45 protein-coding genes and 1 pseudogene (1 of these 46 running past the window's edge) are annotated in these 57,671 nt (G+C 71.8%); 24 read left to right on the top strand and 22 right to left on the bottom strand.

Annotated features, from left to right (window positions below):
- The first annotated feature begins 265 nt into the window (after positions 1 to 265).
- The 6 genes from rok7B7 (at position 266) to GTY56_RS27650 (ending at position 8,743) form a co-directional block, all read left to right on the top strand.
- Positions 266 to 1,477, top strand: coding sequence for an ROK family transcriptional regulator (gene rok7B7 / locus GTY56_RS27625; RefSeq protein WP_161368024.1), 1,212 nt, complete (start codon positions 266 to 268; stop codon positions 1,475 to 1,477).
- A gap of 133 nt (positions 1,478 to 1,610) precedes the next feature.
- A complete protein-coding gene (locus tag GTY56_RS27630) occupies positions 1,611 to 2,711 on the top strand; it encodes an ABC transporter substrate-binding protein (protein ID WP_161368067.1) in 1,101 nt (366 codons plus the stop codon).
- A gap of 189 nt (positions 2,712 to 2,900) precedes the next feature.
- Complete coding sequence (locus GTY56_RS27635) at positions 2,901 to 3,692, top strand: ATP-binding cassette domain-containing protein (protein WP_010033972.1); 792 nt, start codon at positions 2,901 to 2,903, stop codon at positions 3,690 to 3,692.
- Positions 3,689 to 4,981, top strand: coding sequence for a sugar ABC transporter permease (locus GTY56_RS27640; RefSeq protein ID WP_107453449.1), 1,293 nt, complete (start codon positions 3,689 to 3,691; stop codon positions 4,979 to 4,981). Before GTY56_RS27635 ends, GTY56_RS27640 begins: the two co-directional genes overlap by 4 nt.
- A gap of 182 nt (positions 4,982 to 5,163) precedes the next feature.
- Complete coding sequence (gene dxs / locus GTY56_RS27645) at positions 5,164 to 7,086, top strand: 1-deoxy-D-xylulose-5-phosphate synthase (RefSeq protein ID WP_161368025.1); 1,923 nt, start codon at positions 5,164 to 5,166, stop codon at positions 7,084 to 7,086.
- A 136-nt stretch (positions 7,087 to 7,222) separates the two neighbouring features.
- Positions 7,223 to 8,743 (top strand): amino acid permease, encoded by a 1,521-nt coding sequence (locus GTY56_RS27650; RefSeq protein ID WP_161368026.1) that lies wholly within the window; start codon positions 7,223 to 7,225, stop codon positions 8,741 to 8,743.
- Positions 8,744 to 8,957: 214 nt separating this feature from the next.
- Here GTY56_RS27650 and GTY56_RS27655 read toward each other — a convergent pair whose 3' ends face one another.
- Positions 8,958 to 9,329 carry a PIN domain-containing protein gene (locus tag GTY56_RS27655; RefSeq protein WP_161368027.1) on the bottom strand — a complete coding sequence of 124 codons (372 nt, stop codon included), beginning with the start codon at positions 9,327 to 9,329 and terminating at the stop codon, positions 8,958 to 8,960.
- Between the two features lie 81 nt (positions 9,330 to 9,410).
- Here GTY56_RS27655 and GTY56_RS27660 point away from each other — a divergent pair, with 81 nt between their 5' ends.
- The gene (locus GTY56_RS27660) at positions 9,411 to 10,430 is read left to right on the top strand and encodes a PLL family lectin (protein WP_161368028.1); all 1,020 of its coding nucleotides are present in this window, start codon (positions 9,411 to 9,413) and stop codon (positions 10,428 to 10,430) included.
- Between the two features lie 305 nt (positions 10,431 to 10,735).
- On the opposite strand, the gene GTY56_RS27665 is transcribed toward GTY56_RS27660, so the two are convergent.
- The gene (locus GTY56_RS27665) at positions 10,736 to 12,865 is read right to left on the bottom strand and encodes a 3-hydroxyacyl-CoA dehydrogenase NAD-binding domain-containing protein (RefSeq protein ID WP_161368029.1); all 2,130 of its coding nucleotides are present in this window, start codon (positions 12,863 to 12,865) and stop codon (positions 10,736 to 10,738) included.
- Positions 12,862 to 14,079 (bottom strand): acetyl-CoA C-acyltransferase, encoded by a 1,218-nt coding sequence (locus tag GTY56_RS27670; RefSeq protein ID WP_161368030.1) that lies wholly within the window; start codon positions 14,077 to 14,079, stop codon positions 12,862 to 12,864. Before GTY56_RS27670 ends, GTY56_RS27665 begins: the two co-directional genes overlap by 4 nt.
- A 303-nt stretch (positions 14,080 to 14,382) precedes the next feature.
- On the opposite strand from GTY56_RS27670, the gene GTY56_RS27675 reads away from it, so the two are divergent.
- The 5 genes from GTY56_RS27675 to GTY56_RS27695 all read left to right on the top strand — a co-directional run bounded on the left by GTY56_RS27675 (position 14,383) and on the right by GTY56_RS27695 (position 22,565).
- The gene (locus tag GTY56_RS27675; RefSeq protein ID WP_161368031.1) at positions 14,383 to 17,796 is read left to right on the top strand and encodes a WD40 repeat domain-containing protein; all 3,414 of its coding nucleotides are present in this window, start codon (positions 14,383 to 14,385) and stop codon (positions 17,794 to 17,796) included.
- Between the two features lie 8 nt (positions 17,797 to 17,804).
- The gene (locus tag GTY56_RS27680) at positions 17,805 to 19,481 is read left to right on the top strand and encodes a hypothetical protein (RefSeq protein ID WP_161368032.1); all 1,677 of its coding nucleotides are present in this window, start codon (positions 17,805 to 17,807) and stop codon (positions 19,479 to 19,481) included.
- Positions 19,457 to 20,599, top strand: a complete 1,143-nt coding sequence (locus GTY56_RS27685) for a nucleotidyltransferase family protein (protein WP_161368033.1) — start codon at positions 19,457 to 19,459, stop codon at positions 20,597 to 20,599. Before GTY56_RS27680 ends, GTY56_RS27685 begins: the two co-directional genes overlap by 25 nt.
- Positions 20,596 to 21,960: a hypothetical protein gene (locus tag GTY56_RS27690; RefSeq protein ID WP_161368034.1), complete on the top strand. Its 1,365-nt coding sequence runs from the start codon at positions 20,596 to 20,598 to the stop codon at positions 21,958 to 21,960. Before GTY56_RS27685 ends, GTY56_RS27690 begins: the two co-directional genes overlap by 4 nt.
- A gap of 68 nt (positions 21,961 to 22,028) precedes the next feature.
- On the top strand, positions 22,029 to 22,565 hold the full coding sequence (locus GTY56_RS27695; protein ID WP_346345602.1) for an SLATT domain-containing protein: 537 nt from the start codon (positions 22,029 to 22,031) through the stop codon (positions 22,563 to 22,565).
- A gap of 30 nt (positions 22,566 to 22,595) precedes the next feature.
- Here GTY56_RS27695 and GTY56_RS27700 read toward each other — a convergent pair whose 3' ends face one another.
- Both GTY56_RS27700 and GTY56_RS27705 read right to left on the bottom strand, forming a co-directional pair.
- Entirely contained in the window at positions 22,596 to 23,636 is a 1,041-nt protein-coding gene (locus GTY56_RS27700) for a LacI family DNA-binding transcriptional regulator (protein ID WP_161368035.1), read from the bottom strand.
- Positions 23,633 to 26,038, bottom strand: coding sequence for a glycoside hydrolase family 2 protein (locus tag GTY56_RS27705; protein ID WP_161368036.1), 2,406 nt, complete (start codon positions 26,036 to 26,038; stop codon positions 23,633 to 23,635). The genes GTY56_RS27700 and GTY56_RS27705 overlap by 4 nt, the downstream gene beginning before the upstream one ends.
- A gap of 163 nt (positions 26,039 to 26,201) precedes the next feature.
- Here GTY56_RS27705 and GTY56_RS27710 point away from each other — a divergent pair, with 163 nt between their 5' ends.
- From GTY56_RS27710 to GTY56_RS27720, 3 genes are read left to right on the top strand one after another with little or no spacing between them, the layout of a single operon-like run.
- Positions 26,202 to 27,515 (top strand): ABC transporter substrate-binding protein, encoded by a 1,314-nt coding sequence (locus GTY56_RS27710; protein ID WP_161368037.1) that lies wholly within the window; start codon positions 26,202 to 26,204, stop codon positions 27,513 to 27,515.
- The gene (locus GTY56_RS27715; protein ID WP_161368038.1) at positions 27,515 to 28,468 is read left to right on the top strand and encodes a carbohydrate ABC transporter permease; all 954 of its coding nucleotides are present in this window, start codon (positions 27,515 to 27,517) and stop codon (positions 28,466 to 28,468) included. The genes GTY56_RS27710 and GTY56_RS27715 overlap by 1 nt, the downstream gene beginning before the upstream one ends.
- Positions 28,465 to 29,295: a carbohydrate ABC transporter permease gene (locus GTY56_RS27720; protein WP_161368039.1), complete on the top strand. Its 831-nt coding sequence runs from the start codon at positions 28,465 to 28,467 to the stop codon at positions 29,293 to 29,295. The genes GTY56_RS27715 and GTY56_RS27720 overlap by 4 nt, the downstream gene beginning before the upstream one ends.
- Before the next feature lie 15 nt (positions 29,296 to 29,310).
- Here the strand turns inward: GTY56_RS27720 and GTY56_RS27725 are convergent, their stop codons facing one another.
- The 3 genes from GTY56_RS27725 to GTY56_RS27735 form a co-directional block, all read right to left on the bottom strand.
- Complete coding sequence (locus GTY56_RS27725; protein ID WP_161368040.1) at positions 29,311 to 30,600, bottom strand: HRDC domain-containing protein; 1,290 nt, start codon at positions 30,598 to 30,600, stop codon at positions 29,311 to 29,313.
- 186 nt (positions 30,601 to 30,786) lie between these two features.
- Positions 30,787 to 31,449 carry a response regulator transcription factor gene (locus GTY56_RS27730; protein ID WP_003993737.1) on the bottom strand — a complete coding sequence of 221 codons (663 nt, stop codon included), beginning with the start codon at positions 31,447 to 31,449 and terminating at the stop codon, positions 30,787 to 30,789.
- Between the two features lie 357 nt (positions 31,450 to 31,806).
- On the bottom strand, positions 31,807 to 32,481 hold the full coding sequence (locus GTY56_RS27735) for a DUF3000 domain-containing protein (RefSeq protein WP_161368041.1): 675 nt from the start codon (positions 32,479 to 32,481) through the stop codon (positions 31,807 to 31,809).
- A 102-nt stretch (positions 32,482 to 32,583) separates the two neighbouring features.
- Between GTY56_RS27735 and hemE the strand changes: the two genes are divergently transcribed.
- Both hemE and GTY56_RS27745 read left to right on the top strand, forming a co-directional pair.
- Positions 32,584 to 33,651 (top strand): uroporphyrinogen decarboxylase, encoded by a 1,068-nt coding sequence (gene hemE, locus GTY56_RS27740; protein WP_161368042.1) that lies wholly within the window; start codon positions 32,584 to 32,586, stop codon positions 33,649 to 33,651.
- Between the two features lie 204 nt (positions 33,652 to 33,855).
- Positions 33,856 to 34,188: a hypothetical protein gene (locus GTY56_RS27745; RefSeq protein ID WP_161368043.1), complete on the top strand. Its 333-nt coding sequence runs from the start codon at positions 33,856 to 33,858 to the stop codon at positions 34,186 to 34,188.
- Positions 34,189 to 34,286: 98 nt separating this feature from the next.
- Here GTY56_RS27745 and GTY56_RS27750 read toward each other — a convergent pair whose 3' ends face one another.
- Positions 34,287 to 35,675 carry an FAD-dependent oxidoreductase gene (locus GTY56_RS27750; protein WP_161368044.1) on the bottom strand — a complete coding sequence of 463 codons (1,389 nt, stop codon included), beginning with the start codon at positions 35,673 to 35,675 and terminating at the stop codon, positions 34,287 to 34,289.
- 57 nt (positions 35,676 to 35,732) lie between these two features.
- The gene (locus GTY56_RS27755; RefSeq protein WP_161368045.1) at positions 35,733 to 36,725 is read right to left on the bottom strand and encodes a DUF4349 domain-containing protein; all 993 of its coding nucleotides are present in this window, start codon (positions 36,723 to 36,725) and stop codon (positions 35,733 to 35,735) included.
- A 157-nt stretch (positions 36,726 to 36,882) separates the two neighbouring features.
- Here GTY56_RS27755 and hemG point away from each other — a divergent pair, with 157 nt between their 5' ends.
- Entirely contained in the window at positions 36,883 to 38,328 is a 1,446-nt protein-coding gene (gene hemG / locus GTY56_RS27760) for a protoporphyrinogen oxidase (RefSeq protein ID WP_161368046.1), read from the top strand.
- Between the two features lie 4 nt (positions 38,329 to 38,332).
- A complete protein-coding gene (gene hemQ / locus GTY56_RS27765; protein ID WP_161368047.1) occupies positions 38,333 to 39,064 on the top strand; it encodes a hydrogen peroxide-dependent heme synthase in 732 nt (243 codons plus the stop codon).
- Positions 39,065 to 39,267: 203 nt separating this feature from the next.
- Here the strand turns inward: hemQ and GTY56_RS41655 are convergent.
- Together GTY56_RS41655 and GTY56_RS27775 are read right to left on the bottom strand one after the other, a co-directional pair.
- A pseudogene (locus GTY56_RS41655) lies at positions 39,268 to 39,510 on the bottom strand (alpha/beta hydrolase); the annotation flags it as partial.
- 336 nt (positions 39,511 to 39,846) lie between these two features.
- Positions 39,847 to 40,617 carry a TIGR04222 domain-containing membrane protein gene (locus tag GTY56_RS27775; protein WP_161368049.1) on the bottom strand — a complete coding sequence of 257 codons (771 nt, stop codon included), beginning with the start codon at positions 40,615 to 40,617 and terminating at the stop codon, positions 39,847 to 39,849.
- A gap of 279 nt (positions 40,618 to 40,896) precedes the next feature.
- On the opposite strand from GTY56_RS27775, the gene GTY56_RS27780 reads away from it, so the two are divergent.
- The 3 genes from GTY56_RS27780 to GTY56_RS27790 all read left to right on the top strand — a co-directional run bounded on the left by GTY56_RS27780 (position 40,897) and on the right by GTY56_RS27790 (position 46,331).
- Positions 40,897 to 42,363: an aldehyde dehydrogenase family protein gene (locus GTY56_RS27780; RefSeq protein WP_161368050.1), complete on the top strand. Its 1,467-nt coding sequence runs from the start codon at positions 40,897 to 40,899 to the stop codon at positions 42,361 to 42,363.
- 35 nt (positions 42,364 to 42,398) lie between these two features.
- Complete coding sequence (locus GTY56_RS27785; protein ID WP_161368051.1) at positions 42,399 to 43,970, top strand: GMC family oxidoreductase; 1,572 nt, start codon at positions 42,399 to 42,401, stop codon at positions 43,968 to 43,970.
- A gap of 240 nt (positions 43,971 to 44,210) precedes the next feature.
- Complete coding sequence (locus tag GTY56_RS27790) at positions 44,211 to 46,331, top strand: choline BCCT transporter BetT (protein WP_161368052.1); 2,121 nt, start codon at positions 44,211 to 44,213, stop codon at positions 46,329 to 46,331.
- 262 nt (positions 46,332 to 46,593) lie between these two features.
- Here GTY56_RS27790 and GTY56_RS27795 read toward each other — a convergent pair whose 3' ends face one another.
- Positions 46,594 to 48,099 (bottom strand): MbnB/TglH/ChrH family RiPP precursor modification enzyme, encoded by a 1,506-nt coding sequence (locus tag GTY56_RS27795; protein ID WP_161368069.1) that lies wholly within the window; start codon positions 48,097 to 48,099, stop codon positions 46,594 to 46,596.
- A gap of 181 nt (positions 48,100 to 48,280) precedes the next feature.
- Between GTY56_RS27795 and GTY56_RS27800 the strand changes: the two genes are divergently transcribed.
- A complete protein-coding gene (locus GTY56_RS27800) occupies positions 48,281 to 48,853 on the top strand; it encodes a potassium channel family protein (protein WP_161368053.1) in 573 nt (190 codons plus the stop codon).
- 15 nt (positions 48,854 to 48,868) lie between these two features.
- Here GTY56_RS27800 and GTY56_RS27805 read toward each other — a convergent pair whose 3' ends face one another.
- Positions 48,869 to 49,330: a DUF7144 family membrane protein gene (locus GTY56_RS27805; RefSeq protein ID WP_161368054.1), complete on the bottom strand. Its 462-nt coding sequence runs from the start codon at positions 49,328 to 49,330 to the stop codon at positions 48,869 to 48,871.
- Positions 49,331 to 49,400: 70 nt separating this feature from the next.
- The gene (locus GTY56_RS27810; protein ID WP_161368055.1) at positions 49,401 to 50,162 is read right to left on the bottom strand and encodes a peptidyl-tRNA hydrolase; all 762 of its coding nucleotides are present in this window, start codon (positions 50,160 to 50,162) and stop codon (positions 49,401 to 49,403) included.
- A gap of 114 nt (positions 50,163 to 50,276) precedes the next feature.
- Here GTY56_RS27810 and GTY56_RS27815 point away from each other — a divergent pair, with 114 nt between their 5' ends.
- A complete protein-coding gene (locus tag GTY56_RS27815; protein ID WP_346345603.1) occupies positions 50,277 to 50,474 on the top strand; it encodes a hypothetical protein in 198 nt (65 codons plus the stop codon).
- On the opposite strand, the gene GTY56_RS27820 is transcribed toward GTY56_RS27815, so the two are convergent.
- The 7 genes from GTY56_RS27820 to GTY56_RS27850 all read right to left on the bottom strand — a co-directional run.
- Complete coding sequence (locus tag GTY56_RS27820) at positions 50,466 to 50,645, bottom strand: hypothetical protein (protein ID WP_062929707.1); 180 nt, start codon at positions 50,643 to 50,645, stop codon at positions 50,466 to 50,468. The genes GTY56_RS27815 and GTY56_RS27820 overlap by 9 nt on opposite strands.
- Before the next feature lie 28 nt (positions 50,646 to 50,673).
- The gene (locus GTY56_RS27825; RefSeq protein WP_161368056.1) at positions 50,674 to 52,191 is read right to left on the bottom strand and encodes an FAD-dependent oxidoreductase; all 1,518 of its coding nucleotides are present in this window, start codon (positions 52,189 to 52,191) and stop codon (positions 50,674 to 50,676) included.
- A gap of 106 nt (positions 52,192 to 52,297) precedes the next feature.
- Positions 52,298 to 53,155: a PPK2 family polyphosphate kinase gene (locus tag GTY56_RS27830; RefSeq protein ID WP_161368057.1), complete on the bottom strand. Its 858-nt coding sequence runs from the start codon at positions 53,153 to 53,155 to the stop codon at positions 52,298 to 52,300.
- A gap of 87 nt (positions 53,156 to 53,242) precedes the next feature.
- On the bottom strand, positions 53,243 to 54,649 hold the full coding sequence (locus GTY56_RS27835; protein ID WP_161368058.1) for an alkaline phosphatase PhoX: 1,407 nt from the start codon (positions 54,647 to 54,649) through the stop codon (positions 53,243 to 53,245).
- A 90-nt stretch (positions 54,650 to 54,739) separates the two neighbouring features.
- Positions 54,740 to 55,624: a slipin family protein gene (locus GTY56_RS27840; RefSeq protein WP_161368059.1), complete on the bottom strand. Its 885-nt coding sequence runs from the start codon at positions 55,622 to 55,624 to the stop codon at positions 54,740 to 54,742.
- A 170-nt stretch (positions 55,625 to 55,794) separates the two neighbouring features.
- Positions 55,795 to 57,279: a SulP family inorganic anion transporter gene (locus GTY56_RS27845; protein WP_161368060.1), complete on the bottom strand. Its 1,485-nt coding sequence runs from the start codon at positions 57,277 to 57,279 to the stop codon at positions 55,795 to 55,797.
- Between the two features lie 8 nt (positions 57,280 to 57,287).
- A protein-coding gene (locus GTY56_RS27850; protein WP_161368061.1) for a carbonic anhydrase crosses the window boundary here: on the bottom strand, positions 57,288 to 57,671 show its 3' portion. The gene runs 198 nt beyond the window's last position; 384 of the gene's 582 nt are visible here — the last part of the coding sequence; its start codon lies off the right edge, out of view — the gene reads right to left on this strand; its stop codon occupies positions 57,288 to 57,290.

Below are 57,671 nucleotides of genomic sequence, written 5' to 3' on the forward strand. Positions count from 1 at the left end.
TCGCGCCGTTCCGAGGACGGACACCCCCCGGCGCGGCCCCGGCCCACCACCCGGCGGCAGGCGAAGACGCGTACCCCCGAACAGCCGCGCAGGCCGCCGCAGGCAGAAAGCGCGTACCCCCACATAGCGCTCCGCGACGACCCGCGCACACCCCGGAATCAGTTCAACCTCTTGACGGGAGGCAACCCGAACGGCTCAGCTTAGAGTTCACTAGTTGGACATAGACGGGGTCTCATCGAAGCGGCCCCGTGCGCAGGAGGTCGTCGTGGAGACTCCGGGGTCGCAGTCATCGCTGCACCGAGCCAACCTGGAGCGGGTCGTACGAGCCGTGCGCCTGGCGGGCTCCCTCACCCAGGCCGAGATCGCGCGGACGACAGGCCTGTCCGCGGCGACGGTCTCCAACATCGTCCGGGAGTTGAAGGACGGCGGCACCGTCGAGGTCACGCCGACCTCCGCCGGCGGCCGCAGGGCCCGCAGCGTGTCGCTGAGCGGCGACGCCGGCATCGTCATCGGCGTCGACTTCGGCCACACCCACCTCCGCGTCGCCATCGGCAACCTCGCCCACCAGGTCCTGGCCGAGGAGTCCGAGCCGCTGGACGTCGACGCCTCGTCGACCCAGGGCTTCGACCGCGCGGAACAGCTGGTCACCCGCCTGATCGAAGCCACCGGCGTGGACCGCTCCAAGATCGCCGGCGTCGGCCTCGGCGTCCCCGGCCCCATCGACGTCGAATCCGGCACCCTCGGCTCGACGGCGATCCTCCCCGGCTGGACCGGCACCAAGCCCGCCGAGGAACTCCGCGGCCGCCTCGGCGTCCCCGTGCACGTGGACAACGACGCCAACCTCGGCGCCCTGGGGGAGATGGTCTGGGGCAGCGGCCGGGGCGTCCGCGACCTGGCCTACATCAAGGTCGCCAGCGGCGTCGGCGCCGGCCTGGTGATCAGCGGCAAGATCTACCGCGGCCCCGGCGGCACCGCAGGAGAAATCGGGCATATTACACTCGATGAGTCCGGCCCCGTCTGCCGCTGTGGGAACCGCGGCTGCCTGGAGACCTTCGCGGCCGCGCGCTACGTGCTCCCGCTCCTCCAGTCCAGTCACGGCACCGATCTGACCATGGAGGGCGTCGTACGGCTGGCGCGGGACGGAGATCCGGGCTGCCGTCGGGTGATCGCCGACGTCGGCCGCCACATCGGCAGTGGAGTGGCCAATCTCTGCAACCTGCTGAACCCGAGCCGCGTGGTCCTCGGCGGTGATCTCGCCGAGGCCGGTGAGCTGGTGCTCGGGCCGATCCGGGAGTCCGTCGGCCGCTACGCCATCCCCAGCGCGGCACGCCAGTTGTCCGTTCTCCCCGGTGCTCTCGGAGGCCGTGCGGAAGTGCTCGGAGCGCTCGCCCTCGCCCTCAGCGAGATGGGTGATTCGACCCTTTTGGATGGGACGGCTCCCAGTGCGCTGAAGGCAGTCACTCCTGCCTTCACTTAGAGAACGGATGGCACCGTTGCCATCTCGTTAAGGATTTACTTCTTGACGTCGCACGTGTGGCCGAGTTGACTTCCAGCCACCTCGGCCGCAATGTCGCGGCCTCGTCAGGGAGGTTTCTGAAGTGAACACGCGTATGCGTCGCGCCGCTGTCGCTATTGCCGCCGGTGCGATGGCTGTTTCGCTTGCTGCCTGTGGCAGCGCCAAGGAGTCGGGCGACAACGCCGACTCCACCGGGTCCGCCAAGAAGGGCGACGACATCAAGGTCGGCCTGCTCCTTCCCGAGAACGCGACCGCCCGTTACGAGAAGTTCGACCGCCCCCTCATCGAGGAGAAGGTCAAGGAGCTCACCAACGGCAAGGGCGAGGTCGTCTACGCCAACGCCAAGCAGGACGCCAGCACGCAGAACCAGCAGGTCGACACGATGGTGACCAACAAGGTCGACGTGCTGATCGTGGACGCTGTCGACTCCAAGGCGATCGCCGGCTCGGTGAAGAAGGCCAAGGACGCGGGCATCCCCGTCGTCGCCTACGACCGCCTGGCCGAGGGCCCGATCGACGCCTACACCTCGTTCGACAACGAGACCGTCGGCAAGACCCAGGGCGAGGCCCTGCTGAAGGCCCTGGGTGACAAGGCCAAGGACGGCCAGATCGTCATGATGAACGGGTCCTCCACCGACCCGAACGCCGCCCAGTTCAAGAAGGGCGCGCACTCCGTGCTCGACGGCAAGGTGAAGGTCGGCCGCGAGTACGACACCAAGGAGTGGAAGCCGGAGAACGCCAACTCCAACATGGAAGGCGCCATCTCCGCCCTCGGCAAGGACAAGATCGTCGGCGTGTACTCCGCCAACGACGGCATGGCGGGCGGCATCATCACCGCCCTGAAGGCCGCCGGCATCGCCGACATCCCCGTCACCGGCCAGGACGCCGAACTCGCCGGTGTGCAGCGCATCGTCACCGGTGAGCAGTACATGAGCGTCTACAAGCCCTACCCGCAGGAGGCGGACGTCGCGGCCGAGATGGCCGTCGCCCTCGCCCAGGGCAAGTCGCTCGACTCGATCGCCAAGGACAAGGTCGACAGCCCGACCACCAAGGCCATCCCCTCCGTCCTCGTCCCGGTCGTCTCGCTGACGAAGGACAACATCAAGGACACCGTCATCAAGGACGGCATCTACACCGTGAACGAGATCTGCACGGGCAAGTACAAGGCCGCCTGCGACAAGATCGGCCTCAACTAAGAAGCCGCCACGTCCCCTGAGGGCACGGGAGTCCGGACCGGACTCCCGTGACTCCGTGCGGGGACAGGCCGCCCCCGAGTTCCTCCGGCGCCCCGCCACATCAGCCCCGCAAGCTATGCGGGGCGCCGGAGTGATCACTCCTCCCCACCCCTTCTGCACAACCTCCCGCCGGGTCAGGCGGCGAAGGAGATGGTTCACGTGTCCGCTACGCCCGTGCTGGCGTTGCGCGGGGTCTCCAAGCGGTTCGGTGCCGTTCAGGCGCTCACCGACGTAGAGCTTGAGGTCCACGCCGGTGAAGTGGTCGCCCTGGTCGGCGACAACGGAGCCGGAAAGTCCACGCTGGTCAAGACGATCGCCGGCGTGCACCCCATCGATGAGGGTGTCATCGAATGGGACGGCAGGTCCGTCCAGATCAACAAGCCGCACGACGCCCAGAACCTGGGCATCGCGACCGTCTACCAGGACCTCGCGCTGTGCGACAACATCGACGTCGTCGGCAACCTCTACCTGGGCCGGGAGATCCGCAAGCGCGGCGTCCTGGACGAGGTGGAGATGGAGCGCCGCTCCCGCGAGCTGCTCGACACGCTGTCGATCCGCATCCCCAGCGTGCGCATCCCGATCGCCTCGCTCTCCGGCGGTCAGCGCCAGACCGTGGCCATCGCCCGATCCATGCTCGGCGAGCCCAAGCTGGTCATCCTCGACGAGCCCACCGCCGCCCTCGGCGTCGAGCAGACCGCGCAGGTCCTCGACCTGGTCGAGCGGCTGCGCGAGCGCGGCCACGCCGTGATCCTCATCAGCCACAACATGGCCGACGTGAAGGCCGTCGCGGACAAGGTCGCCGTGCTGCGCCTCGGCCGCAACAACGGCGTCTTCGAGGTCAAGTCGACCTCGCAGGAAGAGATCATCTCCGCCATCACCGGCGCCACCGACAACGCCGTGACCCGCCGTGCGGCGCGCACGAACGGGGAGGTTTCCAAGTGAGCATCGACAAGACCTCCGCGGCTCCGGACGACCACGTCGTGGAGAACCCCGAGGCGGCCAAGGCCGCCGTCACGGTGGTCGACCCCCGGCTGCTGGTGCGCGAGCAGGGCCTCAAGGGCTACGTCAGCGAGTTCAAGCGGAAGATGAAGTCCGGCGACCTGGGCTCCATCCCCGTCGTCATCGGCCTCGCCATCATCTGGCTCATCTTCACGAGCCTGAACTCCAACTTCCTCACCGCGGGCAACCTGTCCGACATGTCCGTCGCCATGGTCGGCACGGGCATGATCGCCGTCGGCATCGTGTTCGTGCTGCTGCTCGGCGAGATCGACCTGTCGGTCGGCTCGGTCTCCGGTGTGGCGGGCGCGAGTTTCGCGGTGCTGAACGTCACCAACGGCATGAACGAGTGGCTCGCCTTCGTGCTGGCCATCCTCACCGGCACGGTCGCCGGCGTGCTGCACGGCTTCTTCTTCGCGAAGATCGGCGTGCCCGCCTTCGCCGTCACCCTGGCCGGTCTGCTGTTCTGGAACGGCTTCATGCTCCAGATCCTCGGCGACAACGGCACCATCAACCTCGACCCGGACGGGGTCGTCGCCCAGCTGACCAGCTACTACTTCTCCGACGTGGCCGCCGCGTACGGTCTGGCCGCGGTGGTGACCGCCGGGTTCTTCCTCAGCTCCTTCCTCGGCAACCGGCGCCGCGAGGCTGCCGGTGTGCCGTCGCGGCCGCTGAGCGAGACCATCGTGCGGACCGTGCTGCTGGCGGTGCTCGCCTTCACCGTCGCCATCGTCTTCAACCAGTACAAGGGCCTGCCGCTCGCCGTGGTGATCTTCATCGCGGTGCTGCTGGTCACGGACTTCGTGCTGCGGCGCACGGCGTACGGCCGGAAGGTGTTCGCGCTCGGCGGCAGCGTCGAGGCGTCCCGCCGGGCCGGCATCAACGTGGAGATGGTCCGGATCTCGGTGTTCGCGATCTCCGGCACCTTCGCGGCGGTGGGCGGCCTGTTCATCGCCTCGAAGATCGCCGCGGCCAACCAGGGTGCCGGCGGCGGTGACCTGCTGATGAACGCGATCGCCGCGGCGGTCATCGGCGGCACGTCGCTGTTCGGCGGCCGTGGACGGACCTGGAACGCACTGCTCGGTGTGCTCGTGATCGTGTCGATCCAGTACGGCCTCGCGCTGGAGGGCATCGCCTCCCCGGTGCAGTACATGATCACCGGTGGTGTGCTGTTGGCCACGGTCGTCATCGACGCCGTCACCCGTAAGACGCAGAAGACCGCAGGGCGCGCGTAGCTCCGGCGGACACCCGCTGTGCCCGGTACCTCTCAGGTACCGGGCACAGCTGTGTCGTAGGCGTGGCGCACCATGGGTAGAGCCGAACGCGTGACGTACGACGCACAGCCTCGGCGCCGCCCGCGAAGGCGGAACATTAGACTCGACAAGCCCGGCAACAGCTCTACTGCAAGGAGGCACGGGTGCCGCTGCTGACCCGTATCAGGGGACCGCGCGATCTGGACCGGCTCAACCTGGAGGAGCTGAACCAGCTGGCGGAGGAGATCCGCAGCTTCCTCGTCGAAGCGGTCTCCAAGACCGGCGGTCACCTCGGCCCCAACCTCGGCGTGGTGGAGCTCACCATCGCCCTGCACCGGGTCTTCGACTCGCCCAAGGACAAGGTGCTCTGGGACACCGGCCACCAGTCCTACGTCCACAAGCTGCTCACCGGCCGTCAGGACTTCTCGAAGCTGAAGATGAAGGGCGGCCTGTCCGGCTACCCCTCACAGGCCGAGTCCGAGCACGACGTCATCGAGAACTCGCACGCCTCGACCGTCCTCGGCTGGGCCGACGGCATCGCCAAGGCCAACCAGATCCTGGAGCGCGACGACCACGTCGTGGCCGTGATCGGTGACGGCGCGCTGACCGGCGGCATGGCCTGGGAGGCGCTCAACAACATCGCCGACGCCAAGGACCGTCCGCTCGTCATCGTCGTCAACGACAACGAGCGGTCCTACGCGCCGACCATCGGCGGCCTCGCCAACCACCTGGCGACGCTGCGCACCACCGACGGCTACGAGCGCTTCCTCGCCCGCACCAAGGAGGTCCTGGAGCGCACGCCCGTCGTCGGACGGCCGCTCTACGACACCCTGCACGGCGCGAAGAAGGGCCTGAAGGACTTCATCGCCCCGCAGGGCATGTTCGAGGACCTCGGCCTGAAGTACGTCGGGCCGATCGACGGACACGACCTGGAGGCCCTGGAGTCCGCGCTGGCCAAGGCCAAGCGGTTCGGCGGGCCCGTCATCGTGCACTGCCTCACCGAGAAGGGCCGCGGCTACCAGCCGGCCCTCCAGGACGAGGCGGACCGCTTCCACGCCGTCGGCAAGATCCACCCCGACACGGGCCTGCCGATCGCCAGCTCCGGCGCCGACTGGACGTCCGTCTTCGGCGAGGAGATGGTCAAGCTCGGCGAGGAGCGCGAGGACATCGTCGCCATCACGGCCGCCATGCTCCAGCCGGTCGGCCTGGACAAGTTCGCCAAACGCTTCCCCAAGCGGGTCTACGACGTCGGCATCGCCGAACAGCACGGCGCCGTCTCCGCGGCCGGCCTGGCCACCGGCGGCGTCCACCCGGTGTTCGCGGTGTACGCCACGTTCCTCAACCGCGCCTTCGACCAGGTCCTGATGGACGTGGCCCTGCACAAGTGCGGCGTCACCTTCGTCCTTGACCGGGCCGGGGTCACCGGCACCGACGGGGCTTCCCACAACGGCATGTGGGACATGTCGATCCTCCAGGTCGTGCCCGGTCTGCGGCTGGCCGCGCCGCGCGACGCCGACCAGGTGCGCGCGCAGCTGCGGGAGGCCGTCGCCGTCGATGACGCGCCGACCGTGGTCCGCTTCTCCAAGGGCGCCGTCGGCCCCGCCGTACCGGCCGTGCGCCGCGTCGGCGGCATGGACGTCCTGCGCGAGCCCGGCACCGACCGGCCGGACGTCCTGCTGGTCTCCGTCGGTGCCCTCGCGCCGATGTGCCTGGAGATCGCCGGCCTGCTCGACAAGCAGGGCATCTCCACGACGGTCGTCGACCCGCGCTGGGTCAAGCCCGTCGACGAGGCCATGGCCCCGCTCGCCGAGCAGCACCGCGTGGTCGTCACCGTCGAGGACAACAGCCGCGTGGGCGGCGTCGGCTCGGCGATCGCCCAGGCGTTGCGCGACGCGGGCGTCGACGTGCCGCTGCGCGACTTCGGTATCCCGCCGCGCTTCCTCGACCACGCCTCCCGCGCCGAGGTCCTCGCCGAGATCGGGCTCACCGCGCCGGACATCGCCCGCCAGGTGACCGGGCTGGTCGCCCGCCTCGACGGCCGCTATGACCGCTCCCCTTCGGACGCCGTGGAGTCCGCGCGCGACTGACACCGCTGAATGGGCCGGTTTCACCACCGTGAAGGGTGGTGAAACCGGCCCATTGGCGTGAATCCTCCCCTGCCAGGGCATACGGATGGTGCCCCCTCTCGATCATGTCGAGGACGACAAGCGTGGGAGGTACCCCGTGAGCAGTACCCTCTTCCGGACGAAGAAGGTCGAGCAGTCCATCCTCGACACCGAGGAGCCAGAGCACGCGCTCAAGAAGTCCTTGTCGGCGCTGGATCTGACCGTCTTCGGCGTCGGTGTGATCATCGGTACCGGCATCTTCGTACTCACCGGCACCGTCGCCAAGGACAACGCCGGTCCCGCGACGGCTCTGGCCTTCGTGGCGGCCGGCATCGCCTGCGCCCTGGCCGCCCTCTGCTACGCCGAGTTCGCGTCCACGGTCCCGGTCGCCGGGTCCGCCTACACGTTCTCGTACGCCTCCCTCGGTGAACTGCCCGCCTGGATCATCGGATGGGACCTCGTCCTGGAGTTCGCGCTCGGCACGGCGGTGGTGGCCGTCGGCTGGTCGGGCTACATCCAGTCACTCATGGACAACGCGGGCTGGCAGATGCCCGCGGGCCTGGGCAGCCGGGAGGGCGCCGACGCCTTCGGCTTCGACATCCTGGCCGCCGTGCTCGTCCTCGTCCTGACCGGCATCCTCGTGCTCGGCATGAAGCTGTCGGCGCGGATCACGTCGCTGGTCGTCGCCATCAAGGTGACGGTCGTCCTCGTCGTGATCATCGCGGGCGCGTTCCTCGTCAAGGGCGAGAACTACGACCCGTTCATCCCGAAGGAGAAGCCCGTCGAGGCCGGCTCCAGTCTCGATTCCCCGCTGATCCAGCTGATGTTCGGCTGGGCTCCCTCCAACTTCGGCGTGATGGGCATCTTCACCGCCGCCTCGGTCGTGTTCTTCGCCTTCATCGGCTTCGACGTCGTGGCCACGGCCGCCGAGGAGACCAAGAACCCGCAGCGCGACATGCCCCGCGGCATCCTCGGCTCCCTCCTGATCTGCACGACGCTGTACGTCCTCGTGTCGATCGTCGTCACCGGCATGCAGCACTACAGCCAGCTGTCCGTCGACGCCCCGCTCGCCGACGCGTTCAAGGCGACCGGGCATCCGTGGTTCGCGGGCTTCATCAGCTTCGGCGCCGCGGTCGGCCTGACGACGGTCTGCATGATCCTGCTGCTCGGCCAGACCCGGGTGTTCTTCGCGATGAGCCGGGACGGGCTGCTGCCGCGGTTCTTCTCGCGCGTCCACCCGCGGTTCAAGACGCCGCACCGGCCGACCATCCTGCTCGGCGTGATCATCGCGATCCTCGCCGGGTTCACGCCGCTGACCGAGCTCGCCGCGCTGGTGAACATCGGCACGCTGTTCGCCTTCGTGGTCGTCGCCATCGGTGTGATCATCCTCCGCAAGTCCCGCCCCGACCTGCCCCGGGCCTTCCGCACCCCGTGGGTGCCGGTGATCCCGATCCTGTCGGTCTGCGCGTCCCTGTGGCTGATGATCAACCTTCCCGCCGAGACGTGGGTCCGCTTCGCCATCTGGATGGCCGCCGGCTTCCTCCTCTACTTCCTGTACGGACGCACGCACAGCCGCCTGGCGCGCCGCGAGCCGGGAGAGGAGCAGCCGACCGTGGGTGGTGGCACGCCGACGCCGTAGACGGCTGCGGCTGTGGCTTCGCCTTCCGCCGGGGGGTGAGTCGGGGCCGCGCCGGGGGGTGTCCGTCCTCGGAACGGCGCGACGGGGTCGGACGCCGACCGACTCCCCGTTGACGCGCCGACCGCTGCGGGCGGACGCCCCCCGACATGTCCCCTCGGACACGTCTCCTTGCGTCGTCCTTCACGGACCCCCGGCCACCCCCGACGCCCAGCCCCTAGGGACGAACTGTCCGCGGCCCCGCCACCTCCGCCCCCAGCTCCCCGACCCGCCTGCGCAGCTCCCGGTCCGCCGTGACCACCAGGACCGAACGGTCGCCGGCCGCCGCGACGACCTCGACGATGTGATCGTCTCCACTGCCCGGCGCCGAGGACACCCGTACCCCCGGCACGGACTCCACTCCCCGCGCCGCCCCCTCCACCACCAGGACGATCTCCACCGGGCCGGAGACGGCGGGGACCCCCTCCGCAGCCAGCCGGTCCCGCAGCCGTTGTGCCGCACCCCGGCGGTCCCGCCACCAGCCGTCCGGCACCGACCCGACGACGTTCGCCGCGTCGACGACGACCAGAACAGGCGTATGGGCGTTCATGTGGCCAGGGTCGCACGGCAGATGGCCGCACGGCGGGGCCGGGCGGCGCGCCGGGCCCCGCCGTCCGCATAAAGTGAACAGGTGAACGGCGACTGGCTCCTCCGCGGCCGCGACGGCCGCCTCACCGTCTACCTGCCCTCCGGCGACGCCGTCCTGTGCCGTGCGGAACGCGGCCCCGCCGGCCCCTGGGAGGACGTCCCCCGCACCGTCGGCGGCAGCCAGAAGCTGCACCCGGGCGCGGCAATCGGCCAGGGCCCGGACGGGTACGCCCACCTGGCCGCCTGGCGGCCCACCGTGCCCGGGGAGTCGGGGCTCGTGCACTCCACACACTTCCGGCCCGGACTCGCGGCCCTGGACTGGGTCCCGATCGGACACCCGGACCGGAAGGGCGATCGGACGGGCCCGCCGGCCGTCGCCGTCGACGGCGCGGGGCGCGGCTACGTCTTCGTCCGGAACGGCAACGGCGGGGTCAGCCTGCGCAACCAGAAGGTCAAGGGCGGCTGGAGCTCCTGGCAGAACCTCGAAGGGGTCGACGTCGAGGGCGAGTTGGCCGCCGTGACGGGGGAGTCGGGGCTGGTGGAGCTGTACGCCGCCGCCCCCGGCGGAATCCTGCACTGGCGGCAGGAGGGGGACGGGAAGCGGCCGGTGCGGACCGAGGGTGTCGACGCACCCGTGCGCCCGGGCACCCTGCGCGCGCTCGCCACGTCCGCCGAGCACACCACCCTCTTCTTCACCGACACCTCGGGCGACCTGTGCGCCTGGCGTCCCGGTGAGAAGCCGACGACCCTCCTCACGTCCGCCGGCCCCGGCCCGGTCGCCGCCGTACGGTGTGAGATCGAGGGGCACGACTGCACCGTGCTCGCGCAGCGGTCGGCGAGCGGCAGGGTGGCCTTCGCCGCGTACCCCACCGAGCAGGAGCCGGCCGGTGCCTGGTGGACCGAGTCCGGACCCCGGCTGCCCGCGGACACCGTGGTGTCGGTGGCGCTCGACGAGCACGGGGAGGTCGTCGCGGCCTCCCAGTCGCCCTCGACGGGCACCGTGCTGCTCACCCGGCGCAAGGACGAGCCGGGGCTCGCCCTGGAGGCCTGGCGGGAGATCTGACCCGCGTCGGACCCGGTCCGTTCCTGGTCACCCGCACCGACTGGGTGCCGCGGACGAAGACGGACGTGTCGTTCGCCTCGGCCGACGCGGTGCCCGCGACCCCGGGCGTCCAGCCGTGGCCCGACGGGAACTGCCGGCACCAACTGGCCCGTCGTAGAAGGAGCGGTCGTCGGACTGCTTGAGCTTCTTGTGGTCGGTGCGGAAGAGCTGGAGGTCGATGCCCTCGCTGTTGGCGCCCGGCATGCGGAGAGGGGGGCGGGTGCACGGACTGTCACCGTACGCCCACCCCCCTCAGGGATAACGCGTTAAGCCGGGACGCTCGCGACGCCCTGCGCCAGGAACCTCTTGCCGTTCACGCGCTCGGAGACACCCTCGCGGTCCAGGTACGGCGTGATGCCGCCCAGGTGGAAGGGCCAGCCGGCACCCGTGATGAGGCACAGGTCGATGTCCTGGGCCTCGGCGACGACGCCCTCGTCGAGCATGATGCCGATCTCCTGCGCCACCGCGTCGAGCACGCGCTCGCGCACCTGCTCCTCCGTCAGGACGGTGTCGCCCTGCTTCAGCAGCGCGGCGACCTCCGGGTCCAGCTCCGGCTTGCCGGAGTCGTAGACGTAGAAGCCGCGCTTGCCCGCCTTGACGACGGCCGCGAGGTTCGGGGAGACCGTGAAGCGGTCCGGGAAGGCCCGGTTGAGGGTCTCCGAGACGTGCAGCCCGATCGCGGGACCGACCAGCTCCAGCAGCACCAGGGGCGACATCGGCAGACCGAGCGGCTCGACGGCCTTCTCGGCGACCTCGACCGGGGTGCCCTCGTCGATGACGTTCTGGATCTCGCCCATGAAACGGGTCAGGATGCGGTTCACGACGAACGCCGGGGCGTCCTTGGTGAGGACCGCGGTCTTCTTCAGCTTCTTGGCGACGGCGAAGGCCGTGGCCAGGGAGGCGTCGTCGGTCTTCTCGCCGCGGACGATCTCCAGCAGCGGGAGGACGGCGACCGGGTTGAAGAAGTGGAAGCCCACGACCCGCTCGGGGTTCTTCAGCTTCGACGCCATCTCCGAGACGGAGAGGGAGGAGGTGTTCGTCGCGAAGATGGCGTGCGCCGGGGCGACCGCCTCGACCTCCGCGAACACCTGCTGCTTGACGCCGATCTCCTCGAACACGGCCTCGATGACGAAGTCCGCGTCCGCGAAGCCCTCGGCCTTGTCCAGCACACCGGACACCAGCGCCTTGAGGCGGTTGGCCTTGTCCTGGTTGATCCGGCCCTTGCCGAGCAGCTTGTCGATCTCGGCGTGGACGTAGCCCACACCCTTGTCGACGCGCTCCTGGTCGATGTCCGTGAGGACGACCGGGACCTCCAGGCGGCGCAGGAACAGCAGCGCGAGCTGGCTGGCCATCAGGCCGGCGCCGACGACACCGACCTTGGTGACCGGGCGGGCCAGGGACTTGTCCGGGGCGCCGGCGGGGCGCTTGCCGCGCTTCTGCACCAGGTTGAAGGCGTAGATGCCGGAGCGCAGTTCGCCGCCCATGATGAGGTCGGCGAGGGCCCTGTCCTCGGCGTCGTAACCCTGCTGGAGGTCGCCGTTCTTGGCGGCGGCGATGATGTCCAGGGCGCGGTAGGCGGCCGGGGCGGCGCCGTGCACCTTGGAGTCCGCGATGAAGCGGCCCTTGGCGACGGCCTGGTCCCAGGCCTCGCCGCGGTCGATCACCGGGCGTTCGATCTCCAGCTCGCCCTTGAGGACGGCGGCGGTCCAGATCAGCGACTGCTCCAGGAAGTCCGCGCCCTCGAAGATCGCGTCGGCGATCCCGAGCTCGTAGACCTGCTTGCCCTTGAGCTGCTTGTTCTGGTTGAGGCTGTTCTCGATGATCACCGAGACGGCCTTCTCGGGGCCGATCAGGTTCGGCAGCAGTGTGCAGCCGCCCCAGCCCGGGACGAGGCCCAGGAAGACCTCGGGCAGGGAGAACGCCGGGAGGGCCGCGGAGACGGTGCGGTAGGTGCAGTGCAGACCGACCTCGACACCGCCGCCCATCGCGGCGCCGTTGTAGTACGCGAAGGTCGGCACGGCCAGCTCGGACAGCCGCTTGAAGACCTCGTGGCCGCCCTTGCCGATGGCGAGCGCGTGCTCGTACTCCTTGAGGATCTCCACGCCCTTGAGGTCGGCGCCGACCGCGAAGATGAACGGCTTGCCGGTGATGCCGACGCCGATGATCTCGCCGTCCGCCGCCTCCTTCTCGACCTGGTCGATGGCGGTGTTCAGGTTCGCCAGCGAGGCCGGGCCGAAGGTGGTCGGCTTGGTGTGGTCGTGACCGTTGTCCAGGGTGATCAGGGCGAAGCGCCCGGCACCGAGGGGGAGGTCGAAGTGGCGTACGTGCGCACTCGTGACGACCTCGTCCGGGAACAGCTCGGAAGCCTGCTTGAGAAGCTCGGCGGTGGTGCTCACTTGTCCCCCTCGAAGTGCGGGTTCTCCCAGATGACCGTCGCGCCCATGCCGAAGCCGACGCACATGGTGGTCAGGCCGTAGCGGACGTGCGGCTGCTCCTCGAACTGGCGGGCCAGCTGCGTCATCAGGCGGACGCCGGAGGAGGCCAGCGGGTGGCCGAAGGCGATGGCGCCGCCGTACTGGTTGACGCGCTCGTCGTCGTCGGCGATGCCGTAGTGGTCCAGGAAGGCCAGGACCTGGACGGCGAAGGCCTCGTTGATCTCGAACAGGCCGATGTCGGAGATCGACAGGCCCGCCTGGGCCAGCGCCTTCTCCGTCGCCGGGATCGGGCCGTAGCCCATGACCTCCGGCTCCACGCCCGCGAAGGAGTAGGAGACCAGGCGCATCTTCACGGGGAGGCCGTTCTCCCGCGCGAACTCCTCGGAGGCGATCAGCGAGGCGGTGGCGCCGTCGTTCAGACCCGCCGCGTTACCGGCGGTGACCCGGCCGTGGACGCGGAAGGGGGTCTTCAGGCCCTGGAGGTTCTCCAGGGTCGTGCCCGGGCGCATCGGCTCGTCGGCGGTGACCAGGCCCCAGCCCGTCTCACCGGCCTCGGGGGAGGTGCGGCGGACCGAGACCGGCACCAGGTCGGCCTGGATCTTGCCGTTGGCGTACGCCTTGGCGGCCTTCTCCTGGGAGCGCACGGCGTACTCGTCGGCGCGCAGCTTGGTGATCTGCGGGTAACGGTCGTGCAGGTTCTCCGCGGTCATGCCCATGAACAGGGCCGACTCGTCCACCAGCTTCTCGGAGACGAACCGCGGGTTCGGGTCCACGCCCTCGCCCATGGGGTGACGGCCCATGTGCTCGACACCGCCGGCGACGGCCACGTCGTAGGCGCCGAAGGCGACGGAACCGGCGACCGAGGTGACGGCCGTCAGGGCGCCGGCGCACATGCGGTCGATGGAGTAGCCCGGCACGGACTGCGGGAGACCGGCGAGGATCCCGGCGGTGCGGCCGATGGTCAGGCCCTGGTCACCGATCTGCGTGGTCGCGGCGATGGCGACCTCGTCGATCTTCTTCGGGTCGAGTCCGGGGTTGCGGCGCAGCAGCTCCCGGATCGCCTTCACGACGAGGTCGTCGGCACGGGTCTCGTGGTAGATGCCCTTCGGGCCCGCCTTGCCGAACGGGGTGCGGACGCCGTCGACGAAGACGACGTCCCTGACGGTACGAGGCACGATGGCTCTCCTCCAGGGTCAGGAACTGCATTGCTGCTGCGATGCGCTGAGCGCGCGCTCAGGCCCATGCTACTTATGGGTAACGTAGCTGCACACCCCTGACAGGCGGAGCGGCGAAGGTCACACCTCCGTGGCTTGGCGAGCCCCCGATCGGTCGTACGCCGGGCGCGGGAGTGATCTCACGGTTCACCTGATGCCAGGGCCTCTCTCCTGCCACACTGAGTGACTGGGCCAACACGGCGCCTGCGCCGGGTCGAGTCGGGGGGAGCCAGACGAGCGGTGGGTGACCAGCCTGCTCCCGCGGTGGACATCGCAGCTCTGTTGGGCGCGATGCCCCCGCTCAGGGAGCGTGAAGAGATCAGACGCAGCCTGCTGTCACCCGGTCAGCCCGTGTTCGCCTATATCCGGGAGCGCGTGGCCGCTGAGGACGTCGCCACCCTGCGCGTACTGCGGGACGAGGACCGGCCTCTGCACCGGCTGCTGACGCCGAGGGCGGCCGCGGCGTCAAGCGTCCGATCCCTGGTCGGGCACGCGCCCTATCTGAAGGAGGAGCCGGCCGCGGCGCAGTCGCTCCGGGCCGCCGCGGCCATGGGCCTGGCGCTCGTCGGCGACGCCGGACAGAGCGCCGGCGAGATGGCCTCAGGACTGCTGTGGCTGCGCGGCAACCACGCCCACGTGGGCTGCGAGCACGCCGCGGCGCTCGCCCTCGGGGCCGCGACCGACGCCGGTCACGCCACCCGGATCCGCCGCCTGACGGACACCGTGCCCGAGGCCGACCGGGACCTGGCCCTGCCCGCGCTGACCTGGCTGCTCGCCCTCGACGGCGCCCTCCCCGAGGCCCGTACGGTGGCCACGGCAACCGTCCTGTTCGACGACGGACGCGGCGGTGTGCGGGGGACCCTTGCCGTCGCAGTGCTGCCGGAGGGGCCGCCCGGGCTGCTGCCCGACCCCCGCATCATGTCGGGTTTCCGCGGCGACGAGGGATTCCGGCAGTCGCTGCGGGCGGCTTGGGACGGCGCGGGCCAGGACCTCAGGAGTACGGCGCTCTGGTCCCTGACCGATGCCGACGGCGTGGTGGGCATGGTGGAGGACACATCGCTCGGCTGCGCCTTCGCGGTGCTGCTGGGTGAGGCCGCACGGGCCGGTCGTCGCTTACGGCCGCCCGCTCTGCGCAGGGTCAATCCGCGGACGGCGCTGGTCGGAGCTCTCGACCCCGACCGGCCCGGGACACTGGCCTCCGTGGGCGGGTACGAGGCCAAGCTGAAGGCCGCCGGGGCGGGCACCAACGTCGTCGTGCCCGCCGCGGACCGGGCCGACGCCGGGCGAGCCCTTGCGGGCGGCATCGTGGGTGGGCTCCTGTACGCCGCGACCGTCCAGGAGGCGGCGCGCGGGGCCCGCATGTGGGACCTCCCGGTGGTGAAGCGGTGGAGTGTCACCGTGGTGGCCGTGCTGATCGTCCTCCTGCTGATCAGCGTGTCCGTGATCAGAGCGATCAGAGAGTCTGGCGAGGCGGAAGCCCGCAAGGCGCTGGCGTCCGACCTGGCGGCCGAGGCGATGCTGCAACGGGGCACCGATCCGAGGCTCGCCGGCCTGCTCGGTCTGGCCGCCTACACCATCGAGCCGGACACGCCACGCGCCGTCCAGGCCATGCGCGACGTGCTGGAGGCGAACTCCGGGGTCCGGATGTCCTGGAGGGCGAGCCCGGCAGCGGTGAACGGCATCGCCGTCGACGACAAGCGGGGCCGCGTCCACACCTCGGGGGACGACCCGTACGTCAAGACCTGGGACCTGCTGACCGGTGAGGAACTCGGCAGGGCCGAGGGCGCCGTCACCGACCTCGTGTTCCACGAGGGAAGCGGTCTGCTCGCCGGCCGGGACGACAAGGCCGTGTCGGTCTACTCGGTGCTGGAGCCCGTTCCCCGGCTCATGGGAAGGCTCGACATCCCCTCGTGCGGGAGGAAGGACACCAAGCCCGTCGCAACCGCGTTCGCGGGCGAAGGCGTGCGACTGGTGGAGGTGCGGGACGACGGGGTCGTCGCCCAGTACGACACCACGACGCTGGAGGAGGTTTCCTGCCGGCGGCCGGGGGACCGGAAGGTGGACGGCCGGCCCGTCCCCATGGAACCCGGCAGCGTGCTCGACGCCGCGGTCGCGCCCGGCACGAACCCTGCCGGGAACGGTGAACTGCCGGAGGAGGAAAGGGCGTTGCTGCTCGTCGAATCCGATGACGTCTTCGCGGTCGGACTGGACAGCCACAAGGTCACCACCGAGATCCAGCGCGATGACATCCAGGGCGAGGCGTTCCAGATCACCGCCACCGACGCCGAGGTGTTCCTCGCGACCGCACAGGGGGTCCAGGCCTGGGACCGGCGCCAACGACGGCAACTCGCCTTTCCCGTCGGCGGACTCGCCTACCCGCCCCGCGCCATGGCCGAGCGGTCGAGCAGTGTGGTCATCGCCGGGGACAACGGCACGGCTCTCATTCCCGTGGGCACCGGTGACCAGGCGGTCGGCAGCCGAGACCTCGAGGAGCCGCGCGGCGGACCCGCCGTCACCGCCGCCGTCGGGGAACTCTTCACCGTGGTGGCCGCCGGACGCGGAGGACGCGTGAACGTACTCGACCGGCGGCCCGGCCCTCTCAGCGTCGACCCCGCCCCGGAGTCGGCCGTCGCGTCCTTCGGCCCGGACGGGCTGCTGGTCCTCACGGAGGGCACTTTCGACGGCTCCGACGGCGTGTTCACCATCGACCCGGACACGGTCCCCGAGATCTCGCTCAATCCGGCGACGCAGTCGTACGAACCCGTCGCGGAGTACTCGTCGGAGAGCTTCGACATCCGTGACGCCACCGTCAGAGGAAAGCTCGTCGCAGCCGTCGGCCGGCACGACGGCCAGTCGGTCGTCGGTGTATGGAGCAAGGAGGGCACCGTTCCCCGGACCCTGCGGGCTCCGGCTCTCGACCGCGCCGTCGACAGTACTGAACGGGCCCTGACCGCGGTCGCCTTCGTTCCAGGCGAGGACCTGCTCGTCGCCCGGCACGCCTCCGGACCCCTGGCCGTGTGGTCCACCAGGAGCTGGAAGCTCGTGAACACCCTCCAGGCCGGGCAGGGCTCCGGTCTCGCCGTGCACGGCCGCAAGGCTCTCGTCCTGGAAGACCCGGCGGGGGAAGACGCCCGCATCGTCCTCGCCGACCTGACGACCGGGGCCACGCGGGCGGCAGCCGCACCCGGCGCCGAGCGCATCGCCTGGAGTCACGACGGTTCCCACATCGCCGTGCTCGGCGGCGACAACACCGTGCGCTACCGGGATGCCGGCCTGAAGGAGACCGGCGAGCCCCTCGTCCTGCCGGCGACGACCGATCCGCCCAGGGCGCTGGCCCTGTCACCCGACGGCGGGCACATCGCCATCGCGGCGGGCGACGAGGTGCTCGTCCATGACACCACCACCGGCCTGCAGGCCCTTCCCGCCCTGCACAGTTCCGGCAGCCGGCAGATCACCCGCCTCACCTGGTCGCCGGACGGCGACTTCCTCGCGGGCGCGACTCGCCCGAGCGACGACGACGAGGCGGCCGGGCCCGTGAGCCTGTGGCGCGTCGACGGCATCGACTGGCAGGACCAGATCTGCCGCTGGACCGGTGGGGCCGACCTGACCACCGAGGAATGGCGAACCCACATCGGCGAACGCCACGACCACATCGACCTCTGCCCCGAGAGGAAGTGAGCCGTCTCATGCGCCGAACCGGACCCCGCCTCCCTGGCCTGCTGCCCGTGTTCCTTGCCACGGTCCTGGCCGCCACCGCGTGCACCTCCGCCGGTGACGAACCCGCTGCGCCGAAGTCCCGCCCCGCGACCACGCCCACCGGAAAGCCCGACCGGCAGCATCCCGTCGCGGCGTTCCTCCAGCCCGGGCGCGAAGCCGTGATGATGACGGACGCTGCAGGCCGCATCTGGAAGGCCGCCGACCTGCCACCCAGCACGGCGACGTCCTCCTTCGACACCGAGCGACTGCCGTCCGAGCTCCTCTGGTCGCCCGACGCCGGCCGCCTCGCCTGGATCGACCCTGGAGGTGTGGGCCAGACGGGACAGATCCATCTGCTGGACGTGCGCAGCGGACAGCTGGCCTCCCGCCCCTGCCCCTGCGCCGGGCTCGGCTTCCTGGGCGAGGACGCCGTCAGCCTCGCGAACGACGGCAGGTCCCTCCTGCTGTTCCCGCCGAGCGGCAAGGCACGGCGTATCGCCCTCGACAAACGTCTGCCCCCGTACTCTCAGCTCGCGACCGGGGGAGCCGACGACGTCACCCTGTTCTCGCTCCTGCCCGAGGGAGAAGACATTCACCGCGGAGAGGGCACCCTCGTCGTGGCCGACCGTGAGGGCAAGGTCCGGCCGCTGCTGCCCGACAAGGGCACGACGTCCTTCGCCGAGGCCCACCGGCAGCCCGGCGGCGAGGCCGTCACCTGGGCCGACCTGGAGTCGAGCGGTGCCTGCTGGTCCGTCCAGACGGTCCAGACCCACCCCGGCACCCCGGGCATGGGCGCCCGCAAGCGGCTCCCCGACGACGCCGCGTTCCGCCATGCCCTGGTGGAGCAGCCGCGCATGGTTACCCACCTCGCCTGGGCGGGCGACGGCCTCACCCTCACCTACAGCGCCCTGAGCACCTGTCAGGTCATGGCTCCCGAACGGACCGCCTCCTACCATTTGCGCGACGGGCGGTGGACGTACCTCGGCGGCGGCATGCTGGGCATCGCGTTCGGAGCCGAGGGCCGGGTCGTACGTCTCAAGGACCCGGTGTATCCGAAAGGCGACATCGCCGATACCGCCGACCCGACCACCGGCACCCTGACCCTCAGCACCGACGGCCGCGAACTCGTTCTGGGAAAGGGCGTGTCTCTGTTCGCGCTCACCCCCGCGGAGAGCGCCGCAGCTCGCCCTCCCCGATCCGCGGCGGCGCAACCGGCGGCAGGGGTGGCCGCCGTCGACGACCACGGCGCCCGGCTGCCCGCCGCGATGCGGCAACTGGCCCGGGACATCGCAAACGCGGCGGCACGCGGCGACAGCGACCGGCTCGTCGACCTCTGCGACCCGTGCAGCGCCGGAGAGCACGACTGGATCCGCTCCGACGACGGTCCGCGGCACGTCCTGCGGGCCATCCGCACCCATCCCATGCGGCAACCCGGCGGTGATCTGCTCTATCCGGGCCTGACCACGTGTGTGGACGAGCCGGGCAAGGACATCAGCTGCACCCCGCAGCATCTCCACGACGCCGCCGCCCTGCGTCTGAAACCCGGATTGGCCCCCGGCATGGAGTACGGCGGCTCCTCCTACACCGCCTCTGACGCCGTATCCGTACCGCTCACCCTGCACCTCGAGAAGGGAACCGCACGATGGACAGGACTGGCCGCGGGGTGAAGCCTCCCGCCACGGCATCCGTCGTCCCCCACCAGGCGCAGGCCACAAGCGGTGCGGCGCCCATCCTCAGCGGTGACACCGTCGAAGGCCGGCGGGTGCTCGGCTTCACCTGTACTGCGTCGTCGGCGCCCACTGCAGACGACGATCAACTGATGCTGGCCGGCGATGAGTTCGCCGATCGCCCGCCACGGCGGAGCACCGACCCCGCATATCAGCCGAGCCTGGTCCGCACCGGTCGGCAGCCGGACGAGCAGATCCGCCATGCCCGCACCCACCACCCGGATGATCTGCAGCCCGGTCTGACCGACCGCTTCCAAGGCCTGCTGCACGGCCCTCGCACAGCCCCCTTCACGGCCGACCTGATCGAGCACCTGGCCGGGGCGGGCCACCACACCTGGCTGAGCGGAGGCGCCCCCCGCGACCTGCTGTCAGGAGCCGCACCCGACGGCATCGAGGACTTGGACATCACCGGGACCGCCCCCGCCGGGGCCTTCACCGAGGCCGCCCGTCAGGTGCTCGACCTCGACGGCACCTGCGCGGAACATCCACAGCGGTTCAGCCCCGACACCCTCGTCTGCACCGTCCTCGACCCCCTCGTCCGCACCGGCGGACCGAGCCTCGACTACCGGGGCCTCGGTCTCGGCCTGGACGGCGCGTCCTTCCCCGCCACTGGCACCGACCTGCTTCAGGACAGCCGGCAGCGCGACCTCACCGTCAACACGCTGCTCTACGACCCCGCACGGAACCTGGTCGTCGACCCGTCCGGAGACGGGCTCGACGATCTCACCGGCGTCGGCGGCCGAGTCCGCCTGGTCCCCGCCACCGCCTCGGCGGATCCGCTCGTGCGCGCCGAAGTGCTACTGCGGGGCCTGAAGTTCCTGCTGCGCTGGCACGACCGGGAACTGGACGACGAGCCGCTGCGCACCTGGGCCCGGGCGCTGCCTCCCGATCTGCCCGCCCAGCTCGACCGGCGGGGCGAGCAGACGTGGGACCGCCTGCGGAGTCTGCGAGCCCAGTGTGTCCCCGACCCATGGGCGCCCGACGTGCGGGAGACGGTCCGCCGGTTCGGGACCGTCGCCTCCGAGATCCTCACGCGCTGTGAGCGGGCCGGCTCATGACGACTCCGCACCCCGAGGAGGCCTCCCTGCCCCCGCACCGGCCCCTCAGTGAGTGGATCGTCGGCGTCCGTGCCGCTCCGCCGGGGCGGCCCGCCGTCCTCGGCCGCATCAACGACGGGGACGAGCGCACCGACGCCCGCACGATGCCCCGCTTCCGTGCCCAGCCATGGACGCGGACCAGCCTGGTCGTGGAGCGGGCCGGCGAGCACTGCCGTGCCCTGGCACTGCGCGCGTCCGACGGCACGGAAGTCGTCGAACTCGACGACTTCGGCGTGCCCATCGCCGTTTCGGAGACCGGTGCCGAACTGATCACGCAACTGGAGGAAGACTGGGCCGAGCCCGCTGCCGATCCGCGGACCGTAGCCCGGCTCCGCGACGAGGACCTCGCACTGCGCTACTTCCTCCTGCACCGGCTTGCCCGCGAGACCGACGCACCACCGGCGCTCTTCCACTGCCTGCCCTGGGAGCATGTCGACGCCGCGGCACGCTCGGCCACCGCCCTGCTGCACGCCGATACCGGCACCCCGCCTGCCTCGCCCGCCCCGCCGCCCGACGGGGAACTACGCCACTGGTTCACTCCGGCCGCGTCGTCCCTGGCCGGGCCCTTGCAGGTCCTCGAAGCCGGACTGCGAACCGAGCGGTCGGGTGCCTGGTTCGGCCGGGAAGCCGCCAACCTGCTAAGCGGCCTCCTGGCCGTGGAGACCCAGCGCTTGCCCAGTGCCACCCGAGACGCCCTCGCGGGCCTCGCCGACGCATTCGCCGAGGTGGACCGGGCCCTGTACCGCGCCGCGCGCCTGGCAGCCGCTCGACTGACCGGGATCCGCCCCGTGCCATCGATGCGGCGACTCCTCGACTCCGATTTCGTCCTGCGGGCTTCATCCGGCGAACGGCGTTCCGGCCGCAGCGAGTTCCTCGAAGAGTGGCCGGTGGCCGTGGTCCTCACCATGACCGGCAACCGCCTGCTGGAGGTCGAGATGGAGATTGAGGACCATCCCGCCCCGCCCCGGCGACGCGCTGTCGACGGCCCGCTCTTCCAGCCGGTGACCGTCAGACCCGCCCTGCACGCCGGGACTCCCTCCGCCGGGCAGGGCACCCGGTACTGGATCCTGCTCCACCCCTCGGCGGGTGCGCTGCACGGCTTCATCGCCGTGCCTGCGCCCGACCACACCTTCGAGGTCGACCTCGAAGCACCGCCCATGCCCCTGCGCTTCGTCGACCGCGTCTCTCCGGAGGACTTGGAGGCGTCACTGCACGCCAACGAACACATCACGCTGTCCGAGTGGCACCACATGATCGACGACCTGGCACCGCGGCACCCGGCCCACGCCGCCCTCGCCGCCTACACGTCACGCCATGGATAGCGCCAACTCGTCTGACGGCGAAGGGGGATCCGGCCCCTCAACCTACGGTGCGCCGGTACGGTGGGCCCGTGGACACCGAGGACCCGGCCGGTCTCGACAGCGACGCCCGGCGGCGCCGAGCCATCGGGGCCGAGTTCAGGCGGATCGAAGAGAGCGCCATGTACAGCGCGCAATGCCAGTTCGAGGAGACCAAACGCTGGCGCGCCGTGCACTTCCTTTTCGGCGTCCCGGCCACCCTGCTCGCCGCCATCGCCGGAACCACGGCTCTGGTCGAGTCCACGGGACGGATCGCGGCCGGCATTCTCGCTTTGATCTCCTCCGGTCTTGGCGCGGTCCTCACCACGGTCAACGCGCCCCAGCGGACCGCCCAGGCCTCGGCATCGGCGAACGCCTTCCTGGAGATCCAGACCGCCGCCCGGCAGCACCGCGAGATCGACCTGGACCAGTGGACCCTGGATGAGGCCCGGCAGGCTCTGGCGACCCTGACCGCGCGGCGCGACGAACAGAACGCGACGGCCGAGGTGCCCGGCCGCCGCGCATACCGCAAGGCCCAGGCCAACCTCAGGGCCGGGACGCAGACGTACGCGGTCGACGGGGATACCTGAGAGGGCAGCGGCCCCGCACCCGCACGGCGCTCACCGAGGCGGTGCGGTGGACCCCCGAGGCGTCAGCACCGGTGTAGGCACAGGGTGGGACTCGACTGCCCCCTCACCCTGCGTGATCACCGAGAACAACGTCCGGGCCGCCTCCGCTCCAAACCCGTGCACATCATGGCTCATGGCCGACAGCGTCGGATGCGTCAGCCGGCACAGCTGCGAGTCGTCCCAGGCCAGCAGCGACACGTCCTCCGGCACCCGCAGCCCCATCTCCGCCGCCACCGAAAGACCCGCCACCGCCATGATGTCGTTGTCGTACACGATCGCGGTCGGACGGTCGGCCGGCGCCGCGGACAGCAGCGACCGCGTCGCCCGGGCCCCCGCGTCCCCCGAGAAGTCCGTCGCCACCTGCCGGGCCCCGGCCGGCGCCAGTGCCCCCGCCGCCTCGTCGAACGCCGCCGTCCGGATCGCCGTGTGCCCGAGGTCCGCCGCCCCGCCCACCCGGGCGATCCGCCGGTGCCCCAGCGCGGCCAGATACCGCACCGCCTCCGTCACGGCCGTGGCGTCGTCCGTCCACACCGTGGTGAGCCCCCCGGTCAGCGAGGGGTGCCCGACGGCGACCACCGGCATCCCGAGCCGCTCCGTCATGGCCACCCGCGGATCGTCCGCCCGGAAGTCGACGAGGATCGACCCGCCGATCTGCCGCCCCCGCCACCACGTCTCCTGGACGCCCACCTCCTCGTCCATGTTCCGTACGAGCCGCAGCAGCAGCGAGCTGGAGTGCTCGGTCAGCACGCTCTGCACGCCCGAGACGAACTCCATGTAAAAGGGCTCAAGGCCGAGGACCCGCGCCGGCCGGCACACGGCGAGACCGACCACGTCCACCCGCGACCCGGCCAGCGTCCGCGCCGTGAGGCTCGGTGACCAGCCCAGTTCCCGTGCCGCGAGGAAGATCCGGTCCCGGGTGGCCTCCGACAGGCCCGGCTTGTGGTTGAAGGCGAGGGACACCGCGCCCTTGGACACACCGGCGCGCGCGGCGACGTCCTTGATGGTGACGCGAGGGGTCGGCGTTGCCGTCATCGGGTGGGCTCCACGCAGTACAGGGCCGAACGGGCGGTCTTGGCGTCCGGAGTCTTCCAGCCGCGCACCCCGATGGTCACCTCTTCACCCGGCAGCAGCGTGACCAGTCCCCGGTCGGCCCGCGCCCCCGGGTCGAGCCGGTCGGCCTGGAGGAGCAGGTCCCGGACCAGGGTGCGGGCGGTCACCGTGATGCCGCCCGGCGCGAGCCCGACGTCGAACTCCGGCACGGGGTAGGGCACCTCACGGTCGGGCGCCGGGAAGTGCAGGGCCCGCAGCCCTCCCCCACGCTCGGCTTCGCTCGAGCGGGGGGACCCCCACACGTCCGCGACCAGGAACTCCCCGGGCCCCGCGGGCACCAGCTCCCGCGGCACGCCGACACGGGTCACGGCCCGCCTCCCGGCCGCCAGGTCCACCTCCTTCCGGCCCAGCACCTCGCCCTCGACGGACATCCGCCGCAGGGTCAGCGTGCCCCGCCACTGGGCCGGTCCCTGGTTGCAGGCGGCCAGCACCAGCTCGCCGTCCCACATCTGGAACGTCGGCAACCGGTCCGCGTACAGCCGCTTCAGCTCGTGGTAGAGCGGCTTCTCACGGCCGTCCCCGTCGATGGCCGCCCAGGAGGTCACCGGCCAGCAGTCGTTGAGCTGCCAGACGACCGTGCCCGCGCACACCGGCCAGTGGGAGCGCCAGTGCTCGATCCCGGCCGCGACCGCCCGCGCCTGATTGAGCTGCATGAGGTAGTGCCAGCGGTCGAAGTCCCCGTCCGGCACGGCGAAATGCCGTGCGAGCCCCCGCTCCAGCTTGCCGTTGCCGTCGTCCGCCTTCTGGTGGTGCAGCACGCCGGGGGAGTCCGGTGCGAGCTCCTCCCCGGGCAGCGCCCGGCGCAGCGTGCTGTACGCGGGCGGCGCCTGCCAGCCGAACTCGGCGACGAACCGTGGCACGCTCAGCCGGTAGTCCGCGTAGTCCTGCCGGTTCCACACCTCCCACGAGTGGTGGGTGCCGTGCGCCGGGTCGTTCGGGTGGTGCTCCCAGGACCCGGACCAGGGGCTGCCCGCGGTGTACGGCCGGGTCGGGTCCAACTCGGCCACCACACGCGGCAGTACACCCAGGTAGTAGCCCTCGCCCCAGGAGTCCCCGGCCAGCCGCGGCTCCCACTCCCAGTCCCGGAAGCCCCACAGGTTCTCGTTGTTGCCGTTCCACAGCACGAGCGACGGGTGCGGCATCAGCCGTACGACGTTCTCCCGCGCCTCGGCCTCCACCTCACCGCGCAGCGGCTGCTCCTCCGGGTAGGCCGCGCACGCGAACGGGAAGTCCTGCCAGACCAGCAGCCCCAGTTCGTCGCAGGCGTCGTAGAAGTCCTCGCTCTCGTAGATCCCGCCGCCCCAGATCCGCACGAGGTCCACGCCCGCGCCGGCCGCCTGCTCCAGCCGCTCCCGGTAGCGCTCGCGGGTGATCCGGGACGGGAAGACGTCGTCGGGGATCCAGTTGACGCCCCGCGCGAAGAGCCGCTCGCCGTTGACGACGAGGGTGAAGCCGGTGCCGTGCGCGTCGGGCCGCCGGTCCAGCTCCACGGTCCGGAAGCCGATCCGCCGCCGCCACACGTCCAGCGCCTCCTCGCCGTACAGCAGCTTCAACTCCAGGTCATAGAGCGGCTGTTCGCCGTAACCTCGCGGCCACCACAGCCGCGCGTGCGGCACCCGCAGCCGTACGGCCCCGCCGGACCCCGCGATCTCGGCCCGCGCCCGCACCCCCGCGACGGTCGCCTCCACCGCCAGCGGCGCCTCGACCCGGGTCCGCTCGACGTCCACCACCAGCTCGACGACGCCCGTGCCCTCCTCGACGGTGACCAGCGGGCGGACCCGCGCGATCCGCGCCGTCGACCAGTGCTCCAGGCGCACCGGCCGCCAGATCCCGGCCGTCACCAGGGTCGGCCCCCAGTCCCAGCCGAAGGAGCAGGCCATCTTGCGCAGGTACGGGTAGGGCTCGGCGTAGGCGGCGGGCCGCTCGCCGACCCGCCCCCGCACGGCCTCGGCCTCGGCGTAGGCGGAGACGAACCGCACGGACAGCCGCCCCGACAGGCCCGTCACGTCGAACCGGTACGAGCGGTGCATGTTGCGCACCTTCCCCAGCAGCCGCCCGTCCAGGGAGATCTCGGCGACGGTGTCGAGCCCGTCGAAGACCAGGTCGGTCTGCTCCTGCCCCTCCGAGTCGCCGATCTCCCGTTCGTACGTCCAGTCCCGGCGCCCCACCCACGCCACCTCGGTCTCGCCCAGGCCGAGGAACGGGTCCGGAATAACCCCGGCGGCCATCAGGTCGGTGTGCACGCACCCCGGCACGGCGGCGGGCAGCGTGTCCGAGTCGTGTCGCAGGATCCATCCCTCGCCGAGCGGTGTCGCCTCCAGCATGCGCACTCCCTTAACCGGTCCAGTGAAGAGTCGTGTGACGGTTTCGCATCGTTGGCGGGATTGGGACTTTACCGGTTGAGTACACGCTGCCAGAGTTCCGAACCAGCCATACCGCACGTGCTCGTCCGTCCCGAGTTCCCCTCCGCGAACGGAGCTGACGCACATGAACCGCCGTACCCTTCTCGCCCTCGCCGTGGGCGCGGCCCTGCTGGCCTCCGGCTGTACCGGCTCAGGAGGCGCCGCCCAGGGCGCCGACGCCGAGGCGCCCGACGATCCCTCCAAGGTCGACGGGACCATCACCGTCCTCACCCACCGGACCGACCTCGTGCAGGACGGGACGATGAAGAAGTACGCCGCCGAGTTCAACAAGACGTATCCGAAGGTGAAGGTCGAGTTCGACGGCATCACCGACTACGAGGGCGAAGTCAAGATCCGTATGAACACGGAGAACTACGGCGACGTCCTCATGATCCCCGCGGTGATCGAGAAGAAGGACTACCCCAGGTTCTTCGCCTCCCTGGGCAGCAAGGAGGAGCGGGGAGAGAAGTACCGCTTCACCGACTACACGGCTGTCGGCGGCAAGGTCTACGGCCAGAGCCCGCTCGGCGCGGTTCCCGGGTTCATCTACAACAAGAAGGTGTGGAGGCAGGCCGGGATCACCGACTGGCCCACGACACCGGACGAGTTCCTCGCCGGCCTCAAGGCCGTCAAGTCGAAGACCGACGCGATCCCCTACTACACCAACTTCAAGGACGGCTGGCCGCTCAGCCAGTGGACGGGCGTCAGGGGCTCGGTCAGCTGCGACGAGCAGGCCACCACCAGGTGGGCCGAGGGCAACCCCTGGGCCGAGGGCGGCGAACTGCGGGTGGCGGACGGCCTGCTGTACGACATCGTGCACGAGGGGCTCGCCGAGAAGGACCCGACGACCACCAACTGGGAGGCGTCCAAGCCCAAGCTGGCCAAGGGCGAGATCGCCACCATGTGGCTCGGCTCCTGGGCGGTCATCCAGATGCAGGGCGCGGCGAAGCAGGCCGGCACCGACCCGGACGACATCGGGTTCATGCCCTTCCCTGCCCAGAAGGACGGCACGTTCTGCGCGGTGACGTCGCCCGACTACAACCAGGCCGTCAACATCCACTCCGAGCACAAGGAGGCCGCCCGCGCCTGGATCGACTGGTTCACCGACAAGTCCGGCTACGCGCGGGACAACCTGGCGCTGTCCCCGCTCAAGGACGCCCCGCTGCCCGACATGCTGAAGCCGTACGAGGAGGCGGGCGTCGAACTCCTCGACCTCGACGACAGCAAGGGCGCCGAGCTGAAGACCATCGAGAACCGGTCCGAAGTCGGCATCAGCAAGCCCGACTACCGCAAGGAACTCGTCGACATGGCCCGCGGCGCCAGGAAGGGCGACCCGGACGACTACCTGGACGGCCTCGGTGAGAAGTGGACCGAGACCCAGAAGTCGCTGGGGTCCTGATGACGGGCACCACCGAGACGGCCGCCGTCGAGGCAGCCGGGGCGGCCCCCGCCACCGCCCCCACACCGGTCCCCGCCCCGCGCCCGGCACGCCTGTGGCGCGGGGCCACCCCCTGGCTCTTCCTGCTCGCCCCGCTCACACTCCTGATCGTCTTCACCTACGCGCCGATCGCCAACATGGTCGCGTACAGCTTCACCGACTGGGACGGGGTGAGCCCCGAACTGCGCTGGACGGGTGCCGGGAACTACACCGAACTCTTCACCCGCCCCGAGCTGTTCGAGGTCTTCTGGGTCAGCGGCTACTACCTGGTGGCGTCCGTGATCCAGATCGTGGCGGCGCTCTACTTCGCCACTGTCCTCAGCTTCAACGTCCGCTTCCGGAACTTCTTCAAGGGCGTGCTGTTCTTCCCGTACCTGATCAACGGGGTCGCGATCGGCTTCGTCTTCCTCTACTTCTTCCAGGACGGCGGCACCCTCGACTCGGTGCTGAGTCTGTTCGGCGTGGAGACGGACCGCGCGTGGCTCGGCACCCCGGCGTCGGCGAACACCTCCCTGGCCGCCGTCTCCGTCTGGCGCTACCTGGGCCTGAACTTCGTGCTCTTCCTCGGCGCGATCCAGTCGATCCCCGGAGAGCTGTACGAGGCGGCCGAACTGGACGGTGCGAACCGCTGGCACCAGTTCCGCCACATCATCGCGCCCGGCATCAAACCGGTCCTGAGCCTGACGGTGATCCTCTCGATCTCCGGTTCGCTCTCGGTCTTCGAGATCCCCTACATCATGACCGGCGGCGCGACCGGCACCGAGACGTTCGTCATCCAGACCGTGAAGCTGGCGTTCCAGTTCAACAAGACGGGACTCGCCTCGGCGGCCGCGGTCGTGCTGCTGCTGATCGTCCTGGCGGTGACCTGGGTGCAGCGCCGCCTCGCCCCCGACGACAAGGTGGACCTCGTATGACCCGCCGCGCGGTGAGCCGCGTCCTCGTGTACCTGTCGCTGATCGCGGCGACCGCGCTGGTCCTGCTCCCGCTCGCCGCGGTGTTCCTGACGTCCCTGAAGTCGGAGAAGGAGATGGCGGACGGCAGCGGCGCGCTCGCGCTGCCGGACGACCCGTTCCACCTCGACAACTACGTGACGGCGTTCCAGGACGGCCGGATGCTCCCGGCCTTCGGCAACACGGCCGTCATTCTGGTCGTCGCCATCGGCGGCACGGTCCTGATCGGCTCGATGACGGCCTACGCCATCGACCGCTTCCGGTTCCGTTTCCGCGCCTGGGTCCTGGCCCTGTTCCTGATCGCCGCGCTGGTTCCCGGCGTGACCACCCAGGTGGCAACCTTCCAGATCGTCAACAGCTTCGGCATGTTCGACAGCCTCTGGGCGCCGATCGCCCTCTACATGGGCACCGACATCGTCTCGATCTACATCTTCCTGCAGTTCGTCCGCTCGATCCCGGTCTCCCTGGACGAATCGGCCCGCCTCGACGGCGCCAACGCCTTCACCGTCTACCGCAAGGTCATCTTCCCCCTGCTGAAACCGGCGATCGCGACGGTCGTGATCGTGAAGGGGATCACCGTCTACAACGACTTCTACATCCCTTTCCTCTACATGCCCTCCGAAGATCTTGGCGTGATCTCGACGTCGCTGTTCCGCTTCAAGGGCCCGTTCGGAGCCCACTGGGAGACGATCTCGGCGGGAGCGATCCTCGTCATCGTCCCGACGCTGGTCGTCTTCCTGTTCCTCCAGCGGTTCATCTACAACGGCTTCACCCGGGGCGCCACGAAGTAGACGCCCTTCTGGCGGCTAGGCCTCCTTGACGGACAGCGCCTCCACGAGCACGGGGGTCACCTGCTCCACCTGCCAGGGCCGCGCACCGTGCCCGGCCAGGGCAGAGGCCACCGACTCGGCGTCGACCACCGCCGGCGGCTCCCAGCACACCCGCCGCACCGTGTCCGGGGTGATCAGGTTCTCCTGCGGCATGCCGACCTGCTCGGCCAGCGCCGACACCCCGGCCCGGGCGGCGGACAGCCGCGCTGCGGCCGCGGGGTCCTTGTCGGCCCAGGCGCGCGGCGGCGGAGGCCCGGTCACCGGCTGCCCCGGCTGCGGCAGCTGGGCCTCGCTCAGCGCCTTCGCCCGGTCCACCGCCGCCTGCCACTGCTCCAGCTGCCGCTTGCCCACGCGGTGTCCGAAACCGTTCAGCGCGGCCAGTGCGTGCACATTGGCCGGAAGGGCCAGCGCCGCCTCCACGATCGCCGCGTCCCCGAGCACCTTGCCCGGCGACACGTCCCGCCGCTGGGCGATCCGGTCCCGGGTCTGCCACAGCTCCCGTACGACGGCCAGCTGCCGACGGCGGCGCACCTTGTGCATGCCGGACGTACGCCGCCACGGGTCCTTGCGGGGCTCGGGCGGGGGAGCCGAGGCGATCGCGTCGAACTCCTGGCGGGCCCACTCCATCTTGCCCTGCCGGTCCAGCTCCTTCTCCAGCGCGTCACGCAGGTCGACGAGCAGCTCGACGTCCAGCGCGGCGTAGCGCAGCCAGGGCTCGGGCAGGGGCCGGGTCGACCAGTCGACGGCGGAGTGCCCCTTCTCCAGGACGAAGCCCAGCACGCTCTCGACCATCGCGCCGAGGCCGACCCGGGGAAAGCCGGCGAGCCGCCCGGCCAGCTCCGTGTCGAACAGCCGCGTCGGCACCATGCCTATCTCGCGCAGGCAGGGCAGGTCCTGGGTGGCGGCGTGCAGCACCCACTCGACGCCGGACAGGGCGTCACCGAGGGCGGACAGGTCGGGGCAGGCCACGGGGTCGATCAGGGCCGTTCCGGCGCCCTCGCGGCGCAGCTGCACGAGGTAGGCGCGCTGCCCGTAGCGGTAGCCGGACGCGCGCTCGGCGTCGACGGCGACGGGCCCCGATCCTGCCTCGAAGGCGGCGATCATCCGGGCCAGGGCGGCCTCGTCCGCGATGACGGGCGGAATGCCCTCTCGCGGCTCAAGCAAAGGGATCGGCGCCTCCGTAACAGAAGATCCGCCGTCGTCCGGAGGGGCGCCTCCGGTGGTTCGCAGTGAGCTGTCTGCTGCGGTGTCGTGGGCGTCGGTCACCTGTCAAGGGTATCCATGTATGGACAGCGCCCGTCGACGGAACGTTCCGTCGACGGGCGCCCTGGGGTCGCAAACCAGTCATGTCGGGGAAGCGGCGGGTTCGCGAACCGTGCGTGACGTGAACGGGGCCGACGGCCGGTCCCGTTCACGTGCAGGAGGGGTCACGAAGGGTCACGGCGGAGCGGGTCAGTGGATGATCCCGGTCCGCAGCGCCACGGCGACCATGCCGGCCCGGTCGCCCGTGCCGAGCTTGCGGGCGATGCGGGCGAGGTGGCTCTTGACGGTCAGGGCGGACAGGCCCATCGAGACGCCGATCGCCTTGTTCGACTGGCCTTCCGCGACCAGCCGCAGCACCTCGACCTCGCGGCCGGACAGTTCGCGGTAGCCGCCCGGGTGGCTCGGGGCACCCGGGGGGCGGCGGTGCAGTCGCGCGGCGGCGGCGCCGATGGGGGCGGCGCCCGGCCGGGTGGGGAGCCCGACGTTGGTACGGGTGCCGGTGACGACGTATCCCTTCACCCCGCCGGCGAGTGCGTTGCGCACGGCGCCGATGTCGTCGGCGGCGGAGAGGGCGAGCCCGTTGGGCCAGCCCGCGGCGCGCGTCTCCGACAGCAGGGTGAGGCCGGAACCGTCCGGCAGGTGGACGTCGGCGACACAGATGTCGCGGGGGTTGCCGATGCGGGGACGAGCCTCCGCGATGGACGAGGCCTCGATGACGTCGCGCACACCGAGCGCCCACAGGTGGCGGGTGACGGTGGAGCGGACGCGCGGGTCGGCCACGACCACCATGGCGGTCGGCTTGTTCGGGCGGTAGGCGACCAGGCTTGCGGGCTGCTCGAGGAGAACGGACACCAGGCCTCCTGGGGTGCGGGACGGGGCCGGCTCGTGGGGGTGAAGCCGGGACGAACCGTGCTTTCAAGGTCACAGTCGTCTTCGGCACCGAACCCGTCCGCCTTTAGAGAATGATCACGATTCAGTGATAACAATCCGTGCAATTCGGACAGGCGGTCGATCATTCGAAGGTGGAACGGTTTCGGTCTGCGTCGGTACGCGGTCGAAAGTGGCCGTATCGACAAAGTGATTCGGCCAAGAGGGGTACTCAGGTGTGATCGTCGGCAGGACATGGTTGACCGCCCCGCACAAGGTCGATCAGTGCGGGGCGGTCAGGGGTGGATCAAGGGGTGGATCAGGAGGCGTTGCGGGGACCGGTCAGCGGGACTGCGGCCCGCGTCGCTGGGGCAGCGTCACCACGGATGCGTCACCCGGACCGGCCGGGGGCAGCCCCGCGATCTGGGCGAGCAGATCGCACCAGGACGCCAGGTGCGCGGCCGTGTCCGGGACTCCGCCCAGGCCCTCGCGCGGCGTCCACGACGCGCGGATCTCGATCTGCGAGGCGGCCGGGCGCGCGGACAGCCCGCCGAAGTAGTGGGAGCTCGCGCGCGTGACGGTGCCGCTCGGCTCCCCGTACGTCAGCCCGCGCGTCTGCAGCGCGCCGGTCAGCCAGGACCAGCACACCTCCGGCAGCAGCGGATCCGCCGCCATCTCCGGCTCCAGCTCCGCGCGCACCAGCGTCACCAGCCGGAACGTGCCCCGCCACGCGTCGTGCCCGGCCGGGTCGTGCAGCAGCACCAGCCGGCCGTCGGCGAGGTCCTGCTCGCCGTCGACGACCGCCGCCTCCAGCGCGTAGGAGTACGGGGCGAGCCGCTTCGGCGCGGGCGTCGGCTCGACCTCGATCTGGGGCCGCAGCCGCGCCGCCCTCAGCGCGTCGACGGCGGCCCGGAAGGGCAGCGGGGCGGAGTCCGCCTCCCGCCGGTCGTTCTCGGTGTCCTTCGCTTCGTCCATACCGCCAGCGCCGTCCGACAGTCGTCCCTGAGCCGCAGCCATGCGGGAAGATTACGGGGACCGGAGCCCGGGTGCGGGGCTAGACACCCCGCGCCTGTCCAGGGGCTGAATAGTGCTGTCCGGCGGCGTGCGAAACTTGGCCCCGTGAGTGCCAACGACGCCCCCAGGGCCCAGCAGCCGTCCGCCGCGTACGACTCCGCCTTCCTCAAGGCCTGCCGGCGCGAGCCCGTGCCGCACACGCCGGTGTGGTTCATGCGGCAGGCCGGGCGCTCACTGCCGGAGTACCGCAAGGTGCGCGAGGGCATCCCGATGCTCGAATCCTGCATGCGGCCGGAACTGGTCACCGAGATCACCCTCCAGCCGGTGCGCCGGCACGGCGTGGACGCGGCGATCTTCTTCAGCGACATCGTCGTCCCGCTCAAGGCCATCGGCATCGACCTCGACATCAAGCCCGGCGTCGGCCCGGTCGTCGAGCACCCGGTCCGCACCCGCGCCGACCTCGCGCAGCTGCGCGACCTCACCCCCGAGGACGTCTCCTACGTCACCGAGGCCATCGGCCTGCTCACCCGAGAGCTCGGTGCCACGCCTCTGATCGGCTTCGCCGGGGCCCCCTTCACCCTCGCCAGCTACCTCGTCGAGGGCGGCCCGTCCCGCACGTACGAGAACGCCAAGGCGATGATGTACGGCGACCCGGAGCTGTGGGCCGACCTGCTCGACCGCCTCGCGGACATCACCGCCGCGTTCCTGAAGGTGCAGATCGAGGCGGGCGCCTCGGCGGTGCAGCTGTTCGACTCCTGGGCCGGTGCGCTGGCCCCCGTCGACTACCGCCGCTCGGTGCTGCCCGCGTCGGCGAAGGTCTTCGATGCCGTGGCCGGCTACGGCGTCCCGCGCATCCACTTCGGGGTCGGCACCGGCGAGCTGCTCCCGCTCATGAGCGAGGCCGGCGCGGACGTCGTCGGTGTCGACTGGCGCGTCCCGATGGACGAGGCCGCCCGCCGCATCGGCCCCGGCAAGGCGCTCCAGGGCAACCTCGACCCGACCGTGCTCTTCGCCCCGACGGAGGCCGTCGAGGCCAAGACCCGCGAGGTCCTGGACTCGGCGAAGGACCTGGAGGGCCATGTCTTCAACCTCGGCCACGGCGTCATGCCGTCCACCGACCCGGACGCGCTGACCCGGCTGGTCGAGTACGTCCACACGCGGACGGCCCGCTGACGGCGGTCCCCGGCGCCCTCGCCCCGCCCCGGCGGCCGGGCCGCTCGTCCTTGGCGCACCTCACCCAGGCGCCGCCCGGGATCACGCTGGTGTACGCGGTGTCCGCAGTCGCCGGTGAACGCAGTGGTCCAGGCGTGCGTATGTCTCGGCAACCGCCCGCGACGCGGGGAAGGCGGGTCGCGGGGCCGACGTGAGGAACAGGCGATGAACGACCGAGTTACTCCCGCGATGCACGCACTGCCCGACGGGGAGGCGGAGCTGACGCTGGTGGTGCGGCTGCCCTGGGAGGACGTGGCACGCCTCGGCCAGGAGGCGGGGCGGCTGGCCACCCAGATGCGGCGGCCCGTGACGCTGGAGGAGGCGGTGAGTCACCGGCTGCGGTCGACCCGGGTGGCCTCGCACGCGAAGCCGGCGGGGGAGCAGCCGCCGGCGGTGACGGCCGCGCCGGCCTCCGTGTCCTCGCTGCCGTCCCGGCCGCCGGCGGAGCAGGCGCGGCAGGCGATCGACCGGATCACCGGTTCGGCCGGGACCGCGTAGGGCTTCGCCGTGAGGGTGCGGGGTTCGTTGCCGGGTGCGGGTCCGCTGCGCCTGTCGCGCAGTTCCCCGCGCCCCTGAGGGCACGGACCCCGCCCCTCTCACCGGGAACCGCGTACTTTCGCCGCCGCCTTGCGGGCCGCCACCAGGACCGGGTCCCAGACCGGGGAGAAGGGCGGGGCGTAGCCGAGGTCCAGGGTCGTCATCTGCTCCGCCGTCATGCCCGCGGTGAGGGCGACCGCCGCGATGTCGACCCGCTTGCCCGCGCCCTCCCGGCCGACGATCTGGACGCCGAGGAGGCGGCCCGTGCGGTGCTCGGCGAGCATCTTGACCGTCATGGGGGAGGCGTTCGGGTAGTAGCCGGCGCGGCTGGTCGACTCGATGGTGACCGACTCGAAGCGCAGGCCCACCCGGTGGGCGTCCTTCTCGCGCAGGCCCGTGCGGGCGATCTCCAGGTCGCAGACCTTGCTGACCGCCGTGCCGACCACGCCCGGGAAGGTGGCGTAGCCGCCGCCGATGTTGGTGCCGATGACCTGGCCGTGCTTGTTGGCGTGGGTGCCCAGGGGGATGTGCCGGTCCTGGCCGGAGACCAGGTCCAGGACCTCGACGCAGTCGCCGCCGGCCCAGATGTCCTCGTGGCCGCGCACCCGCATCGAGCGGTCCGTGAGGAGACCGCCGTGCGGGCCGAGGGGGAGCCCGGCGGTCTTCGCCAGGGCCGTCTCGGGGCGGACGCCGATGCCGAGCACGACGACGTCCGCCGGGAACTCCCGGTCCTCGGTGACCACCGCCCGCACCCGTCCGTCGCCCCCGGTGAGGATCTTCGTGACCTCGGCGTCGTTGACCATCGTGATGCCCAGGCCCTCCATGGCCTCGTGCACCAGGCGGCCCATGTCGGGGTCGAGGGTCGACATCGGTTCGCTGCCGCGGTTGACGACCGTCACCTCGTAGCCGCGGTTGATGAGGGCCTCGGCCATCTCCACACCGATGTAGCCGGCCCCGACGACCACCGCGCGGCGGCCCCGCGTGCCCTCCAGCGTGTCGAGGAGCGCCTGGCCGTCGTCCAGCGTCTGCACGCCGTGCACCCCGGCCGCGTCGGCCCCGGGCATGTCAGGCCGGATCGGCCGGGCACCGGTCGCGATCACGAGCTTGTCGTACGACGTCCAGGACTCCTCGCCGGTGTCGACGTCACGCGCGTGCACCCGCCGCCCGTCGAGGTCCAGTTCCGTCACCTCGGTGCGCAGCCGCAGGTCGATGTCCCGGGCGCGGTGCTCCTCGGGGGTGCGGGCGATGAGCCGGTCCCGGTCGGTGACGTCGCCGCCGACCCAGTAGGGGATGCCGCACGCCGAGTACGACGTGAAGTGGCCCCGTTCGAACGCCACGATCTCCAGCTCGTCGGGGCCCTTCAGACGGCGCGCCTGCGACGCCGCGGACATGCCCGCGGCGTCGCCGCCGATGACGACCAGTCGCTCCCCTGCACGGCTCATGTTCATGCGAACACGCTACGGGAGCCCGGCATTTCAGTCCTGCCCGCCTCGGTCGAGCCCGCCTCAGGCCTGCTCGTCCGGGGTCCGGGGCCGCGTCGCCTCCGGCGCCGGCCGGGCCGTCGGCAGCGGGCCCAGGGCTGTCGTCGCGGGCGCGGGCGCGGGACGCCGCGGCAGGCGGGGGCGTACGGCCCTCACCCACAGCAGGACGATCACTGCGGCGACCGCCGCGAACGGCAGCACGGCGCCGAAGGCCATCGCGAGCCAGCGCAGCATCGTCACGAACGCGTTCCAGCCGCCCGCGAGCGCGTCGACGAAGCCCGGGTCGTCGTCCTTGGCCGCCTTCTTCACCGGGGTCTCCGACAGCGACAGGGTGATGGTGGCCAGGCTGGTGCGGTCCTTCAGGGACTTCTGCCGGGCCAGCAGCGCCTCCAGGTCGGCCTGGCGGGTGCTCAGCTCGCCCTCCAGGGTCACCACGTCACTGAGCTTGCCGGCCCGGTCCATCAGCTCGCGGATCCGGGCCACGCTGGCGCGCTGCGTCTTGATCCGGCTCTCCACGTCCACGACCTGGTCGGTGACGTCCTCGGCCTTCGCGCTGCGGTTAAGCAGCTTGCCGGTGCCCTCCAGTTCGGCGAGGACCTCTTCGTACCTCTCGGCGGGCACCCGCAGCACGACCCGGGTGCGCTCATGACCCTCGGCGTCCCGGGTGGTGGTCTCGTTGCCGACGTAGCCGCCCGCGTCCTCGGTGCCGGTGCGGGCCTGCTCCAGGGCCTTCGGAACGTCCTTGACCTGCACCGTCAGGGATGCCGTGCGGATGATGTGGCTCGCGGTGACCTCCGGCGGCGCCGTGGCCCTGGCGCCGCTCCCGGCGCCCTGGGGGGCGGCCTCCCCGGAGACGGCCTTGTCGTCCGCCCGCGAGGCGGCGGCCCCGCGGTCGGCGGCGGAACCGCTGCCGCCGCTGTCGTCGCCGGCGCCGCACCTGGTGACCGCGAGGGCGGCGGCCAGCAGGAGCGCTGCGAGGGCCGGTGCGGGGCGTCGTACGGATCGTCGTGTGCGCATGCGGGCATCCCCCGGGGTCGATTCTGCTGACGCTTCTTCGACGCCCGGGCGGGGCCGGACGTTTGGCCCGGGACGGTTCCGATGCGGTCACGGTCGGGACTCGTCACGGACACCGGGGCGCGGCGGCGCTGTCAGCGGGGTCTGAGAGGCTGGGGGCATGCGTGAGGTTCAAGGGCAGGTCGTCGTCATCGGGGCGGGCATCGCGGGGCTGGCCGCCGCCCACCGGCTGCTGGAGCGCGGGGCGCGGGTGACCGTGCTGGAGGCCTCCGGCCGGGTCGGCGGCAAGCTGCTGCCCGGGGAGGTCGCGGGTGCGCGCGTCGACCTCGGCGCCGAGTCGATGCTGGCCCGCCGCCCCGAGGCGGTGGCACTCGCGCGCGAGGTGGGCCTCGCCGACCGCCTCCAGCCCCCGGCCACGGCCACCGCCTCGCTCTGGACCCGCGGCGCCCTGCGCCCCTTCCCCAAGGGGCATGTGATGGGCGTGCCCGGCACCGCGTCCGCCCTGGCCGGTGTGGTCTCCGAGGAAGGCCTCGCCCGCATCGAGCGGGATGCCGAGCTGCCCCGCACCGAGGTCGGCGACGACGTGGCGGTCGGGGAGTACGTGGCGCAGCGCCTCGGCCGCGAGGTCGTCGACCGCCTGCTGGAACCCATGCTGGGCGGGGTGTACGCGGGCGACGCGTACCGCATCTCCATGCGCTCGGCCGTCCCGCAGCTCTTCCAGGTGGCCCGCACCCACACCTCCCTGACGGAAGGGGTCCGTGAGCTCCAGGCCAAGGCCGCCGCGTCCCGGCAGACCGGCCCGGTGTTCATGGGCATCCGGGGCGGCATCGGCACCCTGCCGCTCGCCGTGGCCGACTCGGTGCGGGCGCGCGGGGGCGAGATCCTGACCCGGACGCCGGTGACGGAGCTGCGCCGCACGCCCGAGGGGGGCTGGCAGGTCCGCTCCGGGGAGCGGGAGTGGCGCGCGGACGCCGTGGTCCTCGCCGCCCCGGCATCCGCCGCCGCCCGGCTGCTGCGCGCCGAGAACCCGGCGGCCGCCGCCGAGCTCGACGGCGTCGAGTACGCCTCCATGGCCCTGATCACCCTGGCCTACCGCCGCTCCGGGACGGCCCTGCCCGACGGCAGCGGCTTCCTCGTGCCGCCGGTCGACGGGCGCACCATCAAGGCGTCCACCTTCGCCTCGCAGAAGTGGGGCTGGATCGCCGACGAGAACCCGGACCTCGTACTCCTGCGCACCTCCGTCGGGCGGTACGGCGAGACGGAGATCCTCCAGCGCGACGACGCCGAGCTGGTCGACGTCTCCCGGGAGGACCTGAAGGCGGCGACCGGCCTCGACGCCCCGCCCGTCGCCACCCGCGTCACCCGCTGGGACGACGGCCTGCCCCAGTACCCCGTCGGCCACCACGCGCGCGTGGCCCGCGTCCGCGAGCACATCGCCCGGCTGCCCGGCCTCGCGGTCTGCGGCGCCCCCTACGACGGCGTCGGCATCCCGGCCTGCATCGCGAGCGCGTACGCGGCCGTGGACCAGCTCCGCGGCGACCTCGGCGGTGTGCAGGAGCTCACCGCCCACCCGGTGCAGAGCCTGCACGGCGGAGCAGGAGAATAAGGCCATGAGCAACGACGCCCCCACCCCCGAGTCCGGCAGGATCCCGAACAAGGGCAAGCTGGCCAAGGACCTCAACGAGGTCATCCGCTACACGCTCTGGTCCGTCTTCAAGCTGAAGGACGTCCTCCCCGAGGACCGCGCCGGGTACGCCGGTGAGGTCCAGGAGCTGTTCGACCAGCTCGCCGCCAAGGACGTGAAGATCCGCGGCACGTACGACGTCTCGGGCCTGCGCGCCGACGCCGACCTCATGATCTGGTGGCACGCGGAGACCAGCGACGCGCTTCAGGAGGCGTACAACCTCTTTCGCCGGACGAAGCTGGGCCGCGCCCTGGAGCCCGTCTGGTCGAACATGGCGCTGCACCGCCCCGCGGAGTTCAACCGCGCGCACATCCCGGCGTTCCTCGCCGACGAGACGCCCCGCGACTATGTGAGCGTCTACCCCTTCGTGCGCTCCTACGACTGGTACCTGCTGCCGGACGAGGACCGCCGCCGCATGCTCGCCGACCACGGCAAGATGGCCCGCGGCTACCCGGACGTGCGCGCCAACACCGTCGCCTCGTTCTCCCTCGGCGACTACGAGTGGATCCTCGCCTTCGAGGCCGACGAGCTGTACCGCATCGTCGACCTCATGCGTCACCTGCGCGCCTCGGAGGCCCGTATGCACGTCCGCGAGGAGGTGCCGTTCTACACGGGCCGCCGCAAGGACATCGCCGAGCTGGTCGCCTCTCTGGCCTGATCAGCGGACGCGTTCGACGGCCCCGGCGCGGTCCGGGGCCGTCGGCTTCGGATTGGCGCCACCCGCGCGAGCCGGGTGTTGTCCCGGTCCCACACCCGCCAGGCCGAGGGCCAGGGGGCGTCGTTGCACTCGACGGCCAGGTAGACCGCGCGTGAGTTCTCCGCCTCGGCCGCCGCCTCCGGGTGCTGCTCCGTCTGCTCGACGGGGTGCGGGGCGCACTGCGCGCGCCGTCCCGGCAGCCGCCCCTCCAGCAGGTACGCCTCCAGGTGGCCGTTGACGCAGGCGTTCGGGCCGCCCGCAAGACCGTGGGCCCCGGCGTCCCGCTCCGTCACCAGCACCGAGCCGGCGAGGCGGTCGCGCAGTTCGAGGGCGCCGTCGTACGGCGTGGCGGCGTCCCTCGGGCCCTGCTGACGGAGAGTTCGATCTGCCGGCCCCCGGGGACGGGCGTAGTCGAGCGGGACGCTGACCGTGCCGCACTGCATGCTGCCCGGCAGGTCCTGCGCGTCGGGGCACGGGCCGAAGGCGACACCGGCCGCCTTCGCGCGCGCGGCGGCCACGGCGGTGCCGCGTCGCTCGGCCGCCCCCGTGCGGTCCGCGGTGGCCGGGGCCGCGGTGAGGGTGCTCAACAGCAGGGACCCGGCTGCCGAGTAGAGGAGGGCGGCCCTCATCGCGTATCCCTTCGGTGCACGGTGGCGACGAAAGGGATGTTTCGTTCGGTGCGGGGGGAAGGCAAGCACCGTCCGCCGGTGTCGGGCCCGATGCCCCTGTGCGCCCCCGGTCGGTCAGTCGTGCGGCCTGCGGTGCGCGAACGCGGCCCGCAGATCCGGTTCGCCGATCGCGCCGACGCCCCGCACGGCCACCGACGTGAGGTACGTGCGGTCGTCCGCGTCGCCGTCCGCGGTCCGGGTCAGCCCGCCGAGCAGCCGCTGTCCGGCCGGCGAGGCCCAGCGCGAGTAGGGGTGGATCTCGATGCGCGCGACGGCCAGGCAGCTCAGGGTCAGGGCCAGGGGCAGCGCGAACCACAGGGCGACCAGGTGCCGCGGCATGTCCGGCGGAGCGGGCGTCAGCAGCGCGGTCACACCCAGCCCGAGGACGGCGACGGCCGCGACCCGCACCTGCCGTACGGCCGCCGTGACCGTCGTACGGGCGCTGTCCGGCACCGCGAGCCCCGCGCGCACCAGCCCCTCGGCGATCCCGCGCACCGCCTCCGCCGTCGCGGCGGTGGCCCGCACCGGCGCGATCCGGGACTGCCCTTCGGGTCCGATGGCGCCTATCACCGACTGCTCCATCTCGTCCCGCCCGCGAGGGTCGACGACCGTCGCCCAGCCGGTGCGGGCCAGCAGCAGACGGCGCTGGCGCGCCATGGCGACCAGGGTCACGTCGGCGACCCGCCGGGGGCCGCCGGAGAGGAACGCCGCCTCGTACAGCGTGAGTTCACGACCCCGGCCGGTGTCCGCGTCCACGGCCGCGGCCCGAACGGCGGCCAGACACAGGCGCGTACACGCGGTGCCGGCCACGGCCCAGGCCGCCAGTAGGAAAAGAACCCAGAGCATATGTTGTTTGTATGTGACACGGTCCCGAAAGCACCATGGCTCGTTCACGATCCGGACGGAGTGTTGTCGGTATGTGACGTTCCGTTTTCCTCCGGTGGCGTTCCGTGGACAGGAGACGGACAGCGGGCACCGTGGGCCGGGCGACTAGCCCAGCCGGGTCCTCTGGGCCGTCCGGACGTCGTCGCGGCGGTGTGCCCCGTGGCTGCCGCCCGTCCGATGGGCCATGTTGCTGACCGTCGAGCCGATCGGGCTCCGGACGGACGCGAAGGAGGCCCCGCGGTGGGTGAGCTGTACATCGACGGCGCGTGGACACAGGCGGCGGCCGGCGGGCGCCGGGACGTGATCAACCCCTATGACGCCTCGGTCGTCACCACCGTCGACGAGGCCGACGCCACCGACGTCGACCGTGCCGTGCGCGCCGCCCGGCGTGCCTTCGCCGAGGAGGACTGGGCGAACGCCCCCTCGCGCCGCCGGGCCGACCTCCTGCTGCGCGTGCACGACCTGCTGCTGCGCGACCGGGAGGACATCGCGCGCACCGAGACGCTCGACACCGGCAAGACACTCACCGAGGCGCGGATCGACGTGGAGGACGTGGCGAACGCCTTCCGCTACTTCGCCGAACTCGCGGGCAAGGACGGCGGCCGGGTCGTCGACGTCGGCCCACACGTCCTCAGCCGCGTCGTCTACCAGCCCGTGGGCGTGTGCGCGCTCATCGCCCCCTGGAACTACCCGCTGCTCCAGGCCTCCTGGAAGGTCGCCCCGGCCCTGGCCGCCGGCAACACCTTCGTCCTCAAGCCCAGCGAGACCACCCCGCTCACCACGATCGCCATGATCCGGCTCATCGAGGAGGCCGGCGCCCCGCCCGGCGTCGCCAACCTCGTGCTCGGCTCCGGGGCGACCGTCGGCGCGGCCCTGACCGGCCACCCCGACGTCGACCTGGTCTCCTTCACCGGCGGCCTGAACACCGGACGGGCCATCATGGCCAGTGCCGCCGACGGGCCGCGCAACATCGCCCTGGAACTCGGCGGCAAGAACCCCAACATCGTCTTCGCCGACGCCGACTTCGAGGCCGCCGTCGACTACGCCCTCGACGCCGCCTTCCTGCACTCCGGGCAGGTCTGCTCGGCCGGTTCACGCCTGCTCGTCGAGGACTCCCTGCACGACCGGTTCGTCGACGCCTACGCCGGGCGCGCGCGGGCGATCCGGCTCGGCAACGGCCTCGACGAGGGCACCGAGAGCGGCCCGCTCAGCTCCGCCGAGCACCGCGAGAAGGTCGAGGCCTACATCGCCGTCGCCAAGGAGGAGGGCGCCCGGCTCGTCACCGGCGGCACCCGGCCCGACGACCCGGCCCTCGGCCGCGGCTTCTTCCTGCTGCCGACGATCTTCGCCGACTGCGACCGGTCCATGCGCATCGTCCAGGAGGAGGTCTTCGGCCCCGTCGTCACCGTCGAGCGCTTCCGCACCGAGGACGAGGCGGTGGAACTCGCCAACGACACCCGCTACGGCCTGGCCGGCGGCGTGTGGACGTCCGACGCGAGCCGCGCCCAGCGCGTCGCCCAACGGCTGCGGCACGGCACCGTGTGGATCAACGACTTCCACCCCTACGTGCCGCAGGCCGAGTGGGGCGGTTTCGGCCGCTCCGGCGTCGGACGCGAACTCGGCCCGACCGGGCTGCGCGAGTACCAGGAGGCCAAGCACATCTACCAGAACCTCGCCCCCGCCCCCTCCGGCTGGTTCAAGGGCTGACCCACGCCGCACCGCACCACCACGAAAGGCACGGCATGGCCACCACTCCCGCGCACGGCGCCGAGTCCGCCTACGACTACGTCATCGTCGGCGGCGGCACCGCCGGCTGCGTACTCGCCGCCCGGCTGAGCGAGGACCCCGACTGCACCGTCTGCGTCATCGAGGGCGGCCCCAGCGACGTGGGCGACGAGCGCATCCTGCGCCTGCGCAACTGGATCAACCTGCTCGGCTCGGAGTTCGACTACGGCTACACCACCGTCGAGCAGCCGCGCGGCAACTCGCACATCCTGCACTCACGGGCCCGTGTGCTCGGCGGTTGCTCCTCGCACAACACCCTGATCAGCTTCCTGCCGCTGCCGCAGGACCTCGACGACTGGGTGAGCCACGGCTGCGCCGGCTGGGACCCGGCGACGATCCTGCCCTACCGCGACCGGCTGCTCACGCGGATCGTCCCGGTGGCCGAGGCCGACCGCAACCCCATCGCCCAGGACTTCGTCACCGCGGCCTCCCGCGCCCTCGGCGTCCCCGTCGTCGACGACTTCAACGCCGAACCCTTCGCCGACGGCACCGGGTTCTTCTCCCTCGCCTACCAGCCGGAGGGCAACCTGCGCTCCTCCGCGTCCGTCGCGTACCTCCACCCGGTGCTGGACCGGCCCAACCTCACGCTGAAGCTGGAGACCTGGGCCCACCGGCTGATCCCCGACGCGTCGGGCCGGCTGACGCGGGTCGCCGTCCGGGGCGCCGACGGCGAACCCGCGACCGTGCGCGCCGAGCGTGAACTCCTGCTGTGCGCCGGGGCCATCGACACCCCGCGCCTGCTCATGCTCTCCGGCATCGGACCCGCCGACGACCTGCGTGCCCTGGGCATCAAGGTGCAGGCCGACCTGCCCGGCGTCGGGGAGAACCTGCTGGACCACCCCGAGTCCGTGATCGTCTGGGAGACCGCGGGACCGCTGCCGCCCAACTCCGCGATGGACTCCGACGCCGGCCTGTTCCTGCGCCGGGACAAGGGCCAGCCGCGCCCCGACCTGATGTTCCACTTCTACCAAGTGCCGTTCACCGTCAACACCGAACGCCTGGGCTACCCCGTACCGCGGCACGGGGTGTGCATGACGCCGAACGTGCCGCGGGCCCGCTCCACCGGCCGCATGTGGCTGCGCAGCAACAACCCCGCCGAGCATCCCGCCCTGGACTTCCGGTACTTCACCGACCCCGAGGGCCACGACGAGCGCACCGTCGTGGACGGGCTGAAGGTCGCCCGCGAGGTCGCCGCGACCGACCCGCTGCGCGACTGGCTCGTCCGCGAGGTCGCGCCCGGACCGGACGTCGTCTCCGACGCCGACCTGTCGGAGTACGGCCGCCGCGCGGCCCACACCGTCTACCACCCCGCAGGAACCTGCCGCATGGGCGCGGCGGACGACCCGGCGGCCGTCTGCGACCCCGAACTGAGACTGCGGGGCTTCGAGGGCGTGCGGATCGTCGACGCGTCGGTGTTCCCGACGATGCCCACCATCAACCCGATGGTGACCGTGCTGCTCGCCGCCGAACGGGCGGCCGACCTGATCACCGGCCGCCCCGGGCCGGCCGGTCGGGCGGCGGCGCGGTGACCGCTCCGCAACCCTCCGCAGGGCCGGCCGGCGCGCGTGCGTCTCGTGTACGGCCGCCCGGAGGGCCCCCGTGTCCGGCCGGTCCCGGCCCGGGCGCCGGGTCACCCCACGCCACCCGCATCCCCCGCGCCCGGGGGTTCGGGCAATGACCAGAGGCCTCCCGGACTCCGCGGGCCGCGGCAGACGCCGCCAACAACCGGGAGCCGAGGTCCTGGCCCTCAGCGAAGGAGGAACGCGGCTGTGTCGACCACTGGAGAGAAGGGCCCCGGAACGGCGCCGGAGGAGACACCGGCGGAGGAGGGGGGCGCTGTCCGGCTGAAACCCTTTGTGTTCTTCGGGTCGGCCGTCCTGGTCCTCGCGATCTCGATCTGGGCGATCATCACCCCCACCGGTGCGGAATCGGCCATCGGAGTGGTGGTCGGCAAGATCTCCGAATGGTTCGGCTGGTACTACTTCCTCGCCGCGACCTTGTACCTGTTGTTCGTCGTCTTCATCGCCGTGTCCAAGTACGGCACGGTCAAGCTGGGCCCCCAGCACTCCAGGCCCGACTACGGTCTTTTCACCTGGGGGGCGATGCTCTTCGCCGCGGGCATCGGCATCGACCTGATGTTCTTCTCGGTCTCCGGCCCGGTCAGCCACTACCTGGCGCCGCCGCAGGGCGACCCGGAGACGCTCGCGGCCGCCCGGCAGGCCGTGGTGTGGACGCTGTTCCACTACGGCATCACCGGCTGGGGCATGTACGCGCTGATGGGCATGGCGCTCGGCTACTTCTCGTTCCGCTACCGGCTGCCGCTCGCGATCCGCTCCGCGCTCTATCCGATCATCGGCCGCCGCATTCACGGGCGGATCGGTGACACCGTCGACCTGGCGGCCGTCATCGGCACCGTGTTCGGTATCGGCGTGACGCTCGGCATCGGAGTTGTGCAGCTGAACTACGGACTGAAAGTCCTCTTCGACGTGTCGGAAGGGCTTTCCGCTCAGATCGCCCTGATCGTCGTCGCGGTGGCGATGGCCACCGCGTCCGCGGCGTCCGGCGTGGACAAGGGAATCCGCCGGCTGTCGCAGCTCAACATCCTCCTCGCAACCCTGCTGATGCTCTACATCCTGGTCGTGGGCGAGCCGTTCCGGCTGCTCAACGCAGTGGTCCAGAACGTCGGAGACTACGTCAGCCGCTTCCCGTCGATGACCCTGAACACCTTCGCCTACGACCAGCCCACCGAGTGGCTGGACGCGTGGACGCTCTTCTTCTGGGCCTGGTGGGTCGCCTGGGCCCCGTTCGTCGGGCTCTTCCTGGCCCGCATCTCGCGCGGCCGCACCCTGCGTGAGTTCATCGCGGCGACGCTGGTCATCCCGTTCCTCTTCACCGGCCTCTTCCTGGCGATCTTCGGCAACAGCGCCCTGTTCGTGGTGCGTGACGGGAACGCCGAGTTCGGCGAAACCGCCATGAACGTCCCCGAGCAGGGCTTCTACAGCCTCCTGGAGCAGTACCCGGGCTTCCTGTTCAGCGCGGGACTCGCGACGTTCGTCGGGCTGTTGCTGTACGTCACCTCCGCCGACTCCGGAGCCCTGGTCATGGGCAACCTCAGCGCTGAACTGCCCACCCCGGTGACCGACGCACCCGCGTGGCTGCGCGTCTTCTGGGCGGTGGCGACCGGTCTGCTCACGCTCGCCATGCTCATCGTGGGCGGTGTGCAGGCGCTCACCAACGCCACCATCATCATGGGCCTGCCGTTCTCCTTCGTCATGTTCCTGATCATGGCCGGGCTCTACCTGGCGTTGCGTACCGAGCGGATGAAGGTGGAGGCGAGGGTCACCACGCTGCCTGCGTCGCTTTCCGGACGTATGCCGCAGCACGGTCTGCCGGGGGCGCCGAACTGGCGGCACCGGCTGGCGCGCGCGATGGCGTTCCCCAGCAGGCGGGCGGCCGCACGATTCGTCGACCAGGTGTGCCGACCCGCCTTCCAGGAGGTCGCCGAGGAGTTGCGGCAGCAAGGAGCCCAGGCGCAGGTCCTGGAAGGCACCGTCGATGAGAACGGCCTCACCCACGTCGGCCTGCGCGTTCCGATCGGCCCCAGCGACGAGTTCCTCTACGAGGTCTGGCCGGTGGAACTGCCGACCCCCGCGTTCGCCACCCGGTCGGTCAGCACGCACGACACCTACGTACGTTTCGAGGTCCGGCTCGCCGAAGGCAACCAGGACTACGACGTGATGGGCTACACCCGGGAACAGCTCATCGCCGACAGCCTCGACCAGTACGAGCGGCACCTGGAGTTCCTGCGGATGCGCCACGAGGCGGCCACCCGCACGGGCCTGCCCGACCACCGCCCGGACGCGCCGGACGCGCACCTGCCCGAGGCGTAGCGTTGCGGCGCCGCAGGAGTCCCCGGCGGTGTGACGCGTGCCGCTGGGGGCGGGTGGGGGACGTGCCGGGGGTGTCCGTCCTCGGAACGGCGCGATGGGGCCAGCTCTCGCAGTGTGCCGGGCCCGGTGACGGCATGCGGACAGCGCGACGCGGCTGACTGTCCGTTGACGTGCCAACCGGCTGCGGGCGGACAACCCCGTCACGACCCCGTGCGGCCGTACGCGGGTGCGGGCGCTCGGGTGCGGGCCGGGTGGTTCGTCCTCAACGTCGCAGCAGTGCCCTGCGCGTGGCGCGGACGAGCCGGTGGGCCGGCCGGGCGGAGCGCGGTGCGGGGCCCGACCGCTCCAGCCACCACGCCCGCAACTCCCGCCGCACCCCGGCGTTCCCGGGCCGTCCGGCGTGCAGCAGGTGCTCGGCGAAGTCGAGGGCGTCACGCCGGTAGCCGCCGGTCATCGGCCGCGTCTGGGCGTAGGACAGGAACGCCGGGCGGTAGCCGGAGCCCAGGATCACGGGCAGTTCGGGCGCGACCTTGGCCACGACACCGGCCCGCTTCGCCGCCAGCGCCCGCGCCTGTACACCGACCCGTACCCGGTCGAACCCCTCGGGCACGGGCGTGCCCGCGACCAGCGCGGACAGCAGTGCGGTCTGCGCGAGCCCGAGCCGCTGCCGAGCGGCTCCGCCGTCACCGGGGCGGGGCAGGCCGCAGGCGCCCCGTGTCGCCCCGGCCTCCCCGCCCGGCCACCCGGCTTCGTCCCGAGCGAGCGGTCCGCTCGCGACGCCCAGGGTCTCTCCGAGCCGTCCGGCACCCGTCCCGGGCCGCAGCTCCTGCGCACCGATGCCGGCCCGTGCCTCGCCGCGCAGGGCGCCGACGGCCCCCGTTCCCGCCCGTCGCAGGGCCGCCGCGCTGCCTGCCGCCCGCACCTCGGCCTTCAGGCGTTCCACGGTCCCCGCCTCCAGCGCCCGCCGGATCGCGGCCAGTTCCCCCTCCAGCTCCGCCGGTGCCGGGAAGTTCTCGTCCCGTTCCAGCAGGACGCCCGGCGGGCTGACGCGGGAGGCGAGGTCGGTGAGGATGTCCAGGACCGGCCCGGGGACCGGGTGGGCGTGGCTGTCGTGCCAGACGCCGTCGCGCTCGAAGCCGCCGGCGACGTGGACGTAGGCGATGGCCTCCAGGGGCAGCTCGGCGAGGGCCTTGGCGGGGTCCTCGCCGCGGTTGACGTGGTTGGTGTGCAGGTTGGCCACGTCGATGAGGAGACGGACGCCCGTGCGGTCGGCGAGCTCGTAGAGGAACTGGCCCTCCGTCATCTCCTCGCCCGGCCAGCCGAACAGCGCGGCGATGTTCTCCACGGCCAGCGGCACCGGCAGTGCGTCCTGCGCGATGCGTACGTTCTCGCACAGGACGTCCAGGGCGTCCCGGGTCCGGGGGACGGGCAGCAGATGGCCGGCCTCCAGGTGCGGGGACGCCGTCAGCGGCCCGCCCGCCCGCACGAACGCGATGTGTTCGGTGACCAGCGGCGAGCCCAGCGCCTCGGCGCGCTCGGCCAGTGCGGTCAGCCGGCCCGCGTCGGGGCGGTCCGCGCCCCCGAGGCCGAGCGAGACGCCGTGCGGCACCACGGTGACGCCGCGCTCGCGCAGCCGCCGCAGCGAGTCGGGCAGGTGCCCGGGGCAGACGTTCTCGGCCACCGCCTCGACCCAGTCGATCCCCGGCATCCGCTCCACGGCGTCCGCGATCTCCGGCCGCCACCCGATGCCCGTCCCCAGTCGCTCCATCGTCCCCTCCTCCACCCCGGCCCGTTCCTCGAACGTGAGGGGGGTATGGCCCAGCCGCCCGCCGCCGAACCGCACGCCGCCCTCCTTCAGAGCAACATTTGAGGTTCGCGGCCCCGCCCCCGTCCCCACTGACGGAGGCGCAAGGGTCGCGTCCCGTCCCGATACGCCGTAGACCGGACCTATGTCCGGAGGCAGCGAGCAGCCCCGCCGCGCCGCGCGGAAGCGGGAACCGGAATCCCGGGCCGCCGCCGTCCGCCGGCTGCGGCTCGTGGCCGGAGCCCTGCTCGTGGCAGGCGTCACGGCCTACTTCCTGCTGCCGCTGGAAGGTCTCGGCGCCGACCACCCGTGGCTGGGCTGGCCGCTGTTCGTGCTGTGCCTCGCGCTCGTGGCCGCACTGCTGCTGCGCCATGTGCGCGACATCGTGCTGGAGAAGCCACAGGCCCGGTCGGGCATCATGATCTCGCTGCTGATGAGCCTGGCCGTGCTGGTCTTCTCGTCCGGGTACTACGCCCTCGCGCAGCAGCCGGGACAGTTCACCGGCCTGCGCACCCGGGTCGACGCGCTGTACTTCACGGTCGTCACCCTCGCGACGGTCGGCTACGGCGACATCACCCCGCGCGGGCAGGAGGCCCGGCTGGTGGCCGTCGCCCAGATCCTGTACACGTTCGTCTTCCTCACGGCCGCGGCCACCGCGCTGTCCCGGCGGATGCACGCGGTGGTCGCGGAGCGCGAGAGGCGCCCGCCGCCGCCCTGACGGAGGGGGCGTGCCCTACATCGTGCGGGTCGGGCGGTAGTTGAACACCGACCAGAGGACGAACAGACCGGTCACGATCATGATGATCGACCAGAACGGCTGGTACGGCAGCCAGAGGAAGTTCGCGATCAGCGCCAGGCCGACCACGACCGCGCTCACCACCCGCGCCCAGGCGGCCCCGGTGAACAGGCCGAGCCCGGCCACCACCACGAGCGCGCCGACGATCACGTGGATCCAGCCCCACGCGGTCAGGTCGAACTCGAACGAGTACTGCCCGAAGCTCGTGTACACCTCGTCGCCGGCGATCGCCGCGATGCCCTGGAGCACCGCGAACAGGCCGTAGACGACCATCAGGATGCCGCCGAGAGCGAGCCCGCCGGCCGCCAGCGGGTCGCCGGGGCCGCCCGGGCCGGAGCCGCCGGGCGTCCGGTCATCGGGGGCGGGCGGGGCGGGGGGAGGGGGCGCGGCGCTGGACATGGCTGCCTCCGGGGGTCGGTTCGGCTGGTAACCCCACTGGAGCATTCGACCGGGACCGGCGCGCCTGCGGCTACTCCGAACGGGTGGGCGCCGCGCGGCCGGGCCCGTGCGGCTCCCGGCGCAGCGCCGGGTGGTCCGCGACCACCGTGCACGAGCCGGGCGCGATTTCCGTGAAGCCCGCGTCGCGCACCAACGGCAGCCCGATGCCGGTCAGTTCGGACCAGCGGGCCGGTTCGGCCATGCGGACGGCGAGCGGGAAGCCCGCGTCGTGCCAGGCAGCTCGCTCCCCGTCGGACAGCTCCCACCAGGCCAGTTGGGCGGCGTGGCCCGCCTGGGCCATCGCCTTGCCGGCCGACATGCCGAGGTCCGGGTTCAGCCACAGCACGGGGGCGGCCGGGTCGGCGTCCACCGGCGGCTCCGGGTCGTCCAGGTCGGTGCCGGACACCTGGAGCCTGGCCAGGTCCTTGGGCCAGCCGTCCAGCGGAACGGGCGGGAAGACCCGCACCTCGGCCGACTTGCCGGTGACCGTGATGCCGGGCAGCGCCTCGGCCCGCCGCCACTCGGCGCGGCGCGCCCGCCGCACCACCTTGCGGATCCGGGCGTCCTGCCAGTCCCGCATCGCCCCGGCCCACTCGCCCGCACCGGCCGACCGCTCGTCGGCCAGGATCGTCAGCACGGCCCGCGCGGCCGTCTCCAGCGCGTCCGTGCGGGCCGGCGGCTCCGCCTTCTCGATCCGCACGACGAGCGGCAGCACGAACTGCGGTGCCTCGTCGCGCGCCGAGGGTTCGGACCGGAAGGGGCTGTCGCTCACGGGCGTCGGGTCTTCGCTCACGAATCCCAGTGTGCCAGCCGGAAGATCGTGCAGGACGGGCGCATGCGGCCCGGCCTGTGCCCGCGGAACGCGGTCCGCGGTCACCGGCCGCCGGGGAGTGGCTGGAGCGCCTCGGTGCCACCGCGTACGCCGAGACGCCGAGGGCCCCTGGCCGCCACCGGCTCACCCGTCGAGGCGGCCGTGCGGGGCCTGGTCACCGGGGCGCAGCAGGACACGGTCCCGCTGCCGCTGCTGCCCCTGGCCGCGACGGCCCTGGTCACGGCCGGGGCGCTGGCCCTGACCGGTGCCCTTGCGTCTCGGCGGTCACCCTGAGCAGGCGGTGCGCTGCGCCTCCTGCCACTCGCAGGCGGGGCAGAGCGTGATGCCCTTGTACGACTCGGGGTACTCCGTCGGCTCCCGGCACAGCACGCACTCGGCGTACGGCGGACCGTCCGCCCGGGGCGGCCTGGTCGCGTCGATCAGGCAGTAGTCGTCCTCGCTCATACGTCCAGCGTAGGCCCGGGGCGGGCCCTCAGAGGTCCCGCTGTTCCAGGGGCTTGGTCGCCGGGCCCTGGATCACCTTGCCGTCCGTGTCGAAGCGGGAACCGTGGCAGGGGCACTCCCAGGCGCGTTCGGCGGCGTTGAAATCCACCAGGCAGCCGAGGTGGGTGCAGCGGGCGGAGACCGCGTGCAGCCCGCCGTCGTCGTCCCGGTACACCGCGACCCGGTGGCCGTCGGCCCGGACGACCGCGCCCTCGCCGGGCGGCAGGGACTCCACGGGCGGGGAGGGCCGCAGCCGGTCGCCCACGAAGTGCCCGGCGACCTTGGCCTGCGTCTTGAGGAACGTCGGCGCCTCCCGCAGCGCGGGCTTCACGCGGCGCGGGTCGTACAGCCCGCTCCACTCGCACTCCTCGCCCGTGATCTGTGCGCTCAGCAGCCGGCCCGCCATGATGCCGCCGGTCATGCCCCAGCCGCCGAAGCCGGTGGCCACATAGGCGTGCCGGGTGCCCGGGTGCAGCGGGCCGACCATCGGCACGGTGTCCGTGGGCTCCGTGTCCTGGGTGGCCCACCGGTGGGTGACCTCCAGGTCCGGGAAGTGGCCGGTGGCCCAGGCGGTGAGGCGCTCGAAACGGGCCCGCGGGTCGCTCGTGCCCGGAGTGAAGTGCTCACCGGTGACGATGAGCAGCCGCCGGTCGCCCTCGTGGGGCGCGGTGCGCACCGACCGGGTGTCCTCGTCGGGCGTGATGAACATGCCGTGCGGGTCCTGGTCCGCGGGGACCGTCCCGGCGACGACCAGCTCGCGGCGCGTGGACAGGCGGGCGAAGAGCAGCGCCCGGTCGAAGATCGGGTAGTGCGTCGCGACGACGACGTCCCGGGCCCGGACCGTCGCCCCGGTCGCGGTCGACAGCCTGCACGGCTCGCCCTCGTCCAGGCCGAGGACGGTGGTGTCCTCGTAGATGTGCCCGCCGCGTTCGACCAGGTCGGCGGCGAGGGCCAGCAGGTACTTGCGGGGGTGGAACTGGGCCTGTCCGGTGACCTCGACGGCGCCCGCCACCCGGAAGGGCAGCCCGGTCTCCCTGACGAACGAGGCGGGCAGCCCGGCCTCGGCCGCGGCCCGTGCCTCGGCGCGCAGCTCCTCCACGCGGCTCTCGTCGACGGCGTAGGTGTAGGCGCTCCGGGTCTCCCACTCGCAGTCCACGCCCAGCTCCCGGGCGATCCGGGCCGCGTGCTCGATCGCCTCCGACTGCGACCGCGCGTACAGCCGCGCGCCCTCGGGGCCGCGAGTGCGCCGCAGCTTGTCGTAGACGAGCGTGTGCAGGGCGGTGACCTTGGCGGTGGTGTGCCCGGTGACGCCGGCCGCGACGCGCCCGGCCTCCAGCACGGCCACGCTCCGCCCGGCCCGCGTCAGCTCCCAGGCCGTGGACAGCCCGGCGATCCCGGCGCCGATCACCGCCACGTCGACGTCCACGTCCTCCGTGAGCGCCGGGTGGCGGCCGTCCGGTGCCGTCTCCAACCAGTAGGAGCTGCTGACCTGCTGCTTCTCGCTCATGGCGGCCGAGTACCCCCGTCCGTGCGCTTCAGTGTCGGGCGGCCCGGTCTGGTCCGAAGGAGGCCGTCGGCCGGATCGTCGCCCTGCTCGCGGTCTGTGGGGCGGATCAGGGCCGCTCCAGCAGCCGCTTCCGGCACTCGGCCACGTCGAAGTCCGCCTTCGGGTACCGCGGATCCAGCTCCTCGAAGTGCTCCAGGAGCAGCGTGCCGACCGCCCAGTTGCGGTACCACTTGTGGTCGGCCGGGATCAGGTACCAGGGGGCGTACGAGGTGCCGCAGCGCTCCAGGGCGATCTCGTAGGCCTCCTGGAACGCGGGCCACAGGGCGCGGTCGTCGATGTCGGAAGCCGCGAACTTCCAGCGCTTCTCCGGCTTGTCGAGGCGCTTGAGCAGCCGGCGGCGCTGCTCTTCGGAGGACAGGTGAAGGAAACACTTGACCAGGGTCGTGCCGTCGTCGACGAGGGAGCGCTCGAAGCGGTTGATCTGCTCGTAGCGCCGGGCGATCTCGGGGGCGGGCGCGAGCTCCCGGACGCGGGCGATCAGCACGTCCTCGTAGTGGGAGCGGTCGAAGATGCCCAGTTCGCCGCGGATCGGGAGCGCCTGCTCGACCCGCCACAGGAAGGGGTGGGCGCGCTCCTCGGCGGTGGGTGCCTTGAACGCCGTGATCCGGCAGCCGGAGGGATTGAGCAGGCCGATGACGTGCTTGACCGTGCCGCCCTTGCCGCTGGTGTCCATGCCCTGAAGCACCAGCAGCACACGGCGCCGGTCCCCCTTGGTGCTGGCTGCCCACAGCCGTTCCTGGAGGACGGCGAGGCGCTCACCGGTCCGGGCCGTGGCGGCCTTGCCCGCCGCCTTGCCGTCCGGGCCGGCGGGGGTGCCGGCGGCGTCGTACCGGGCCAGGTCGACCGGCTCACCGGTGGGCAGGCGCAGCCGCTCCCGCAGCGAGGTGCTGTCCTTGTGGGTCACCGGGGCCCCCTTCGCGCGTGAGTGCCTCGACGGTCCGGGCGGGGCACCGGGTTTCGCACCCGCTGCCCCGACCGGGCGGAGCGCCGGCTAGCGGCGCCAGGGGCCCGTCACCGCGAACGTGGTGCCGGGCCGGTAGCAGTTGACATACATCGTGTCGCCGTCGGGGGAGAAGGTCACCCCGGCGAACTCGCCCCACTCGGGCTGCTGCTCGGTGCCGCCCGCCGCGCCGGCGGCTGATGTGATCGCCTGCCGGTTGCGCGCCATCGCGTAGACCTCGCCGCGCCGGGTGACCCCGTAGACGTGCTGGGCGCCGTCGCCGTCCTCGCAGACCATGAGGCCGCCGCCGGCCGCCAGGCAGATGTTGTCCGGCGACTCGCCCGGCAGCTGCACATCGGTGTCCGGGCCGAAGACGATCACCAGGGTGAGCCGGCGACGCTCCGGGTCGTAGCGCCAGACCTGCCCGAAGTGGTCGGCGGCCGAACCGTCCGACCGGCGGGCGAAGGACGACACGAAGTACACCGAACGACCGCCCCAGTAGCAGCCCTCCAGCTTCTGCGCGTGCGTGATGCCCTTGCGCCCGAAGTCCTGGAACCGGATCGGCGTCTGCGCGGCCTGCGGGTCCGGTACGTCCACCCACTCGACGCGGTCGAACTCGGCGCCGACGTCCTGGATGGAGGACAGGTCCGGCACCCCGGGCACGCGCATGGCCTGGAGCCGCCCGCCCGCGCGCAGCGACCCCCTGCCGCCCAGCGGCCGGTCCGGGAGGAAGCGGTAGAAGAGGCCGAAGGGCTTCTCGAAGGCGTCCTCGGTCTCGTAGACCACGCCCCGCCGCGGGTCGACGGCGATCGCCTCGTGCGCGAAGCGGCCCATCGCGGTCAGCGGCACGGCCCCGGTACGGTGCGGGTCGACCGGGTCGACCTCGAAGATGAAGCCGTGGTCCTTGGTGTAGCCGTTGGTCCCGGCCTTGTCCTCGGTCTCCTCGCAGGTCAGCCAGGTGTCCCAAGGGGTGGGGCCGCCCGCGCAGTTCACCGCCGTACCGGCGATCGCGACGCGTTCCGACCGGACCCGGTTGTGGGAGTCCACCGTCAGGGCCGTACAGCCCCCCTTGCCTGCCGGGTCGTAGGTGAGGCCCTCGACGGCCGGGACCGGGATCCTGCCGTCGGCGCGGTTCTCGTGGTTGCGGACCAGGTGGACCCGGCCCCCTCTGCCTCCGAAGGCCGCCATGCCGTCGTGGTTGGACGGCACGCGCCCTTCTCCGGAGCGGAGTTCGTCTCCCTCGCGGGAGAGGATCCGGTAGCTGAAACCTTCCGGCAGGTCGAGAACGCCCTTCGGGTCGGGCACGAGCGGGCCGTAGCCGGTGCGGCCGAGGCCCTGTGCGGAGGCGGTGCCGGTGAAGAGTTCGGACAGGGCACCGGAGAACGCGATTCCGACGCCCAGGGCGCCCGTCCCGGCGAGCAGCTGACGTCGTGTCGCGGAGTGACCGGATGCGGTCATGGGGAAACCTTCCTGCTGGCGGACAGGAACTGTGATCCCGCTGTGTCTATCACCTGGTGCGGGCGGCGGGAACCACGCGCGTAGCACGGGTCACTGCTCTACGGCGCGCCGCAGCTGCTCCATCGCCTCTTCGGCCTGTTCCGTGCGGTCGACGGCGCCCTCCGCGATCTCCGCCTGATCCGCCGCGTCGGCGTGTCCCGCTCTCTGCCCGGAGGGCTGCTGGCCCCGTTCCAGGAACCGCAGGAGTTCCACCGGAATGGGCAGGACCAGCGTGGAGTTCTTCTCCGCCGCCACCGCCATGACGGTCTGCAACAGCCGGAGCTGGAGGGCCGAGGGCGTGTCGGCCATCTGGTGGGCGGCCTGGGCCAGCTTCTTGGAGGCCTGGTACTCGGCGTCGGCGTTGATCAGCCGGGCCCGCCGCTCCCGGTCGGCCTCGGCCTGGCGGGCCATGGAGCGCTTCATGGTGTCCGGCAGGGAGACGTCCTTGATCTCCACCCGGTCGATGGTCACGCCCCACTCCACGGCCGGGCTGTCGATCATCAGCTCCAGGCCCTGGTTGAGCTTCTCCCGGTTGGACAGCAGGTCGTCCAGCTCGCTCTTGCCGATGATCGAGCGCAGCGAGGTCTGGGCCATCTGCGAGACGGCGAAGCGGTAGTCCTCGACGTTGACGATCGCGGCCGCCGGGTCGACGACCTTGAAGTACACCACCGCGTCGACCCGCACCGTCACGTTGTCGCGGGTGATGCCCTCCTGGGCGGGGATCGGCATGGTCACGATCTGCAGGTTGACCTTCCGCATCCGGTCCACCGCGGGGACCACGAGGTTGAACCCGGGCCGCCGCACGTCCCCGTGCAGGCGTCCGAGCCGGAAGACGACCCCGCGCTCGTACTGCTTGACGACCCGCGCCGCGGAGACCACGTACACCAGCGCGCCGGCCCCGACGGCGGCCACCACGCCGACCAGCTCTTCGACCATGCCGACCTCCCGGTTCAGAGGTCCGAATCCGTCTGCTCATGTAACGATATGCCCGGAATGGTACGCGGGGCCATGCCCCGGGATCCGGGCCGGAACGGGGGCGGACGCACGTGGTCCGGGGCACGCGGGTGCGCACCCCGGACCGCGGTCTGTGTGACCGGGAGCGGCGGCTAGGCGGTGACCTTCTCCGCCGGGGCCTCCTCGGGCTCCGTGACCTTCACCGGCTCCGTGCCCGTCGCGCTGTGCCGTGCGGCCCAGTTCTCCAGGGCCGTACGGCAGGCGTGGTCGAGGTGGTGCAGGCCGGAGAGGTCCAGCTCGACCGGGCGGTCCTGCGGCAGGCTCTCCAGGCTGTCGAGGATCTTCGGCAGGCGCAGGAAGGTCGCGTTGCCGGACAGGTACGCCTGGATCGGGCCGGCGCCCTTGTCGATGATCTCCATCTTGACGTGCGAGGCCTCCCAGGCGGTCTTGACGACCGACAGGGCCAGACCGATGAGCACGCCCTCGAACATGTTCACCGCGACGATCGACACGGCGGTGACGACCAGGATGAGCGCCTCGCCCTTGTGGGCCCGCCACAGCGCCGTGATCTGGCGGAACGGGATCAGCTTCCAGCCGGCGTGCACGAGGATGCCGGCGAGGGCGGGGATCGGGATCAGGGCCAGGGCCCAGGGCATCGCGGCGGCGAACAGCAGCAGCCACACGCCGTGCAGCACCCGGGAGGCCTTGGTCCTGGCGCCCGCGTTGACGTTGGCGGAGCTGCGCACGATGACGGCGGTCATCGGCAGTGCGCCGAGCAGACCGCACAGGGTGTTGCCCGCGCCCTGGGCGATCATCTCCTTGTTGTACTCGGTGCGCGGACCGTTGTGCAGCCGGTCCACGGCGGCCGCGCTGAACAGGCTCTCCGCGGAGGCGATCAGCGCGAAGGCGATGATGGTGCCCCAGATGGCCGGGTTCGCCAGTTCACCGAAGGCCTCGGCCCCGGGCGGCTGGATGACGCCCAGGAGGCCCTCCACCTGGACGGTGGCGACCGGCAGGCTGAAGGCGAGCGTGGCGACCGTGGCCAGGACCACCGCCGCGAGGGCGCCGGGCACGGTCTGGACCGCCTTCGGCATCTTCTTCCAGAGCACGACGACGGCGATGGTGCCCGCGCCGATCGCCAGGGACGTCAGGGCCTTGGTGCTGCCGAGCGCGTCGGCGAACATCCCGGGCAGGCCGGCGATCTTGCCGAGTCCGGACTCCGGTGCCTTCAGGCCTGCCGCCGCGTAGATCTGCCCGGCGATGATCACCAGTCCGATGCCGCAGAGCATGCCCTCGACGACGGATACGGATATCGCCCGGAACCAGCGGCCGATCCCCAGGAAGCCCATGGCGAGCTGGAGCAGGCCGGCGAGCAGCACGATCACACCGAGCGTGGCCACGCCGAACTGACTGACGGCCTCGAAGACCAGCACGGTGAGTCCGGCGGCGGGGCCGGAGACCTGAAGACTGCTGCCGCGCATCAGCCCGGTGACGAGCCCGCCCACGATGCCGGTGATGAGGCCGAGTTCCGCGGGGACGCCGGAGGCGACCGCCACGCCGACGCACAGCGGGACCGCGACCAGGAAGACGACGATCGAGGCGAAGAAGTCCTGCTTGAGATGGGGGAACTTGGTCATGGTGCCCCTCACAGCTTCTCGAAGGTGTCGGTGTCCGCGCGGTGTTCGCGCACGACCCCGGTGTGGACCTCGTAGAACCAGGCGCGCAGGCCGAGCCTGCCCTCCGCCAGCCGGCGCTCGACGCAGGGGTAGGACCGCAGCCGGAGCACCTGGGTGAGGGCGTGGTTCTGCACGGCCTCGGTGACGGTCGGGTCGGCCGGGTCCGAGCACGCCGGCTCGTCGGCCGCGCGGGCGAGCCAGTCGCGCACCGCCGGTACCGCGGCGAGGTCGTCGCCGCGTACCACCGCGCCGACGGCGCCGCAGTGCGAGTGGCCGCAGACCACGATCTCCTTGACGCCGAGGACCTCCACGGCGTACTCGATCGTGGCCGCCTCCGAGGTGGGGTGCTCGAA

This window comes from Streptomyces sp. SID5643 (assembly GCF_009872555.1).
In the GTDB taxonomy this organism is placed as follows: domain Bacteria; phylum Actinomycetota; class Actinomycetes; order Streptomycetales; family Streptomycetaceae; genus Streptomyces; species Streptomyces iakyrus.

Excerpts from the sequence above, each read along its gene's own strand:
- GTY56_RS27630 (WP_161368067.1), top strand. The coding sequence starts at position 1,611 with ATGCGTCGCGCCGCTGTCGCTATTGCCGCCGGTGCGATGGCTGTTTCG.
- GTY56_RS27635 (WP_010033972.1), top strand. The coding sequence starts at position 2,901 with ATGGTTCACGTGTCCGCTACGCCCGTGCTGGCGTTGCGCGGGGTCTCC.
- GTY56_RS27655 (WP_161368027.1), bottom strand. The coding sequence starts at position 9,329 with ATGAACGCCCATACGCCTGTTCTGGTCGTCGTCGACGCGGCGAACGTC.
- GTY56_RS27680 (WP_161368032.1), top strand. The coding sequence starts at position 17,805 with ATGCGCCGAACCGGACCCCGCCTCCCTGGCCTGCTGCCCGTGTTCCTT.
- GTY56_RS27685 (WP_161368033.1), top strand. The coding sequence starts at position 19,457 with ATGGACAGGACTGGCCGCGGGGTGAAGCCTCCCGCCACGGCATCCGTC.
- GTY56_RS27690 (WP_161368034.1), top strand. The coding sequence starts at position 20,596 with ATGACGACTCCGCACCCCGAGGAGGCCTCCCTGCCCCCGCACCGGCCC.
- GTY56_RS27700 (WP_161368035.1), bottom strand. The coding sequence starts at position 23,636 with ATGACGGCAACGCCGACCCCTCGCGTCACCATCAAGGACGTCGCCGCG.
- GTY56_RS27705 (WP_161368036.1), bottom strand. The coding sequence starts at position 26,038 with ATGCTGGAGGCGACACCGCTCGGCGAGGGATGGATCCTGCGACACGAC.
- GTY56_RS27710 (WP_161368037.1), top strand. The coding sequence starts at position 26,202 with ATGAACCGCCGTACCCTTCTCGCCCTCGCCGTGGGCGCGGCCCTGCTG.
- GTY56_RS27715 (WP_161368038.1), top strand. The coding sequence starts at position 27,515 with ATGACGGGCACCACCGAGACGGCCGCCGTCGAGGCAGCCGGGGCGGCC.
- GTY56_RS27720 (WP_161368039.1), top strand. The coding sequence starts at position 28,465 with ATGACCCGCCGCGCGGTGAGCCGCGTCCTCGTGTACCTGTCGCTGATC.
- GTY56_RS27735 (WP_161368041.1), bottom strand. The coding sequence starts at position 32,481 with ATGGCTGCGGCTCAGGGACGACTGTCGGACGGCGCTGGCGGTATGGAC.
- GTY56_RS27745 (WP_161368043.1), top strand. The coding sequence starts at position 33,856 with ATGAACGACCGAGTTACTCCCGCGATGCACGCACTGCCCGACGGGGAG.
- GTY56_RS27750 (WP_161368044.1), bottom strand. The coding sequence starts at position 35,675 with ATGAACATGAGCCGTGCAGGGGAGCGACTGGTCGTCATCGGCGGCGAC.
- GTY56_RS27755 (WP_161368045.1), bottom strand. The coding sequence starts at position 36,725 with ATGCGCACACGACGATCCGTACGACGCCCCGCACCGGCCCTCGCAGCG.
- hemG (WP_161368046.1), top strand. The coding sequence starts at position 36,883 with ATGCGTGAGGTTCAAGGGCAGGTCGTCGTCATCGGGGCGGGCATCGCG.
- hemQ (WP_161368047.1), top strand. The coding sequence starts at position 38,333 with ATGAGCAACGACGCCCCCACCCCCGAGTCCGGCAGGATCCCGAACAAG.
- GTY56_RS27775 (WP_161368049.1), bottom strand. The coding sequence starts at position 40,617 with ATGCTCTGGGTTCTTTTCCTACTGGCGGCCTGGGCCGTGGCCGGCACC.
- GTY56_RS27785 (WP_161368051.1), top strand. The coding sequence starts at position 42,399 with ATGGCCACCACTCCCGCGCACGGCGCCGAGTCCGCCTACGACTACGTC.
- GTY56_RS27795 (WP_161368069.1), bottom strand. The coding sequence starts at position 48,099 with ATGGAGCGACTGGGGACGGGCATCGGGTGGCGGCCGGAGATCGCGGAC.
- GTY56_RS27800 (WP_161368053.1), top strand. The coding sequence starts at position 48,281 with ATGTCCGGAGGCAGCGAGCAGCCCCGCCGCGCCGCGCGGAAGCGGGAA.
- GTY56_RS27805 (WP_161368054.1), bottom strand. The coding sequence starts at position 49,330 with ATGTCCAGCGCCGCGCCCCCTCCCCCCGCCCCGCCCGCCCCCGATGAC.
- GTY56_RS27820 (WP_062929707.1), bottom strand. The coding sequence starts at position 50,645 with ATGAGCGAGGACGACTACTGCCTGATCGACGCGACCAGGCCGCCCCGG.
- GTY56_RS27825 (WP_161368056.1), bottom strand. The coding sequence starts at position 52,191 with ATGAGCGAGAAGCAGCAGGTCAGCAGCTCCTACTGGTTGGAGACGGCA.
- GTY56_RS27835 (WP_161368058.1), bottom strand. The coding sequence starts at position 54,649 with ATGACCGCATCCGGTCACTCCGCGACACGACGTCAGCTGCTCGCCGGG.
- GTY56_RS27840 (WP_161368059.1), bottom strand. The coding sequence starts at position 55,624 with ATGGTCGAAGAGCTGGTCGGCGTGGTGGCCGCCGTCGGGGCCGGCGCG.
- GTY56_RS27845 (WP_161368060.1), bottom strand. The coding sequence starts at position 57,279 with ATGACCAAGTTCCCCCATCTCAAGCAGGACTTCTTCGCCTCGATCGTC.